Genomic DNA, 50,850 nt, shown 5'->3' with positions numbered 1-50,850 from the left:
TCTCTCCCTTTGGAAGACAGCTTATGCAGTATTTTATCCACCGCCGCCGTGTTGTTAGGCCATGTTCCGAACATGTCAACCTCTCCGCTTGCCCCTTCCGCCGTTGCTGCAACGATGCTTTCTTTGTGGACATCCATTCCGACATAAAGTACCTTGTTCATGACCCCTCCTTGATGTGGCTCTGAGTGATTGAAAACTAACAGCTTCCAATTACTTAACCCACGGTTTCAAGGAGCGGGTCAACCCCCTTGGCCTGAATCGCCGCCCGTATTACCCATAATATCTACATAAATAAATAATTCATAAATCGCAGGCTGGATAGCGCTTCGACAACGCCCGCCTTCTCAATATTTTTTCGGGAAGCTCATGTCCGCAGTCTGGTGCAGGTGCAAGTAGAATTTGGTGGGCAAGAAGGCCGACGTAACGGCAATCGCCCCTTCCGGACAGGCCGCCGCACAGCAGCCGCACCCAATGCAGCCGGTGATGTCCGGCACGATTTCCTCCAGGTAAGGCAGGGGCTTTTTCTTTCCCTTTGCGCCCCGGTCCATGACAATGGACCGCCCCGGACAAATGACGGTGCACAGCCGGCACCGCACGCATTTTTCATCGGAGAAGTCCAGATTTGCGGTCACAAGCTGTTTGGGGTCGAAATAATCCGGGATGTTAAACCGGTCAAGCGCGCTAAGTTTTTTCATGTCACCCTCCCTGCCTTTCGACTCTGGGAGGCTCGTCCATGCCCCCTTCGTACCAGGTCACCAACTGCATTTCCCGTTTGACCTCGCCGTCGTAATCCCCCTTGGGCCAGCCAAGAGCAATGCACTCATTGCATTCGTAAGGCCATTTGAGGTCGAAAAACTTCCGCCATTTGGGATAGTAAAACAGGAGTTTGACAAGCCCGATCCAGCACGCGCCCGCGCCCATGGAGTGGGCCGTCAGCACCATGTGCTCCCCGCAAACGCCCATGTCAAGGGGAGGGCATGACACTCCCCGTTTGTCCTGGAACAGTAAAATCAGGGTTGGCGCGCCGTGAAACACGCCCGTTTTGCCGTCAGCAATGAGCTTGAGCAGGGAGAACGGCACAGGGTGCAGTTCGTTGGGCTTAAGGCGGATCATGAGACGGGTGTACCACGAAGTGTATTTCCTGCGGAACTCGCTTCGGGAGTTATCCAGAAAGAACATCATGATTTTGGCCATCTTGACGGCGTCCGCCTCCATCTCGGCCAGGATTTCCGGGTTATTAACCACCGCGAACTTCCACGGCTGCTGGTTGCCTGCGGACGGCGCAAAACGCCCGGCTTCAAGAATCCGGCGAATCATGGAGTCGGGCAAAGGCTCTTTTTTAAAAGCCCGGATGCTGCGGCGTTCGAATATGACTTTTTCCAGCGGGTTCCATTCCATCCCCTCCTTGTACACACCCAAGGGAGATAGATCCTCCATTTCCATCTTCCTGCGCGGCATGGTCCCTCCTTTTAAATGAAGCCCGTCTTGTCCAGGGCGTCCTTGTATTCCTCCAGCATGGCTTCGGCGGCGCCGTTGCTGCTTCTGGTCTTTTTAATGGCCGCGCGATGCGCTTCCAAAACCTGGGCGTAATGATCGGCCAGCTGCTCAGCGGTCATGGCGCCCGAAGCCCAGTCCTTAACCAAAGCCCGTTTGATTTCCACATGAAGCCGCACGGTGTCATCGTCCACCCGGTCGTAAAAGGCCTTGACCATGTTGCGGCGGATGGTGCGTGAGGCGTTGGAGTAAAGCATGATCACCATATTGCCGGTGGCCCGGGCGATCCGCTCTTCTGCCAACAGGTCCAGTTCCACAATTTTATCCCTGTCGTGCACATGCTCCAGTTCCTCGTCCAGCAAGGCCATGAGGTCCCGCATATCCCGGGGAGACGCCTTTTTAGAGGACATCTTTAACAAGACCGGGAAATAGGCCCCCCAGAATTCCCACATCTCGTCCATCAGATAATCGTCCACCACCGAGTCCGGGGCGGTCAAGTCGTCCGACTCCACCACCAGTTGCAAAAAATCAGGCCCGGCGTGGTGGGTGTAATCCTTTACATAAATGCCGTCCCCCTGGCGGATGTCCAACACCCCCATGGATTCCAAATGCTTCAGGGCGATCCGCAGGGAGGTCCTGTCAATCTCCATATCCTGGGAAAGCTGCCGCTCGCTGGGCAGCTTGTCGCCCGCGTGCAGACGGCGGGTAAAAATGTCTTTTGCTAATTGATTCACAGCTTTTTCGTGCTTCTGCATCCTGGTTTAGACCCCTCTTTGCTTGATGCTGAAAATTTTTGCTTGACACACTTCGCCAAATTGGTTTAACCAATTAATCAGAATTGATCAGATGAGTCAAGCAAAATTCTAAAGCCAACCTCGGCGGTCTTTCTTTGCCTTGGAAAAGACCGCGTTCCGGAAAGCGCTCAAGCCTACATAATCTTTCCGGGAAAATCAAAGCCATACCGGGGGGATCCGCCATGCGAGACGTTTATGTGGTGGGAGTGCACACCATACAATTCGGCAAGTATCTGGAGCATAGCGTAAAAGACCTGGCCGCCATGACCTTCAAGGGCTGCCTGGAGGACGCGGGACTGGAAAAGGATGACATCCAGGCTTTGTGGTTCTCCAATTCAGGCTGGGGCGATAAAGGCCAGGCCTGCATCCGGGGCCAGGTGGCCTTGCGGCATATCGGACTGGACAAAATTCCCATAACCAATGTGGAAAACGCCTGCGCCAGCGCGTCCACGGCCCTGCATAACGCCTGGATGGGCGTGGGGTCGGGCCTGTACGACGTAACCATGGCCCTGGGCGCTGAAAAGCTGTACCACTCGAACCGGGCGGCTGTTTTCGCCGGATTTCTGGGCGGCATAGACATAGAAAACTGCGCGGACATCGTGGAGGGACTCACCGATTTTCAGTTGAACGCTGACGATCTGCGTCAGATGAAGGAGTTCCAGGAAAGATACGCCGGCGCCAACGGGTCCGGCAAAAAGTCCAAAAGCAAACCCAAATTGCCCGCCCGCTTAAAGGGCCGGGCAAAGGACCTTTGGGATAACCTGACCGTGGCCATCCGCCTTGGGGAGGCCATCGGGTACGACAAGGTCCGTAAACTGGCGGCGGTAAATTCCGGCGATCATTCCCCCTTTATGGACGTGTACGGATTTGCCGCCCGCCAACACATGAAGCAGTTCGGCAGCACGGTGGAGCAACTGGCCGTGATCGCCTCCAAGAATCATTTCAACTCCACCCTGAATCCCAACGCGCAATACCGGTTTGAGGTAAGCGTGGATCAGGTTTTGGCGGACCGTCTGGTAACGTGGCCCCTGACCCGGTCCATGTGCGCGCCCATCGGCGACGGGGCGGCTTCGGCCATTGTGTGTTCCGGCCCCATGGTCCGCAAGCTGGGCCTGCAAAAGCAGGCGGTCAAGATTCGCGCTTCCGTATTGGGGTCAGGCATGGATCGGCCGCACGGGTTTGACCAGCCGGAGATCGGGGAGCGGCTTTCCAAAATCGCCTACGAAAAAGCCGGGGTTGGGCCGGATGAAATCAACCTGGCTGAAGTTCACGACGCCACGGCATACGGGGAAATGCGCCAGGCGGAGAATCTGGGCTTCTGCCCGATCGGGGAGGGCGGAATTTTCGCCGAGTCCGGCGCCACCAAACTGGACGGACAGATTCCCATCAACACCAGCGGCGGGCTGACCTCCCGCGGCCATCCCATCGGCGCTTCCGGCCTTGCTCAGATTCACGAGCTGACGGTCCAGTTGCGCCGGCAGGCCGGAGGCCGGCAGATTGACGGCCCCCAGCTGGGCCTTGCGGAAAATGGAGGCGGCGCCCTGGGCGCGGAGGAAGCGGCCATGTGCATCCATATCTTGGAAGCGCCGGCCAAATAAGGAGCAGGAAGATGAACGAACAATTGCAGGAATTGAAATTTCTGGCCCAGAAACTCCGGCTCGCCCGCCGGGGCGTGGGCTCTTTCGTCAAGTTCCTGGGGGCGGAGGCCAAAAGGGGAACCCTTGCCGCCAACCTGGCCGGGCTGCGCCAGGGAGGCATGGCGCACGACATGTCCTGGGCGGAGCTATTGGAGGAAAAGGCGGCAAAGCATCCGGACCGGATCATGCTTCGCTATAAAGAAGAATGTTACACCTACCGGCAAATGGATGAAAACGCCAACCGCACGGCCAATTTCCTGCTGCATCTCGGCGCGGAGCAAAAAGCGGGGCTAGGGATTTTTATGCGCAACTCGCCCCGCTTCCTGGATTTGTATTTCGCCGCTCAAAAGCTGGGCATGTACGTGGTGCCCATCAATTGCGAGCTGCGGGGCGACGGCCTGCAATATGTGATCAATCATAGCGACATCAAATTCCTGGCCTGCGACGCGGAGCTGGCCGAACCGGTCATGACGGTTCGCGATCAGTTGAAAAGCCTCAAAAGTATTATCGTGGACGACGTGGAGGAGGAAGCCGGGGCTTTTGACATCCCCGAGGGTGTGGATCTTCTTTCCAAAGCCTGGCATCCGCTGGCGTCCACCCGCGATCCCCGCATCGGATACGCGGACCGGTCGGACAAATGCATGATCATGTACACCTCGGGCACCACCGGGCGTCCCAAAGGGGTGGTGTACAAGGTGAATACATCCCGGGTGAAACTGCTTTCCCTCATGGCGGGGGTGCTGCTGAACAAAAACGACGTGTATTACACGTCTTTCTCCCTGGCCCACGGCAACGCCATGCTTTTGACTGTCACCCTTTCCATGGCCATGGGCGGGACCATCGCCCTGGCGCGCCGGTTCTCGGCCAGCCGGTTCTGGCATGACATCCGAAGATTCGACGTCACCGTGTTCAACACCATCGGCTCCATCATCCCCATTTTAATGAAGCAGCCCGAAAGGCCGGACGACCGCGTCAACAAAGTGCGCTTCGTCCTGTCCGCAGCCTGCCCGACCGACATGTGGAAGCCCTTTGAAAAACGCTTTGGCGTGACCATTTACGAAGGTTACGGCGCCGTGGACAGCGGCGGCAAAGGCATCATGAATTTCGGCACGGCTCCCGTGGGCGCTTTGGGCAAGCTGTCCAAACGCATGGGCGTTACCCGCATTATCGACGATAAAGGCCAGGACTGCCAGCCCGGCGAGCCCGGCGAATTGATTTTTCAGGTCAAGGGGGACGGCCAGGGCGTGCCCTATTACAAAAACGAAAAAGCCACCAACGAGAAGGTGCGGGACGGCTGGATGTACACGGGCGACAAGGTCCGTACGGACAAGCGCGGCTACGTGTACTTTGTGGGCCGGAATACGGAGTCCATGCGTAAAGGCGGGGAAAACGTCTCCGCTTACGAGGTGGAGCACGTGATCATGAAGCATCCGGCCGTGGAAGACGTGGCGGTCTACGCCGTGCCTTCGGACCTGGCCGAGGACGAAATCATGGCCGCGGTCAAGCTGGTGAACGGCGCTCCCTTCGCCCCCGGAGATCTTCGGGACTTTCTTTCCGACAAAATCGCCAAGTTCGCCGTGCCCCGATACGTGCGGGTTGTGGAGGATTTTCCCATGACCAACTCGCACCGGGTCATCAAAAGAGTCCTGGAGCAGGAAGGCGTAACGCCCGACGCATTCGACGCACTCAATCCTTAATCAGCCGCTCGGCGGCCCGCGAGGTAAACCCATGACATACCAACCCTGTACACCGGATTACGCGCGATGCGCGCCGGACCTGAACGACGTGGCGGCCAATTTGGTCTGCGCCCACGCTACGCCCAGGGCTTTGATAAAAGAAACCCGGGAGGTGGTGGACATAGCCAGACGGTTCAACAAGGAGGTCGTGCGGCCGTACGCCCTGGAGCTCGACCGCAAGCTGCACGAAGACCCGGATTTTCTCCCTTGGGATTTTGTAAAGAAAGCCAATGACTGGGGCTTTTACACCATGTGGATTCCCCGCCTTTTCGGCGGCAAGGGGTATTTCATGCACTCCATGAGCGCCTTTGTGGAGGAAATCGGCTCCGCCTGCACGGCCATGGCAAACCTCATCGGCGTGCATTACCTTGGCATGGCCACTCTGGCGGCCAGTTGGAACGCGCCCTTGATGATGAAAATCTTCCGGGACGTGGCCGCCGGGGAAAAAGCGGGCGATCCCCGCATCATATCCCTGGCTATCACCGAACCCAGCGCGGGCACGGACGTGGAGGAGCCGGACCTTATCGACAAAGGCAATATTACTTGCCATGCCAAAAAGGTGGATGGCGGGTATGTGGTCAACGGAACCAAAATTTTTATTTCTAACGGCCATTTGTCCAAGTGGCACGTGGTCATCGCCTATTCCGACCTGGACCTTCCCTCGCAAAACACCGTGTGCATGTTGGTGCAGACCGGGCAGAAAGGCTTTTCTTTCGGCCGTCACGAGAAAAAAATGGGGCAGCGGGCGTGCCCGGCCAGCGAACTGGTTTTCAAGGACTGCTTTGTACCGGATAACATGGTCGCCCTGGATCCCGAACAAATCAAGGACTTGAAGCGGGACGCCAAACACACCTTTCAGCAGGTTTTGGACTATGTGCTGGGCGCCACCCGCGCGGGAGTGGCCGCGTTTGCAACAGGCGCGGCCCGGGGCGCATATGAAGAAGCCCTGGCTTTCGCCAACGAAACCGAGGTGGACGGCAGACTGCTTGCCAATCATGAATGGGCGCAATGCATGCTGGCCGAAATGTATAAAAACGTCAACCTGGCCCGGCTGGCTTATATGGAAACCAACCATCATAACGCCAGCTCCGGCATTTACAAGTCCATGCTTTCCAAGGGCATGTTCCAGTTTTCAAAATACGCGCCCCAGTTTTTTGTGGATAAAATCGCGCCGACGCTCCTGGGAAATAGCCTGACAACCAAATGGCTGCGCAAGCAGAGCTTCGACAGTCAGCCGGAAGACGAAATGCGTCGCACATCGGGATGGGGCTCTTTGGCCAAGTTCTCGGGCACGGACCTGGGCATGAAAAACTGCCACATGGCCCTGGAGCTTATGGGGCAGGCGGGGTTGCGCCACGATCAAAGGGTGGAGAAGCATTTTCGCGACGCCAAGCTCTTGCAGATCTACGAGGGAACCAATCAGTTGAACCGGTTAAACCTTTTCAAATGCCTTATCAGCCGGGCGTGTCCGCAGTCCTGCGTTTTTCACGACGCCTAAAACCCGGACGATGTTTCGTCCGCGCGCATACAGCAAGGAGGTCCTATGCTCTGCAGGGGGGATAAAGAACTAAAACTGGTGGACGGCGCTGCCACGGATTTCGCAGCCAAGGAGCTTGCGCCCAATCGCGAGGAATACGACCAATATCCATTCGGTCCCTTTTGGGACAAGGCGGTCAAGAAGGCTTTTGACCTGGGCTTTTTCCACGCCTCCTTGCCGGTGGAGCTGGACGGCATGGGGCTGGGGCTTTCGGGATTGAGCGTGATCCTGAAAAGCCTGTGCAGCCAGGACGCCAGCCTGGGCGGCATGATTTTCACCAACGCCATGGCCCAGGAAATCATGCTCATCGCCAAGGCGGAAAAATTGTTTGAAGAAAAAATCGCCCAACAAAAGGAAGCCTACGGCTTTTTACTGGCCTTTCCTTCCTTCAACAATCCGTCGGAAGTCAGGCATCTGGCCCAGGTGAAAAAAACCAAACAAAAAGCCGCGCTTTCCGGCGAGATTCCCTATGTGGTTCTTGGAGGGCTTGGCTCATACGCGCTGCTGCCCGCCTGCCAGGGGGATGAACAGAATTTTTCCTTTTACCTGGTGGATCTCAAAGGCAAGGGCGTTTCCGTGAGCGAGCCCATTTTCAGCCTGGGCCTCCACGCCTGCCCGGCCGTGGACATATGCCTGGATAAAGCCCCGGTCCTGCTTGTGGGCAAGGAGGGCAAAGGCAAGGAATATTTTGACAAGGCGGCCGACCGCATGCACGCGGCCCAGGCGGCCATGGCGGCGGGAATCATGGAAGGCTGTTTCGCCGAAGCCCTGGCTTACTGCAAAGAGCGGGAGCAGGGCGGCAGGGAGATCGTGGACTGGTCTGAGGTGAAAATGCTGCTGGCCAATATCGCCATTCAGGCCAAGTCGGCGGAAATGATGCTCTCCCGGGCGTGCGAGGCGGCGGATAACAATCAGCCCAAGTGGCAGGCGGCGGCCCGGGTTGCGGCCATCCAGGCGTGCGCCTTCGCCTGCGAGGCCACTACGGACGGCATACAGGTTTTGGGAGGGGTGGGGTACATGAAGGATCACGGCCAGGAAAAACGGCTTCGTGACGCCAAGCAGATCCAGGCCTTGATGGGCATTGCTCCCATGAAAAAGCTCAAATACATGGATTCCCTGCTTGGAAAAAGCTGAATTCAGCTCTTCCCAATTGGGGGAAGGCGGAGGGCCTTCCCCCTTTTTCCCAGCCATTAACCCATGCGGAGCAGTGTATATGATCGTCGCCGGTTGCGATGTGGGGTCCCTGACTGCGGAAGCCGTCATTCTCAAGGACTCGCAAGTATTGACGTCAAAAATCATGGGAGTCCGGGCGACTGCCGAAAAATCCGCTATGTGCGTCATGGATCTGGCTTTGGCCCAGGCGGGCCTGAAATACGAAGACATTGACGCCTGCTACAGCACCGGATACGGGCGCCAGGCCATTCCGTTCTCTCAAAAAAATATCAGCGAAATTTCGTGCCACGGCATGGGCGCCTATTGGGCGGACAATTCCATACGCACCATTGTGGATATCGGAGGGCAGGACTGCAAGGTCATCTCCATTGACGAAAACGGCCTGGTGCAGGAATTCATCATGAACGACAAGTGCGCGGCCGGCACAGGCCGATGCCTGGAGGTGCTGGCCAAAGCCCTGGACGTGGAGTTGCACGAGCTTGGCCCGCTTTCCCAAAAAGCCCGAAAGCCCATCAGCCTGACTAACAAGTGCAGCATATTCATGGAACTGGAGGTAATGCAGCACGTTTATAAAAAACGGAAGGCCAGGGACATCGCCGCCGGGATTAACAACGCCGTGGCGAAACGGGTGGCGTCCTTGTCCCGCTCGGTTCCGTTAAAACCTAATTTCGCGATAACCGGGGGAGTTTCCAAAAACGTGGGGGTGGTAAGCCGCATGGAAAAGCTGCTGGGCGTCAATTTTACGCCGTTGACTGTGGATCCTCAAATCATCGGCGCGTTGGGCGCCGCCATTTTCGCCCAAAAGGAAAACGGAAATCATGATTAGCGCGGGAATCGACGTGGGGACGAGGTTTGTAAAAGCCTGCATCGTCAGGGACGGTGAAGTGCTGGGATGGGCCAGCCAGGACGTCTCCCGGGACATAGACCGGGTGATCGCCGGAGCTTATAAAAAGGCCCTGGACCAGGCCGGAATCAAGAAAAGGCAGGTGAAAAGGCTGGCGTCCACGGGTTACGGCGCAAAACTGGTTAAAAAAACGTCTTTTACCATGTCGTCGGATCATTGCGCAGCCAAAGGCGCTTTCGCCCTGGATCCGACCATCCGCACCGTGCTGGACTGCGGCGGCCTGTTTATTTCGGTCACAGCCATTGACGAGAAGGGTGTTTTTGAGAGAGCATTATCCAATGACAAATGCGCGGCGGGCAGCGGTAAGTTTCTGGAGATGTCCGCCCAGGCCATTGAAATTCCGTTTTCATCCATTTCCCAATATGCCGAGCAATCCAAAGAACCTTATGTAATATCCAGCAACTGTGCGGTTTTTGCAGAAAGCGAGGTGATCACCCAAGTCAATCACGGCCGGAAAAACACGGACATCATCGCCGGAGTGCTCCATTCCATCGCAGGCCGGGCCGCGACCTTGTTTGAAAGGATTCAGGCCCAAGACAATGTGGCCTTGGGAGGAGGATTGGCGGCGGTTCCTGCTTTCGCCGACCGGTTTGAACAAATGACGGAAAGAAAAACGGTCTCTTTGCCCATGCCGCCCCAGAATCTTGGGGCCTTCGGAGCCGCCTTAATGGCTCAGCAGGGCAAGCCTTTCAAGGAGGGGTCTAGGCGGAAATGAAAGGGAGGACCTGTGAACAAACAATCCGCGGAAAATTTTGCGATCAGCCGGGCTGCGCTTCGGGCCTCCCGGTTTGGGGGCATGCTCTCGCGCTATCCCAGAGCTCTGGGTTGGGTGCGGCGTTTGATGCTGCCTCTTGCCATTCAAGACGAGAACTCGTTTAATAAACATTTCAGGTTTTTCATTCTGCTGGCCGGCTGCGCCATGTCCGATCCCAAGGATTTACGGGCGCTGGGCATACTCTCCAGGGACCTCAACGCCTATATGGAAAATGTCATGGACGAAGCCAGCGGCAAGCCCATGGTTTGGTCGGAATGGAATCTGTCCAATGAAATTTTACGGGCTTTTGACGTGCGCCAGTACGTGCCGGAAACTTTTGCCATCGTCTCCCAGATGGCGGGCTCGGACGCGGCCGTGGAAATGATTGAACGGGCCGAGGAGGAGGGCATGGCGCCGGAGCACTGCTCGGCCGCCAAGACGGCCGTGGGAGCGCTGCTGGCCAACGAAGCGCCCATGCCGGACGTCATCATCTCCAGCTCCCATCCCTGCGATTCCGTGGCGTCCAGCTATCAAACCCTGCAGTACATGACCAAGGCTCCCATGTTTGTGCTTGATACGCCGTACTGGGACGACGAAAAATCCTTCAAGCATTATGAAAACAATCTTTGGGACCTCATCGCCTTTCTGGAAAAGCATCTGGATCAAAAGCTGGATTGGGACAAACTCCGGGAAATCTGCAAAAACGTCAACCAAACCAATCATTACCTCCAGGAACTCTCCGAAATGTCACGGGCCGTGCCCTCCCCCACCAGCGTGGAGCCCTTGCTGCTTAGCTGGCTGGGGCGGATGGCGGCTTTTGGGTCGCCCAACGGCATGGAATTCGCCGAGCTGGTCCACGCCAACGCCAGGGAGCGCCTCCGGAAAAAGCGCAGTTTCATAGACAACGAAAAAATCAGGATGATCTGGTACGACGTGCCCCTGGTTTTCGCACCGTTGTTTCCCTGGCTGGAAAAAAAGTTCGGCGCCGTGGTGGTTTCCGACTTCATGGGCCGTATTCAGACCGTGCCCATTGATACCTCGTCCCCGGAAACCATGGTCCGGGACCTGGCCAAAACCCACCTGTACTGCACCATGGTCCGCCACACCCGCGGCCCTGCGGAGTTCTACTTGGAGGAGTTCAAGAAGATCATCGACGAGTACTCGGGCGACTGCTTCATATTCATGGGCCACCAGGGATGCAAAGGAGGTTGGGCGTTGCGCAAGATGTTCAGGGACGTATGCCGGGAGGCCGGGCTGCCCAGCTTGTTCGTCAGCTCGGACATCTTTGACAAACGGCATGTCACGGAAGAGGAAGTCAAAAGGCAATTCGAGGATTTTTTCAGGAGCAACGGACTGGCATGAGCGATACTCTGGACATCATCAAAAAACTGGCTGAAGAAGACGTCAACGAATACATTGTCCAAGCTGCGGACGATGGGAGGAAAATACTCGGCTATATGTGCTCCTTCGTCCCCGAAGAAATAATCCACGCGGCGGGCATGGTTCCTTATCGCTTAAGGGCGGTAGGCAGCAAGGAAACCCGGCTGGGGGACACCTACTACTCCGCCATCAACTGCAGTTTGGTGCGCCATATTTTCGACAAGGCGCTGAATCACGAGTTTGCGTTTTTAAACGGCGTGGTTTTCATGAACGGTTGCGATCATGCCAGGCGCATGTACGACAACTGGCGCAACGCATTCCAAACCCAGGGCCTGGGGCCGGAATTCCTGCACATGTTTGTGGCGCCGCACACGACCTCGGAGACTTCCTTCAAACGTTTTCTCGACGAATTAATGGATTTTTCGGAAGTCCTGGAAAAAAATTTCAACGCGGCCCTGACAACGGAAGCTCTCCAAAATTCTATAGTGATTTACAATAAACGCAGAAGGCTGCTTCGAGGCGTAAATGAAATGCGCAAGCTGCCCGAGCCTCCTATTTCCGGGGCGGAAATGCTGGCGGTGCAGTCGGCCATGACTTCGATTCCCGTGGAAAACGCAGTGGATCTGCTGGAACGGTTGACAATTGAGCTTCAAAACCGAAGAATAGACGGCGAGGGTAAGCTGCGCATTGTCCTGGCCGGAGGGGCCATGGAGGAAATCGAGCACATTCAAATGATAGAAAGCTGCGGCGCAATAGCCGTTGCGGACAACCTGTGCACGGGCGGACGGCATGCGGACGTCTCCATCGAGTTAAACGGCGACCCCATCGCCGCCATTGCCAGGCGCTATCTTTACGAAGTCTCGTGCCCGCGCATGATCGACGAATTTGACAACCGGTCCGCCTCGCTGGAAAAAATCATGAAGGACTATCGCACCGACGCGCTTATCACGGAAAAACTCATGTTCTGCGACCTTTGGGGAGGCGAGAATTTTCTGCTCAAACAGGAGTCCAAACGGCTGGGGTTTCCCATGCTTTCTTTGGAGCGGGAAATGTACGGCGGAGGGGAAGGCCAAATGCGCACCAGAGTGCAGGCCTTTTTTGAAATGGTCCGGAACAGGCAATCATAATCGGCCGAATCCAGGCCGGAGGGGGAAAACATGACTCAGGAATATGAATACATCATCGTGGGCACCGGGCCGGGGGGCGCGCCGGTCGCCAGGGACTTGGCCAGGGCCGGCAAAAAAGTTCTTATGGTGGAAAGAGGGCCGCGCCACGAAAAGGCTTTGGGCTTTCCGTTCGGCCCCAGAATTCTGGAAGGCGGCGGCCTGTTCTGCCGGTCCATGGAAGGCGTGTTTATCGCCCGGGGAATTACCGTGGGCGGCTCATCCATGGTGTATAACGGCAATGTGTACAACCCGCCCAACAGGGTTTTCGAGCAAATGGGGCTGGATTTTTCCCAGGAAGTGCAAGAAGTCCGGGAGGAAATCGGCGTAAAAACCTTGCCCCCGCATTTTTTCGATCACTGCATCGGCGGCAAGCGCATGCTCCGCGCAGCTGAAGACATGGGAATCCACTTTCGGGAGCAGGACAAGTTTATCGACCCTTCCAAATGCAAAGTAGGCTGCGACTCCTGCATGCTGGGCTGCCCCCGGGGCGCCAAGTGGACCACCCGAACCTGGGTGGATCAGGCCGTTTCCAGCGGGGCGGAATTGAAGGTTTCGGCGCCTGTGGAGAAAATCCTTGTGGAAGGCGGCAAGGCAAAGGGGGTTATGATCAAAGGCGGCGAGGTTTTTCGCGGGGATAAAGTGATCGTGGCCGCCGGAGGCGTGGGAACGCCGCGCATCCTGCTGAAATCCGGTCTGAAAAACGTGGGCGACAGCTTTTATATGGACCCCATGGATATTGTGGTCGCCCAGGCCAAGGACCCGGGCCAGGGCGCCTGGAAGGAAATGTCCTTTACCCACGCCATCGAGGAATTCAAGGAAAGCGACCATTTTATCATCGGCAATATTTCCGCACTGGCCGCCATCATGACCGGGTTCATGGCTCCCAACGTGATGGGAAAGAATATCACCCGGCTGCCCTACGCCAAACGAGGCATGGGGCTTTTCGTCAAACTGGGGGACGAGCACCAGGGCAGGGTGTTTGAGGACGGGAGAATCAGCAAGCCCCTGACCGACCTGGATAACAAGCGCATGAAGCGGGGCGTGGATCTGTCCAAGGACATCCTGATTAAAGCGGGCGCAGCGCCGTCGTCCATCGCCGTGGGCAGGGGCATCGGCGGCCATCCCGGCGGCACCGCAGCCATGGGCAAGGTTGTGGACGAAAATTTTATGACGGAAATTGAAAACCTATACGTCTGCGACGGCTCCGTGCTGCCCCAGTCGCCGGGCGTGCCGCCCTCCCTGACCATCATGAGCATGGGCAGGCTCTTCGCTAAAATGCTGTTGGGCGAGGTAAGGGGGGAGGATAGAATACCCCAACGGGATGCGGCGGCTTAAAAGCCCTTAATTGAGGGAGATTAGTCAGAAGTAAAGAAAACCAAAAATTCAATCCGGCTGGAGCCGGCCTGACCTGCAGGGTTTCCAAAGTTTTTTCGAAACGGACTACATGTTGCTTCGCAACCCTGGCAGGATACTGCTCTGCCAGGGCTACCCTATTTTGAACGGCCGCAAACTGTAATACTGACATCGTAGGACGGTTCGCATGTCGTAAAGCCTTGAGTTCCTGTCCCAAAGCATTCAAAGCATCTTTATTGATTAAGCAACAACAAGTTATTATATTAAGCAATTATATTTATTTTAAGAAAGAATCGCAAATTGCTTTGACAGGAAACCCGCGTTTTTTATAAACTGTCCGCAACTTTCAGAATCATGCTTAAACTTTTATGAACATAATTGAAGCGCAGTATAGTCTTATTGACTATTTGATAATAATAACCATTCAATAAGGAGAAGAACCAATGAAAGTGACTATCACCGGCCAGTGCATGGGAGACCGTAACTGCAACAATCTGTGCCCCGAAGTTTTTGAGTACGATGAAGACGAACTGAAATCCATCGTCAAATTCGACGAGATTCCCGAGCAATACAAGGCTGTTTGCCGTCAGGCGGCGGATGAATGCGGCGCCGACGCCATTATCATTGAAGAATAAAATTTACAGGGTGGGGCGCTATGGGAAAATTCAGGGAAAGCCAAACAGCCAAGAATCTGCTCATTTCTTATGCATTTGAGTCGCAGGCGACGACCCGGTACATCTTTTTCGCCAACAAGGCGAGGGAGGAAGGCTACATTCAGATTGCGGACATCTTTCAGGAGACCGCCAATCAGGAATGCGAGCACGCCTTGCGTTTCTTCAAGTTTTTTAACGGCGGGGAACTGGAGGTGACGGCGACCTTTTTAACCGGCGTGGTTAAAACCACGGTGGAAAACCTGCTGGCCTCGGCTGACCTGGAGCGCCACGTCCATACCGAGTTGTATCCGGGCTTTGCCAAGGTCGCCCGGGAGGAGGGCTTTATCAAAGCCGCCGACTTCTGGGACGCCATATCCGTGGCTGAAGCCCAGCACGAAAAAAACTTTTTGGCTCTGGCGGAAAACATTCAGAACGACCAAGTGATTCACAAGCCCAACAAATGCGTATGGCGCTGCTCGAATTGCGGTTACATTCACGAAGGCGAAAGCGCTCCGGACAAATGTCCGGCCTGCGTCAAGCCGGCGGGATATTTCGAACTGTTTGTGCAGAACTGGTGAACTTCAAATGGGGTCAAGTCTACGTTTGACGTTTGACACGAAAAAGGCGGCTCAAACGTCAAACGTAGACTTGACCCCTTCTGTTTTGGGGGAAGGCCAAGTGGCCCTCCCCCTTTTTTTCTTAGGCCGTGGCGTCTTTGTAGGTGTCTCTCAATTCGAACTTAAGCACCTTGCCAGAGACGTTTCTGGGCAGCATGTCCACAATTTCCAAGAGGCGGGGCCGTTTGTAGTCGGCCAGGCGGGTTTCCAGGAATTCCCGCAATTCCTCGATGGTCAGGCTGGCGCCCGGGGCCAGGACCACAATGGCCATGACCGTCTCTCCCCATTGCTCGTTGGGCACGCCGATGATTACGTTATCCGCGATGGAGGGATGTTCGGCGATGGCGTCTTCCACTTCCTTGGAGTAGACGTTTTCGCCGCCGGTAATGATCATGTCCTTGGCCCGGTCCACCAGGGTGATGTATCCCTCGTCGTCCATAATGGCCAGATCGCCGGAGTGGACCCAGCCGTCAATGATGGTTGCGGCCGTGGCTTCCGGATTTTTGTAATACTCCCGCATGCAGGTTTCGCCCTTGATGCACAGCTCGCCCACCACGCCGGGTTCGGTGACGTCATTGTCATTCTCGTCAGCCAGGCGGCATTCCATGTTCACAATGTATTTTCCGCCGGCGCCTGCTTTGCGGACCTGTTCGCTGGGCTTGAGAGCCACGCCGCCGGGGCCTGCCTCGGTCTGGCCGCACATGCAGAAAAAATTCTCGCATTGAAATTTTTTAATCATCTGCTTGACCGCTTCGGCCGTCATGGGCGCGGCGCCGTATCCGTAAAAGCGCATGGTGGAGAGGTCGAATTTTTCAAAGTCCGGAACGCCCATCATCATCATGTACATAATGGGAGCGCCAAAAAACTGGGTGACCTTTTCCTTTTCAATAAGCTGCAGGATTCGGGTGGGTTCAAAATCCCGATTGATGATGTGGGTGGCCCCCATGTAGGTGCCGGGGTTCAGGAACAGATTCAGCTGGGCTGCGTGGAAAAGCGGAGCGGCGTTCATGATGATGTCATCAGGGTTGATGCCTACCATGCTGGCCATGGAGCAAGTCAGCACCATCTGGTTATGATGGGTCAGCACGGCGCCCTTGGGCTTGCCCGTAGTGCCGGAGGTGTACAGAATCATGGAGTCTTCAAACTCATCCACCGCCACGCCAGGCTCGCTTACGTCGCCGTTTGCCATAAGGTCCTCCAGGGCTGGACAGGAGTCGTATCGCTCCTCGCCCATGGAGTAGATTCCCTTGATTTTGGGCAGCCGGGGCTTCATTTCCACCACGGCGGGCTCAAAAAAATCGTTGAACAAAATAAAGGTGGAGTCGGAGTTGTCCAGAATCCATTCCGCCTCCCGGGGGGCCAGCCGGTAATTCACCGGAACCGCCACGGCGCCCGCTTTGACCGCGCCGTAAAAAGCAAACACGAAATTGTCCGTGTTAAGTTCCCAAAGGGCGACCTTGTCGCCTTTTTTAACGCCTTGCTTAATCAACTCGTTAGCCACTGCATTGACGCGTTGGTTCACCTGCGCCCAAGTGTAGCGCCGGTCATTATAAACCACTGCTTCCTTGGCGCCTACCATGCGTGCGTTCCTTGCAACCAATCCGCCTAAATCCATGTTACTTCCTCCTTCAAGACCAGATTTGGGGTGTATAAACAGGCGCTACGCAGTAACGCCGTGGGGGAACGGAGTCATTTAAATTCTGCCAGGTTATTCCGTTGTTTAAATTGATGGATGCAAAACTGAATAATTGACCCTCAAATTCAGCATAGGACCTTTTAGAATAATTGCCAAGCAAATTCCACACTGCCGATGAATTTTTTGAAAACCCGCAAAAGCAAAGGGCTAAAGCTCGTCGAGCGGTAAAAAAATTCTCCAAAGGCTTGAAGAAAAACCCTGCGTTATGTTAGTTTGTCTAAGCCTTTTTGTTTTATGAAAAATCAGGTTAAAACGCAGCTTGAGGGAGGCTTGCCTGAACCTGGAGGACGCGTTGCGGCTTGAAGTGGAGGAAGTATAGAGGGGGAAGTCTGTTGTGTTTTATGCAGGTTGCGACGTCGGTTCTCTGACCGCCGAGGCCGTTATCATGGAGGACGGCCGTCTGCGTTCCTGGGCCATTCTGCCTGTTGGAGCGAGGACGGAAGAATCCGCGTATTCGGTAATGCAGCAGGCCTTGAAAGAGGCCGGCCTGACCATGGACGGCCTGGCCTTGATTTGCGCCACGGGCTACGGCCGAAAGAACATTCCTTTTGCCCAATTCAACTTAAGCGAAATTTCCTGTCACGGCATGGGCGCGCACTGGTGCGACCCAAGCATTCGAGCGGTCATTGACGTGGGCGGCCAGGATTGCAAGGCCATTTGCCTGGATAGGCAAGGCCGGGCCGTGGATTTTGTCATGAACGACAAATGCGCGGCCGGCACAGGGCGCAGCCTGGAGATCCTCGCCCGGGCCATCAACCTTGGGCTGGAAGATCTGGGGCCCGTGTCGTTGAAGTCGCGCCATCCGGTGAGGATCACCAATCGTTGCAGCATTTTCATGGAGTTGGAGGTTCTGCAGCATTATTACGGGGGGCGAAAAATCCGGGACATCGCCCGAGGCATCAATCATGCCGTAGCTAAGAGGGTGGCTTTTTTAGCGCAAAGCCTGGACATGGCGCCGGGGTTCGCCCTGACAGGCGGGGTTTCCAAAAACGCCGGGGTGGCCAAAAGCCTGGAAAAAATCCTGGGGGTTCGTTTTAGGCCCTTAAAGGTCGATCCTCAGTTGATGGGCGCCCTGGGCGCCGCGGTCCATGCAGGCGTCAAGGCAGGGGTAAAGGACTCATGATCACGGCGGGAATTGATATAGGAACCCGGTTTGCAAAAATTTGCATCGTGAACGAAGGAAAAATCGTTGGCTTTGCGGAAAGCGGCGTAGACCGGAAGATAAGCCTTTTGATACGCGACTTGTTTTCCCAGGCCTTGAAGGATGCCGGAATCTCCAAGCGGGATGTTGCCAAAACCGGCCTGACCGGCTATGGAGCAGGATTAGTGAAGATCCGCGGCAGGATTTTTTCCGAACCCCGTTGCATCGCCGCCTCCGTCAAGGAAGAAGCCGGGCAAACCCGAACCGTGACGGACGTGGGCGGGATATTCATCCATGCCGCGGTTGTGGAAAACGGGGGGCGCATTAAAAATTTCGCTTCCAACGAAAAATGCGCGGCCGGCGGAGGCAAGTTTTTGGAAATGGCGTGCCAGGCCCTGGGAAAGGACATCACGGACTTGTCCCCCTGCGCGGCAAAGGCGAAAGCGCCCTATTCCATTACCAGTAATTGCGCGGTGTTTGCGGAAAGCGAAATAGTCAGTCAGGTCAATGCGGGCGCCCATCCCAACGATATTCTGGCGGGGGCGGTGAATCTCATCGCCTCGCGGGCGGCGACGCTCATAGAAAGAGTCGGCCCCGGCGGCGACGTCGTCCTGACCGGAGGCGTGGCGCGCATTCCGGCTTTTCAAAAAGCCCTGGAAGCGCGTATGGAAAGGCGAACGCTTTTACCGGATTTCACCCCTCAACTGGCCGCTGCTTATGGGGCCGCATTGCTGGCTTCGGAGTGACGCCCTCCATGATCATCTATGGGGCAACAAAGAAAAATTGCAGCAGGCTGCCGGGCATTTTCCCACTGTAGAATAACAAATGGATATTTTTGACGAAATTCGATTCATAGCCAGGAAAACGCAAAACCCGTATCTTAAGGAGGCCCGCTCAGCCGGGCAGAAGATCATGGGATATTTGTGCTCCTACGTGCCTGAGGAAATCCTCCATGCCGCGGGCTTTATCCCTTATCGCCTGAGAACCGTGGAAAGCCTTGGCACGGAAAAGGGGGATCTTTACTATTCTGCCTTGAATTGCTCGTTCGTGCGCCATTGCTTTGACAAAGCCGTGCGCGGAGACTTCGACTTTCTGGACGGAGTGATTTTCTTCAATGGATGCGACCATTCCCGGCGCATGTACGACAATTGGCGCGATCTTTACAGGGAGCGCCAGGCGGGCCCGGGCTTTTTGCACATGCTCATCGCGCCCCATAAAATCTCCCAAACCGCCCTCAACCGGTACACGGACGAACTGTCCAAGCTGGTCCGCGCCCTGGAAGAGTCGTTCGGCCTGAAAATTACCGATCAAAAGCTGCATAACTCCATCTGCCTGTATAACGAAAAGCGCAGCCTCCTGGCCCAGCTTTTCGCCATGCGCAAAGGGGAAAAAGTCCCTCTCACCGGAGCCGAAAGCATCCGCCTGGTCTTGGCGCTGAGCGCCGTGCCCGTGGAAAAAGCCGTCAGCCTTTTGGAAAAAATGATAGACGCCTGCCAGGACAGGAACGTCGCCAAGCCAGGCGATCTGCGCCTGTTCATGGCCGGAGGATGCATGGAGGAGGCGGACCACATGCAGTTGATCGAGGATCAGGGCGCGGTCGTCGTGGCCGACAACCTGTGCCTGGGCGCCAGGTCCGTGCACACGCCCATCGAGGAGGACCTGCCTCCCGTTCCGGCCATCGCCCGGAGATACCTCACGCATCTTTCCTGCCCGCGCATGGTCAACGACTTTTATTCCCGCAGCCACTATTTTGAGGAAACCATCCGGGATTTTTCCGTGGATGCGGTCATCACGGACAAGCTCATGTTTTGCGATCTCTGGGGCGGGGAAGCCTTTTTGCTCAAGTCCGAAGCCAGACGCCTGGGCATTCCCATCCTGACCCTGGAGCGGGAAATGCACGGCGGCGGCGCCGGCCAGGTTCAAACCCGGGTCCAGGCCTTTTTTGAAAAGATCGCCAATCTCACCCAGGACGACGCCTGACTCAAGAAAGCAAATATGACGCCCAGCCGGTCAGGGAGTCGGTTTTGATTTCACAGCGGCCGGATTTCATAATGAATATGGGAAGGAATCGGTTGCTTGCTGAGGAATTGTCCAAAATCCAGGCTTCGTCCACCAAGGGCAGAGCTGTTTTTACGTTCTCCAAGGTTCTGGGGATGCGGGTGCGGATTTTGTCCGCAGGCACATCATGCCCGCCTTCCAGGACGCGCTGATGCACGCGGGCCTCGTTCAGGCTGGGGTCGAACAAATGGATGTATACCAGGATGACCATGTACCCCCTGGCTTTGGCCGTGGCGATGAAGTCTATTTTGGATGGGTGGGAGAAGACGGTTTCAAAGCAAAAGGAAACGCCTTGGGCGATCAGGTCCGCCCGGATATCGCCTGCAATCGTCGCCGCCTCGTAGCTCAACTTTTCCGGGGCGTCCGGGTCGATTGTTTTGGCTATCAGGTCTGCGTTGATAAAAGGCAGGCCGCGCTTGGCCAAGTAGTGATGATAAAAGGTGGATTTGCCCGCGCCGTTTCCGCCTGTCAAAATCCATAGCTGCTTTGCGGCAACCATCAGAGAGCCTCGAACTTGCCGTTTTCAAACTTGCCTGTCTGCCGTTCGCCTGTCTTGGCGTCCACCCTATCAAGATAGCCGGGACGGCTGACGCTGGCCTCAAAATAAAAGGGGGCGGAGGTGACGGGCTTGTCCGAAAAGCCGCCGGCCCTATCAGCCTCAAGCTCGGCAAACACTTCGCCGGAGTCAATGGGTCGGCTTGGCGTTGTTTCCAAACGGATTCCCTTCACCCCCTGGGCCACGGCGTAAGCGTCGGCGGCGTTTATCTTTGAGGCGATAGCCTTTCCCAGTTTCGCCCAATATTCCATCTGACCGCTTATGGATCGATGCTCCACCTTGGCGTGGCGCTGAGCTTGATTCACCAGGTTTTCGTCGAGTCGCAGGGATTTTGTGGTCATGGCCGCCTCCTTTTGCAAAAAAAGGTCTCGATGCAATATGTTCGATTTTGATGCACATTGCATCATAAGGATAGTTGCTTGGGGCCGAATTGTCAACCCCTCATCCATAAGGGGCATTACGTGGGCAGCGGAATCAAAGATGCGAGCGCCTTGGCGGCCCAACCCTGGCTTGCACCGCGTTTTCGCGAAAAAGGGATAGCCGGAGACTGAAGATTGTTCCGGCAAATATGACTATTCTCTCTCAAGAGCCTGATACTTGACGGAATAAATGCCCCAAGAAAGGGAAGAAAGCGCCTCACGCAACAATATTTCCTTTCACAAAATAAAGGGCTTTGGCATATTTAGGGGTTGAGTGGAAGGTTCCTGAGGGACGGAGACCACTTAATTTGCTTGAAATGCCAAGCGTCTTTGTGCGCCGCCGGGCAAGGCGCCCCGGCTAATTGGCGGTTTGGAATAAATGGTTTGAGGTTGGACTTCCATGGCTACTAGCAGACGCAACGGCGTTAAAACCGGCGTGACCTTATTAAAGGATGAAAACGAGGCTGCCGCGGATCTTTTTGATCAAATTGCGCAGCATGGAATGCATACGGTTCTGTTTTTTTGCTCCCCAAAGTACGACGCGGACAGCCTTGGGTCCGCGCTTAAAAAGAATTTTTCGTGCAAGCTGCTGGGGTGCACCACCGCCGGCGAAATTTCCTCTCAGGGTTATGTTGAAGGGGGAATAGTCGCCGTCAGTTTCGCTGGCGCTCATTTAAAAATACACTCTTACGGAATTCATCGTCTCAGCGGTTTTACCCTTCAGGACGCCCGCGAGATCGCTGATTCTATGAGAAATGAACTTGTTTTTTCAGATGAGTTTGACCCAAAGAACCTGTTCGGAATGCTTTTGATTGACGGGCTGTCTTTTTTGGAAGAGCAGGTGATTTCGTATATCCACTCTGCTTTTCAGCCCGTCTCCATTGTCGGGGGCTCCGCCGCCGACGGTTTTAATCTTCAGGAAACCAAGGTTTGCATTGACGGCGAATTTATGTCCGATGCGGCCGTCTTGATCCTTGTCGAGACCACGGCGCCCTTTGCGGTTTTCAAGACCCAGCATTTGGAGCCCACGGACCAAAAAATGGTTGTCACAAGGACTGATCCGGCCAGACGGGTTGTCTGCGAGATCAATGCAGAACCTGCGGCCGAGGAATACGCCAGGATATTGGGAATTCCCGCCTCCGAATTGGGCCCCGCCGTGTTTTCCCAAAATCCGGTTATGATACGCATAGCTGACAGCTGGCAGGTCCGGTCCATTAAATCGGTTAACCCGGATAAAAGCCTGTCCTTTCATTGCGCCATAGACGCAGGGCTGGTTTTGACCTTGGCCAAAGGTTTTGACATTATAACCAATCTAAAAAATGAAATCCGGCGGCTGCTTAAAATCATCCCCGATCCCCGATTGGTCATTGCCTTTGATTGCGCCTTCAGAAGGCTTGAAATCCTGGACAATGGGCTGGGCGGGCAATTTGCCAGGCTGATGAAAGACATCCGCCTTGTCGGCTTTAACACCTATGGCGAGCAATTCAATTCGGTTCATGTCAACCAGACCCTGGTAGGCGTAGTCATCGGAGGGGAAGATGAGTAGGATCGAAGAGTTGGAAGAACAAATCAAGGCCATGCAGCGCACGCTCGAAAAAAAGGAAATCATCCAAAAAGTGCTCATGGATCGGGTTGAAAAAAGCATCAACTCTTCAGGCAACGCCTACACCCTTTTTGAGAGCAACCTTGTCTTGCAGGAACAGGTCGATAAAAGGACGAAGGAGCTCCAAGAGGCGAACAGGGAATTGCGAATAGAGATTGAAAACCGGCGGAAGGTGGAGAAGGAAAAGGAAAGTTTGATTTCCGAATTGCAGCAGGCATTGGCGGAAGTCAAGGTGTTGAGCGGCCTGCTGCCCATCTGCTCGTATTGCAAGGATATCCGCAATGACAAAGGATATTGGCAGAAAATTGAAACCTATATTGGGGATCACTCTTCCGCCCAATTCAGCCATAGCATATGCAACAAATGCATGAAAAAGCACTTGCCTGAATTATATGAAAAAATGATGGAAGAGCAGAAAAAACCCTGATTCCAAACGGCGCCCCGCCTGAAAGGCCCCGTCAAAAAAAGCGGCTCCGGTAATTAAAACCGATAATCAAACCTTCTCCGCCAGGGCTGCGGAGCACTCCCGAGCCTGGGAAACGATGCGCTCCATCAATTGCGCAACGGCGGGAGTGTCTTCTATCAGGCCGGTCACCTGGCCGAGCATCAGCACGCCGTTTTCCGTATCGCCGTATTCCATGCCCTGCTGCATGGGGCCCCAGGCGTTGGCCAATCGGGCCAGGGCCACTGCTTTGCCGATTCCCTTGGCAACGGCCAAAAGCAGGATGCCGGCGGCCAGCTTGAGCCAGGGGAGGCCGTAGGATTTGGCCGCCGCACGGGAAGTCCACAAAGCCCGGATAAGGATAAACCGGCCTTTGATCAAGCGCGTCGCCCCTTTGGATTGCATGACCCGGCATGGGATGCCGTCCACCTTGTCGGAGTACAGGGTGTCGTGCACGGTTTTAACGCAGGAAACCTCTTTGACCGCGCTATGCACCGGGCTTTCCAGGGTGTTCATAAACCGGGTGCCCATGGCGATGGCGTCGGCGCCCAGGGCCAGGGCGGCTGCAAGGCCTCGTCCGTCGCCGAATCCCCCGGCCGCGATAACCGGAATGCTAACCGAGTCGGCGATGCTGGGAACCAGCACCAGGGAGGCGGCTTCGCCCCCGTGGGCTGCGGCCTCATGACCGGTGACGATCAGCGCGTCGGCGCCGTCCCGCTCCGCCGCCTGGGCGTGCCGGAGGTTCACCACCGTGGCAATGGCTTTGCCGCCGTATTCATGGACCTTTTGGCAAATCCAGTCCCCCTTTCCCAGGGAGTAGTTCACCACGGGGACCTTTTCCTCAAACAGCACATGAGCCTTTTCGTCCGTACCGGGAATAAGCAGGGGCACGTTTGCGCCAAAGGGTTTGTTCGTCAGTTCGCGGATTTTGCGGATCGACTCGCGAAGGCTGTCCGGGCTCAAGTCTCCCGTGGCCAGGATGCCCAGGCCGCCGGCGTTGCATACGGCGGCCACAAGCTCCGGGGTGCTGATTCCGGTCATGCCGGATAGGACGATGGGATATTGGATTCCCAGCATCCGGGTAATCTTGGTGTTCATAGCAAATTTTCTTGGAAATATGGTTCAGTAAAACTTAAGGCCTTAAAAAAGCAAAAGCGTCAGGATTGGAATTCCGTAATCCATTTACGCACTTTCAATAACTCTTCCCGCCACCCTTCGGAAATGCGTATTTTTATAAAATGACTGAAAATATTATGGATCACGTTTATGGGCTTTTCCAAAAGCGCGGCTTTTTCGATGATAGCCCCTTCCATTTCGTCCACCACGCGCACCGGCGCCGTGGGCGGGGTCTTGAGCGTGCTGAAGGCCATGGTCTCGCCGTTTAGATTAAAGGTCCATTTCTGGTCCCCGATTTCCATGACCAGATTGACGTCCTTAACCTGGGCGCCTTTTTTCAACGCCAGCACGCCTTCGTCCATCTGGGCTGCGTCGCCCTTGATGGTCACCCGCTCCACGTCTTCGCGCTGGCGTTTTTCCAGGACGATCCGGTTGCCTACGTACAGGACCGCGGGCTCGCCTGCGGCTTTGGCGATCTGCTCGGGATCTTCTTCCGTGGCCCACCAAAGCCAGGTCAAAAACTCCAGGCCCAAAAAGGAATATCTTTTAAAAGAAACTGTTACGTCTATCATAGATCACTCCACAAATAATGCAGGGGATACGGTGGAAAGCCGGTCCAGGTCCGATTCACCGAGGCCGCAGGTCAGCTCCGCTTCGGTGAACGGGAACAGGGGGATCAGGGAGACTCCGAAGCTCTCGAAGAAGAGGGCTTCCAACTCCTCCTTGACCGCGCCTTGGGTGGAAAAGAGCCAAAGCATGTTCTCCTCCACGTTCCACAAGATGTCATAGACGTTGGGCGTGGCCGGTATGCGGGAGTAAAGCACCAGCTCCACGTGTTCGCGGATCTGCTTTTTTTCCTCCTTGGACAAGAAATCCCGGCCGGTTTCGGCCTTGCGCCTTTCCATGTCAATAGTGCACTGCATTTTGACCACCTTGGAGGGCAGGGTCTTTTTGTCAATGCGCAGACTGAACACAATGTGCGGCCCCACCACAAAGGAAGATCCCGACAAATCCGGCAGATACGGCCGCTCCAGGCTGGTCCAGCCCACGGCTTTTTCCTGAGATTCGGAGCCGGCCTCCATGATTGTACGCTTTTCCAACCCGTTCCTGATGGCTTCCAAAACCGGGTCTTCTAACTTGCCGTTGACCAGATATCTGGTCACTGCTGCGGAAGATGATAACAGGCCCATTTTTTCTCTCCTGATGTATGGATTTTAACCCGAGCGAACTATACCGTTTCCCTGGTTCTTGCACAAGGCCCATTTTTTTCCGGCGGCTCTCTCAGGCTTCGGGCAAGTTGCAATTCGCCCCCTGGTATAGTATCTATTGAGTCTAACTAATATCAGTTTCTGACAATACCGTCTGCCTGGAGACGGGGAAAGCCGCCATGGGGGCGGCCGAAAGAGGTGGGACCATGAGCAACAAAAGATTGGAACGCATTCTCGACATATCACCGGAACTAAAAACCATTCTACTGTCAACAGATTCACTGGAAAATAAGAAGGACTATATCAGAGGATATTTGAGCCAAATGCTCATTTCCGCCTTTGAAGACGACCGGCAACTCCCTCCCTTGGAGTGGATTTTGGTCACAGACGCTGTAAAAACCTTTAAGTCGCTCATTTCGGCCCGCAGCGAACGCCTTTCCGGGTTCAGTTTCTTAGGATACTTGGACGACTTGATCCACAGGCCGGAACAAGTTAAGCCCAAGCCTCAAAAGGGCTTTTATGCGGAAGTAGAGGCGCTTTTCAGAGGCGTGGCAGGCAAAGCGGGAATCTATAAGGAGAAAGCCCCGAGCTTCATAAAATACTCCGGAGAGCGCGCGGCCAAGCTGCGCTCCGCTGACCTTTCCCGCATGGCCGCCAAGGCCGAAGAGTTTATGGAGCATTATCCATGCGGCCTGGATGAAGACGCCGTCCGCAGGCGATACCGCAACAAACAGCGCATCCTGGAATATTTCAACGCCACCGGTTTTGAATGGGACGATTGGAAGTGGCACGTCAAGCATATTATTCGGGACGAAAAAATCCTGGGCGACCTGGTCCAACTGACTGACGAGGAAAAACAGGCCATCGCCCTGGCCCGGGAGCGTCGGATTCCCTTCGGAATCACGCCCTATTACGCATCCCTCATGGACGAAAAGGAGGACCGGAAGCGGGATTACGCCGTGCGCGCCCAGGTCATCCCGCCGTTGAATTACATCGAAAAATTGTGGGAAGCCAGGCAGCGCTCCGAGGCATCCATGGATTTCATGCTGGAAAACGACACCTCGCCCATCGAGGGGATCACCCGGCGTTACCCCATGATCGTGATTTTAAAACCCATCCTCACATGCCCGCAGATTTGCGTGTATTGCCAACGCAACTGGGAGATCGAGGACGTGTATTCCCAGACCGCAGCCCTGTCCCAGAAAAAATTGGAACGGGCCATCCAGTGGATCGCGGACACCCCGGAAATCCGCGAGGTTCTGGTGACCGGCGGAGACCCTCTTCTGCTGTCCAATTCCCGGATCGAAAACCTGTTGTACCGGCTGTCCAGCATCAAGCATATTGAAAGAATCCGCATAGGAACCCGCACTCCCGTGACCCTGCCCCAGCGGATCACCGAATCCCTGGCCCGGGACATCGGGCACTTTCACGAGCCGGGCAAACGGGAAATCACGGTGATCACCCATTTTGAGCATCCTTACGAAATTACGCCCAACGCCATGGAGGCCGTGCAAAAAATCCGCCGCCTGGGCATGTCCGTGAAAAACCAGATGGTGTTCACCACCTTCAATTCCCGTAAATTCGAGGCGGCGGTCCTGCGCCACAAGTTGTCGCTTATCGGCGTGTCGCCCTATTACACCTTCAATACCAAGGGCAAGGAAGAAACCGAGGATTACCGTGTGCCCCTGGCCCGGCTCCTCCAGGAGCGCGCCGAAGAAGCCCGCCTCATGCCCGGAACCGTACGCACAGACGGCGTGGTCTTTAACGTGCCCGGCCTGGGTAAAAACGACATTACGGCCATGCAGCATCACAGCGTGTTGTCCATCCTCCCCAACGGCCGCAGAGTCTACGAGTTCCATCCCTGGGAGAAAAAGCTCTCCCTGGCGGATACCTACGTGTACACGGACGTCTCCATCTACGACTACCTGCAAAAATTAAAGGCCTGGGGGGAGAATTTGAACGATTACAAGACCATTTGGTATTATTATTGATTTTTAGTTTTAACGAATTTTAAACAGGTTGCGGAATCAAAATCAACGTACAACAACATAACTAATTTCAAATAGTTCCGTATGCATTCCCACGCAAAGCATGGGAACGAGATGCCGGGCGGGCGGCGTCATGCATTTATGGATTCGCCAATTCTTTCAGGTGTTGGATTCCATGCTCCGCACTAGCTTTCGCCCCTTTATCTTCCATTTTGAAAACTTCATTGATTATCGAAACCAGGGTTTCGAACACATCTGACCTATCAATAGTAACGTTGCTATAAATGGTATAGATTATCAAAGACTCCCACCACATGTATCCCGCCGAGCCGTTCTCATATTGGGAAAAAACATCGGTAAATAGATTCTTCATCAATACAATGCACAGTTCTCTTTTCTCCCTTTTGACCTGCGGGTCTAACAGCGCTCCCATGAAACCGTAAGGACTTGGAAGAAACCAAAAGCCGCTCTCTATTTCCATCCAGTTATAGTAGTCGAAAAGAATTTTGGGCTTGGAAAATAATTGGATCATATGGTTGACTAATGTCTTTGAGTCACACCGCCACATCCACTTTTCCTCAAAATACCAATCCATTAACTGGTCATAGTGGGAAAAGATAAAATCCAGCCAATCCTCGAATGAACAGTTTCGTAGATCAATCATAATTTTAAATAAAATCTTTTACTGCCACACGCCCAGGACTTCGTACCCGGCGTTTTCCAGGGCTTGGCGGATGGCGTCCTCGCCGTTGGCTGACAGGCGGAAATAATAAATGTTTTCCTGCGTGCGGTGCGGCGCCAGGCCCACGCTGATAACGTGCCCGCCGCTTTGCTGGATAATATTGGAAACCTTGGCGAAGGCGTCGGGCTCGTCCCCCACCCTGACGTCCAGGCGCACGCTGTGGGTGAGGATGCCCATTATCTCGACGAATGCCCGGAGGATGTCCGTGACCGTAATGATGCCCAGGAGGCGATTGTTATCGTCCACCACGGGAAGGCCGCCGATCTTCTTGCGATAGATTATTTGCGCTGCATCTTCCACGTCTTCGTCCGGCTTGACCGTGATGGGGTTTTTAATCATGAGATCGGTCAGGGAGAGGTCCCCGACCATGGAAGGGATCAAGCCTTGCTTAAGGTCGGAAAGGGTGACGAAGCCGCGCAGCACGCCCCCCTTTTCCACGACGGGCAGATGCCGGATGGAATTCCCCTGCATCAGTTTGATGGCCTCTGAAATGGAGGCGTTGACGTCCACGCACAAAGGGTTCTTGACCATCAGGGATTCAATCCGCATCTGTTTTTTCTCCTTGGCTGATTATCCGGCGCCGGTCGGATCGTAGCTGCACAAAGGTTCGGGCGCCATATAGTCGCCGGTGGCCTCATAGGCCCTGGCCCGGCATCCGCCGCAAACCTTGCGGTATTGGCACTCACCGCACTTGCCCTTTAATTTGTCAAAGTCGCGCAAATCTTTAAAAACCTGGGAATTTTTCCAAACCTCGGCGAAGCTCGCCTTGGTGATGTCCCCGCACTCCACGGCCAGAAAGCCGCAGGGCTGCACAATGCCCGTGTGGGAAATAAAGCAAAAACCCGTTCCGGCCAGGCATCCCCGGGTGACGGCGTCCAGGCCGTGGGTCTGAAAGGTGACGGTCTCCCCGTCCTCTTTGGCGCGCTGGCGCAAAATCCGGTAATAATGGGGCGCGCAGGTGGCCTTAAGCTGAAGCGGGGTTTTATTGCGTTGATCGTAAAACCAGTTCAACGTGGTTTCGTATTCTTCGGCGTTGATTTCCTGATCCAGGATGTATTTGCCCCGGCCCGTGGGCACGAGCAAAAAGATGTGGTGCGCCACGGCGCCCAGATCCACGGCCAGTTGCTGGATTTCCTGTATCTGATCCAGGTTCTGCTGGGTGATGGTGGTGTTGACCTGAAAATCGATTCCCGCGCGTTTGGCGCACTCAATGCCCCGGAGGGCGGCGTCAAAGGCGCCGTCCACGCCCCGGAATTTGTCATGGATTTCCTTGGTGGCGCCGTCCAGGCTGATGCTGATGCGGCTGATGCCGGCCTCGGCCATTTTTTTGGCGTTTTCGTCGTTGACCAGGGTTCCGTTGGGGGCCATGACCATTTTCAGGCCTTTTTCCGTGCCGTATTTGGCCACTTCAAAGATGTCCGGCCGAAGCAAAGGCTCGCCGCCCGTAAGGATTACAATGGGCTGGCCCACTTCGGCGATGCCGTCCAGCAGGTTAAAGCAAGCCTGGGTGTCCAATTCTCCGGGGTAAGGGCCTTTTTCGGCCGCCGCCCTGCAGTGGACGCAGGAAAGGTTGCAATTCCGGGTGATTTCCCAGGCCACCAAACGCGGGGGGGCGGGCATGCCGTCCTTGGCGGGTTGTCCATGTCCGTGGCCGTGGGGATGCCCCTGGCCTTTTCCGTGGGGATGGTTCATCCTTTATTCAAAACCTCCGCTGCTTCCATGGCGAAATAAGTCAAAATCATGTCGGCCCCGGCCCTTCTGATGGACGTAAGAGCCTCCATCATGGCCTTGGTTCCGTCCAGCCAGCCCATTTTTGCAGCCGCCTTGATCATGGAATACTCGCCGCTTACGTTGTAGGCCGCGATGGGCAGGTCTATCTCGTTGGCCACCTGGGAGATGACGTCCAGGTAAGGCAGGGCGGGCTTGACCATGATGATGTCCGCGCCTTCCTCCACATCCATGGTGACTTCCCGGATGGCTTCCCGGATGTTGGCCGGGTCCATCTGATAGGTGCGGCGGTCTCCGAACTTGGGCGCGGAATGGGCGGCTTCGCGGAAAGGCCCGTAAAACGAGGAGCAATACTTGGCCGCATAGCTCATGATGGGCGTTTCGTAAAAGCCTTCCTCGTCCAAAAGGCCGCGGATTTCCGCCACCCTGCCGTCCATCATGTCGGACGGAGCGACCATGTCGGCGCCGGCCTTCACATGGGAAAGGGCGGTCCGCGCCAGCAGGTCCAGGGAGGAATCGTTGTCGATCACGCCTTTCTCCACCACGCCGCAATGGCCGTGGTCCGTGTATTGGCACAGGCAGACGTCCGTAATGACAACCAGCTCCGGAACCTTGTTCTTGATTTCCGACACGGCCTTTTGCACGATGCCGTTTTTGGCGTAGGCCTGAGTGCCCAGGGGGTCCTTTTTATCGGGAATGCCGAACACAATCACCGCCGGAATGCCCGCGTCAAAAGCCTCTTTGGAGGCTTTGACCATGTTGTCCACGGAGTAATGATACACCCCGGGCAGGGCGTCGATGGGCTCGGCCACGTTCTTGCCGGATACGGCGAACAATGGATATATAAGGTTGTCGGTTGTCAGGCGCGTTTCGCGCACCATGCGTCTGAGGCCTTCACTGGCCCGCACCCTGCGTCCCCTGTAGTCAGGAAAAAGCATGATTTCTCCTTTATATTATTCATTTTCCGGCTTTTCCATCTTTACCGGCGCCTATTCCAAAACGACGCTGGGTCCCCGTTTCCGGGATTGCGTCATGATGATTGCATACTGCCGCAACCATCCCGCCGCCCCCTCCACGGGGATGACGGAGAGCAACGGCTCATTTCGCGCTTGCCTTGAAAGACCGTCATTCCCGCAAGGGCGATCCGCTTTTTCAGGAACGCCCGCAAGCGGGAACCCAGCGTCTTTGTTTTTTGAACGCCTCAAGGCTCGTCCGCTTGCTTGAATGCAACTTGTTTTTTATGTCAGTCCGCCGGGGCAAATCAGGCGATGCCGATTTCCTCGTCCGTCAGGTAGCAGGCCGGGTCCGGCGCCCACACGTCGTCATAAACTGCTTCGGCGCGAACGCGGAAATTGCCTGCGCAGATGTCCAGCCACTTGCATTTTGCGCAACGTCCCGTAACGTATTCTTTTTTCTTTTTCAGCTTTTGCAGGAACTCGTCCTCGGGATCGGTCCATATTTGGGAGAACGGTTTTTCCAGCACATTGCCGAAAGTATGGTGCCGCCAGAATTGATCTGCATGCACCTGGCCGTCCCAGCTTACGCAGCCGATTCCCCGGCCCGAGTTGTTGCCTTCGTTCATCTCAAGCAGTTCCAGAACCTCGGCGGCCCGCTTTTCGTCTTCCTTGAGCATACGCAGGTACACGTAAGGCCCGTCCGCGTGGTTGTCCACGGTCAGAACTTCGGTGGGCTTGCCCCTGTCGTGCAGGCTTTTGGTGCGGTCCATGATGAGGTCCACCACCTGGCGGGTTTGATCCAGGCTCAGGTCTTCCTCGACCATTTTGGAGCCGCGGCCCGAGTAGACCAGATGATAAAAGCAGATCCTGGGGATTTGCCGCTCTTCCAGCAGGTCGAATATAGCAGGAATTTCCGAGGTGTTGGCCTTGTTGATGGTAAACCTAAGACCTACCTTGATGCCTGCGTTCCGGGCGTTTTCAATGCCTTCCAGGGCTTGTTTAAAAGCGCCTTTCACGCCCCGGAACTTATCGTGCACCGCTTCCATGCCGTCCAGGCTGACGCCCACATAGGAGAGGCCCACCGCTTTCAGGGTCTGGGCCATTTCCCTGGTAATCAGGGTGCCGTTGGTGGAGATGACCGCGCGCATGCCGTTTTGCACCGCGAAATCGGCCAGCTCGGGCAGGTCCTCCCGCATCAGGGGCTCGCCGCCGGAAAACAGCATAACCGGGCTGCCGAATTCGGCCAGATCCTTAATAAGCTCTTTGCCCTGTTCGGTGGTCATTTCCACGGGCGCCTTGCCGGCGGTTGCATGGGCGTAACAATGCACGCACTTCAAATTGCAACGGCGGGTGGCGTTCCAGACGACCACGGGTTTTTTATCAATGGAAAATTGAAGCAGATGGGAAGGCAGTTTGCCGCTGTGCCTTGCGTAGCGCAGGGTGTCCGAAGGCTCTACAGTCCCGCAATATAATTTGGAAATTCCTATCATGACGTATTGATTCTCCACAAATTTATTGGCCGGCCGGAGCGGCTGCGCCGTCCCGGCCGGTAAAATTATACAATAACTCACGAATGGGTGACTTGCCAAGGGCAAAGATTGCCTTGCGCGGGGCTGTCAAACCGTTTCCGCTTTAAGAGGCGGGATCGGCTTCCCCAGGCTCCCCTGGCAGGGAGGGAGTTAAAGACCGCCTGATCAGATCAGCCAGGAAAGGCTCGGGATTGGCGATAGCGTCCCGTCCCAGCAGAAAATGGTCTCTGCCCGTCTTTTCCCTGGCCAGCTTAAGGCCGTGTTCAAAATCCGAAACCAGCCGCGGGAAGAAACCGTCCACCCCGGTTTTAACCTGGCTGTAGTTGTAAATCACATAATCCACGGCGTCGTCGTCCAGGGTTATGTTAATTCCCTGCTCCTGGAAAAAACGCAGTTCCAGCTTTTTGGTGCGGTTATAATCCCTGGAAATCTGCTCCAAAACGTTCTTGATGTCCGTGGGGGCGTGGCAATAAAAAGCCGCTATCAGATCGATCCGGGACGGCGTCAGCTTCAGGCTGTACCGCTCCGACAGGCTGGATTTGTTATTGCTGATGTACTCGAAAACGGCGTTCTTTTCTTCATTGGCCACCCGCCTGAAAAGCTCGGCCCATTTGGGGTCGCCCCGCAGGGCAAGTCTTTCCTCCAGGGCTTTTTCCGGGTTCCGGACCACTTCTTCGGTCACGGAGAACTCCTTGATATCCGTGGAGGGCAGGCGCTTTTCAAACACAAGCAGGGCGTTTTCAATGGCGCTGACCAAGCCGCGGGCGCCCGTCCGTTGCTCGTATGCTTTTTGCGCCAGGGCTTTCAAGGCGTTGTCCGTAAACCGGATGTCTATACCGTAAGCGCCGAAATCCAGCTTTTTGCCGATGATCAAGGGATTGTTGGGATTTCGTAAAATCGTATAAAGATCCTCGGCCGCCAGGGTTTCCAGGACCGTAATGACAGGAAGGCGGCCTACGAATTCCGATTCAAACCCGTACTTGATAAGGTCTTCGGACTTCACGTGGCGGAGGTACTTGAAATCCTCCTTCTGGCTGGAGATCTTGGCCGAGAATCCCATGCCTTTTTCGTTCATCCTTTTTTTGATGATCTCGCCCAGGTCCCCAAACGCGCCGCTCATGATGAACAGAATGTTCTTGGTGTTAATGCGGGATGCATCGCGCTGCCCGGTCCTGCGGAACCGCTCCAATTCCTGAATCATGGAAACCGGATCGTGCGGAACTTTCAGTTCCACCTCGGTTTCCTCCATGGGCTTGAGCAAAGCCCTTTGCACGCCCGTGCGCGAGACGTCCGCGCCCATCATGTTGTGTGCAGCGGCGATCTTGTCGATCTCGTCTATATAAATGATGCCGTACTGGGCCAGTTCCACGTCGTCGTCAGCTTCCCGAACCAGGTCGCGGACCAGATCCTCCACGTCGCCGCCCACGTATCCGGTCTCGGAAAACTTGGTGGCGTCGCCCTTGACGAAAGGCACTCCGATTTTTTTGGCGATGAGCTTGATCAAGTAAGTCTTGCCCACGCCGGTGGGGCCAAGCAACAGCACGTTATTCTTAATGCTGCCAATAAGATCCGGGCCTTTTTTGTCTGATTCCATGGCCCGCCGCACCCTGTTGTAATGGGTGCAGATTTTGGTGGAGAGGACGGCCTTGGCCCTATCCTGCTTGACAATATACTGATCCAGGTAAGAGATTAATTCTTCAGGTTTGAGGTTGAAATTGAGCTTGGAGCCTTCCTTGGGGGGATTGTCCACGTCCTCGCCTTCGGTTTCCGGCAAGGCCAGGGGGGAAATTATTTTTACCTTATCCCCGAAACGCTGAGACAAAAAATCCGACAATTCGCGCTCCACATCTTCGGGTTGGGGTTGCTTTTCATTTTTGGTGCTCATGGGGTCTCCGTTACTGCGGTGGTTGTAGACTGTTTTGCGGCGTCGCCGCTGCATTGAGTAAAACATAAGGCCTCTTGCGCCGGGCGCAAGGGGGAGGGGGCAAATCAAACATATTAACAATGGATTAGAACCCTTTGCGGCCTGATGCACGTCGCGTATTTTCTTGCCGGATGACAACAGGCCCCCTGCCTGATCAAGCGGCAATGACAGGCAAGTCCCCATATTTCCTCATGCGAAGCGCCCTTTGGTCAACAGGATCATTGCATGCCATGCTTTTTTCGGGTAATCTGCCCCGCACGGAATAAGGCTTTATTTATGACAATCTTCAACAAATGGTATACAGGGCTGGCTTTGGCGCTGATAGGCGTCGCCGGCGTGCTTGCGGGAACCGCCGATTACGGCCCGGGCATGAGCCCGGACTCCACTTCGTATGTGGAGTGCGCCAGGCATTTGCTGGACGGCGAAGGATTTCATACAGGCTGGGGTTTGTATGTCAGGTGGCCTCCCCTCTTCCCAATTCTTCTCGCCGGATTGGGGTTGTTGGGTTTGGATGTGATGGACGTCTTCCGCTTTTTTAACGCCGCCTGCTTTGGCCTGATTATTTACTTCGTCCATCGCCTGTTCGCCAAAGATTTAAAATTTCCGTACCTGGTTTTTACAGGGGCGGTGACGGTCCTCCTTTTTGAGCCTCTCTTAAAAACCTCCATGATGGTCCTTTCCGAGCCCTTATACACCTTGTTAACCGTCTTTTTTGTCATGAGCATTCATGCTTATACAAAAACGCAGACATACAGCCAGGCCGCCTGGACGGGATTTATTACAGGCATGGCCGCTCTGACCCGGTATTACGGGGTGTCGCTCATCCTGTGCGGCGGACTGATTATCTTGTTAAGCTCCCGCGAACTGCACTGGAAATCCGTGGTGAAACGCGCCGGAGCATTCGGGCTGATCGCCTCGCTTCCTTTGGGGGCCTGGCTCCTTCGTAATTTTTTGCAGACCGGCAGCCTTGCAGGGCCGCGCGGAACCAACCCATACGGTTTTGTGGAAATTATTGAAATTTTGTCCAGATCCCTTACCGGATTCATTATGCCCCAGGCTGTTCCGCCGGCGTTTCGTTTGCTAATTTGCGCAGCAGCATTGTTTGCGTTCCTGTTCTTGTTCAAACGATTTTCCGATTCGGCCGAAAAAGAATGGACCCTGGCTAAAACCATGGCCGTTACGGTCCTGGTCTGCACAGGATTTTTGCTGTACAGCTACCTGACCACCTGGCTGGACCCCACCGCAGACCGATATCTGGCCCCTGTGCAGTTTGCAGCGGTCTTTCTGGCCCTTTATTTCGTGGACAGCCTGATTGGCGCGGCGCCGGAAATCCATCAGGCGGGGAAGCTGGCCGCCCCGGTTGTATTGGTTTTGTGCACCTTATGGATGGGGGGGCTGTCTTTGCATGTCATTTCCCGCTCCGGCGAGGTGATAGACAACCCGGAAAAAAACCTGGCATGGATGGAGGTTACGTCCAACATGCACCCCTCGGCCTCTCTTTTAACGACCAAAGGCAACGCCTTGCTGGACCTGGGCGAGTTTTCAAAGGCCGCAGAATCCTTTGAGCAAGCCGCAAAGCTGAGCCGGGCTCCCGGCCCGGCCTGGATTGCGGCGGGCAAAGCCGCCATAAGAGCTGAAGACTACCTTATGGCGGTCCGCATGCTGGAAAACGCCAAGGAATTCGACCCAGTCGCCGGGGAAGCCGAAGAATTGCTTTCCCAGTTGCCTCCCGGGGTCTGCGGGAGTATACAAGACCCTGTCTCCGGCCATGATAGCCCTTGATTTTGCTCCGTATCTTTGAATACTATGGTAAGTTCTTAATCCTATTGGCTGCACACAGAAAACAAAGAGGAACTATGTCCGGCTTAACTGCTTCAAGCGACGCCCCCGACTCCGCCCCGCAACTTTCGGCCTTAGGCCGTTTTTGCGCAGGGGCCATGGAAGCCCTTGTCCTTGTGATGGCGATGGCGGTCCCCCTTCATTTTAACGTGCTGTCCCAGCATATTTTTGAAAACCACAAATACGCCATGTTCAGGGCGGGAGCCTTCGTCCTGGCCGGCCTGTGGATGGTCTATATGGCGGACAGGGGCAAAGCCCGAAAGAGGTCCCTGGGGGCTCCGAAAGGGCTGATGCGGCCGGTCTTCTTGTATACCCTGGCTCTGATTCTTTCCTGTGTGTTTTCCATTGGCCACACCCTAAGCTTCTGGGGGGAGATTTTCAGGCATGAAGGCCTGATTTCCCAATTATCCCTCATCGGCGTCTTTTTGGTCATCATCGCCTTTTTCAGGTCGCACCTTCAGGTGGAAAGGGTGGTCACGGTGCTGATCTTCACCAGCCTGCCCATTTCATTATACGCCCTGGCCCAGCACTACGGCCCGGACCCCATGCCCTGGAAAGGAAACGTGGGCGTCCGATGCGTATCGACCCTTGGCAACGCCGTCTTCTTGGGGGCCTTTGAGGTAATGGTCTTTTTTCCGACCCTGGCGCGGATTTTCGCCAGCCTTCGGGAAGAGGAGGAATCCAACGCTGGTTTGTGGAAGGCTTCCATATACTCCATGATCGCTTCCCTTCAACTGCTTTCCACGTTTCATTCAAAAAGCCGCGGTCCGATCCTGGGCCTCATGGCCGGATTGATTTTTTTCGCGGTTATCTGGGCGCGGACGTTAAGAGGACCGGGAATCAAAGTCTGGGCGAAAGACGTCTTAAAGCTGGCGTCCTGCCTCTTGGTTGGCGTAGGCGTGGGCATGTTTATGGCCCTTATGATGAAATTTTTGGCCGACAAAAGCGCCGTGTTCGCGGCAACCTATCTGATCTGGCCGATTGCGGCGGTCATAGGCTGCGCAGGATTGTTTTTCAGCGCCAAAGAAAGTAAGTCGTCCTTAATCAATCTGGCGATTCTCTGTATTTTATTGGCCTTGGGCGTCGGCTTTTGCTCCCATGGCATTCACTTTGTCACTCTGGAGCATCCCCAGATTGTGCAGGACAACGAAGAGCCGGAGGCGGAGGAAAGCAACGTCTGGCAAACGGTGCGCCGGCAAGGCTCCATGGAAACCCGTGTGGCCGTCTGGGAAGGCTACATCGACATTTTCTTCTCGTCCCAGCCCCTGTTAGAGGTTTCCTCCATAGAAAACCGGGAAGCGAAAAAGATTCCTTTCGGCTATTTGCGGCCTGTTTTCGGGTTTGGACAGGAAACCGTGGGAACCGCCTTTCGCCAGCGCTATCCGTTGCGCCTGCTTAAAAAGCTGCCGCCCTCCGAAACCGCGGACAGGGCGCATAACGACATGATGAGCCGCCTGGCCGCCACGGGCGTGTTCGGCCTGGCCGCGTATTTATGGCTGCTGGGCGCTATTATGGTTCATGGGTTGTCCGCCGCCGGATATTCCATGGTCAAAAAACAGCGGCGGAAGTTCGCCTTGTTTTTTGTTTCAGGCGGCGTGCTTGGAACCACGATTTTTCTGTTTTTCGGGTACGATCTGCTTGTTTTGCTCGCCAAAATGTTAGGAATGGGAGGCGGCCACATCGCCAGGTTGGAATCGGAGACCGCTTACGCCTGCGTAGGCGCCCATGTAGGGGTCCTGACCGGAGTGTTGGCGTATTGCGCTTTTACCAAGGGCCGCACAAGTAAAAAGCCGGACATGGCCAACCCCTTGGCCTGGACCGCCGTCGGCCTGTTTTGCGCCTTGGTTTCCCACATTACGGAAATCGCCGTGTCCTTCCCCTTTTCCTCCACGGCCATGTTGTTCTGGACCTTTTCCGGATTGATGGTCGCTATCGCCGTGCGCCGGCTAAGCATGCGCAAGCCGTTGGCGCCAGCGGAGGAGCCGGCGCCTCAGCCGAAAAACAGCAAAGGGCGGCAAAGCAGCCAGGAGCCCAAGCCTGCCGCCGCCGCGCCCAGAAATATGCTGGTGCTTGCCGTTTTATGCGGGGTGGTTATCTCGCTCATAGCCTATTCGTTTTTGGGGCACCAATGGTCCATCGTCCAGCAAACCCGTTCAGGCCCTGTGCTTAAAATGCCCGAATTCGACGCAGTGCCCGGCATGGGCCTGCTGCGTTCGGTCAAGACCAACCCCGTCGAATACAACGAGCAAAAAAGCATGGTATTCGGCGGGCTGATGATTTTGCCGTTGATTGTTTTTTTCGTTCTGATTTTTTGCGGGAGCCGGGAGAATCCCGACAAGCTCAAGTGGGGCGAGTGGCCGCCTCTGCTCATTGGAGCGGGCGGGCTGACGGCGCTTTCCGCCATCCTGGTCATCATTCTTCATTCTTCCAGCCTGATGAAGGGCGTCATTCCCCTGACCGGAGATCCGGGCCGGGTTCTTCAGGAAGTTGTCAACCAAACCCATTGGGTGGCCTCGCGCATCTGGATTCAGTATTTATGGATGCTCGGCATCGCCTTTATTCTGGGCTGGCTGTTGATGCAGAAAAAGGATGAGGACGCTCCCAAGGTCCTGGTTCCGCCTCGCGCCATTGTCACCGCCTTAGCCGTCACTGTCATTACGGCGGCGGCTGTCATGTACGTTTGCGTGCGGCCCGTCATCGCCGACGTATATGCCGCCCGGGCCCAGCAATGGGGATCCGGCGGCGCTTCCCCGCCCCTGAACACGAAAATGGGGTCGGAGCGATTTCTGCGTTTAATCGGCGTGGCGCATTCCCTTGGCGCTGTCAAGGAGGCCTCATTCCTGACATCCAACCACACGGATCTGGCCTCCGACGCTGCGATTCTGGCTCAGCACACTCCAACCACGGGGTCTTTTTTCAAGGACGGCGAGCCCGATTTCGATTCCTTGAAGATCAGGGAGTTGCCCGAACTCAACCGGGAAGAGGTCAGGGAAATGGGCAAATGGGCGCTGGTTAATTGCTTCTCCATCAATCCCAGCGATCCGCAAAACGCCATGAACCTGGCGAGGCTGTACGCCCAATGGGCGCATCCGGATAAAACCAGAAAGCTGGACCCGGATAAAGCGGCATTGGCGGCGGATTGGTACAATATGGCCAGAAGCATGGCCTCCACCAATTCCTATTATGAAACAGAAATCGCCCGGTTTTATTATCAGACCCTGCGCGACCTGGACAGCGCCAGGGAATACCTGGAACGCTCGCTGGAACTGGATGACAGAAAACTGCCCACGTACCTGCTTATGGCCGACGTCCGCATGAACCAATTGGCTAAAACGTGCGGCCCCGCCCTAAGAAGCGCCATGACGCTCCATCAGGGCAGAGACATCCAGCCCTCGCCCGAGTGCCAAAAGGGATTGGACGAAGTTGCAGCCCTCATGGAAAAGGCGTTGACGGTCCGCCCGGACAGCGCCGAGGGACTAATCAAGCTGGCGGGGGTTTTCATCAACGCCCGCAAGCCCCAAAAAGCCGTGGAAGCCCTGGAAAAAGGCTTCGTGGTTGAGCCCATGAACGCTGACTTTATGAAACAGCTCGTTTTTATTTGCAAAAAGGAAAATGACATTTCCCTGGGACAAAACCTTTTTGATAAGATTGAAAAGGAACATCCCGATAAAAAGGCTGTGATCCTGGCCTCCGCGGCATTTTATCTGCAAACAAATCAGCGCGAAAAGGTTGTTCCGACCATTGAAAGAGCCTTGGACTCGGAAGATCCTCGTCCGGATATGTGGCGTGAAGCAGCCAAGCTGTACGGCATCATGGGGGATTTTGAAAAAGCCGCCGAATGCATTGAAGAGGCCTTGAAAAAGCAAGGGCGCAAGGCCATGAATTGGATGGTGGCAGCCGGCGTTTACGAGCAGTTGAAAGATTATAAAAAAGCAGCCTATTCACTGGAAAGAAGCGCCCATTTGACGCGCAACAAGCAATACGCCATTTCCTTGTTCATGCGTTCCGCGGAAATGTGGAAGCAGGCCGGTGTTCCGGCCCGGGCAAGGGACATTGAAAGACTTGTGGAAAACATCAAAAAGCGGCCTGACGATTCCTGATCTTCAAGTGCGCGCCCTGGAGAACCGACATGCGGATATTATATTTAAGCCAGTATTTCCCGCCTGAGAACGGGGCCACCCAGGTCAGGTCATTTGAAATGGCCAGCCGCCTGGTCAAGCAGGGCCACGAAGTTACGGTCATCGCCAATGTACCCAACCATCCTGAGGGAGTCATCCATCCGGAGTTCAAAAACGTTTGGTATAAAAAGGACGAATTGGAAGGCATTGACGTCCGGTACGTAAAGGTGGCTGCTTTCAGGGAAAAGAGCTTTAAAAAGCGCATCATCTTTTACCTGACCTATATGTTCACGGCCGCCCTGGCCGGGCTTCTGGCGTGCCGCAAAAAGTATGATTGCATATACGCCACTTCGCCGCCTTTGTTCGTGGGCGGAGCGGCCGTAATTCTCAAATGGGCAAAAAAAATACCCATGTATTTCGAGGTGCGCGATCCATGGCCCCAGGCCGCGGTGGAGTTGGGTCTTGTCCAGTCGGGCATGGCAATCAAAATGGCCACCCTGCTCGAGGAGACATGCTACCGCAACGCGGAGAAAGTCGTGGTGGTCACGGAGACGGTCCGCGACATGCTTTTAAAGCGCAACGTGCCCCCGGAAAAGATGATTGTCATTCCCAACGGCGCCACGGTGGAGAGTTTTTACTGGACCCAGGAGGGAAGGGATCAGGTCCGGAAAAATCTGGGCATGGAGGACAGCTTTATTGTTCTGCACGCCGGCAATATGGGCGTGGCCCAGGACCTGCACACCATATTGAACGCCGCCAAATTGATGGAAGACGAGCCCAGGTATCAATTCCTCATGGTAGGGACCGGGCCTGTGGAAAAGGAACTGCGGGACCGGGCCAAGGAGCTCAAACTGAAAAACCTGCATTTTCTGGGATATAAGCCCAGGCCGGAAATGCCCCCCATCTTCTCAGCTTGCGATGCCGCTGCAGTGACATCAAAGGCCCTGGATGTGTTCAAAAGTATGAAACCGGTAAAAATGTATGACTCATGGGCTTGCCAAGTCCCCGTCTTACTGGGTATGGAAGGGGAGTCCAAAGACCTTGTGCAGGCCGTGAACGGCGGAGTGTGCTATACTCCGGAAAACCCGGAGGACATGGTCCGGGCAATCAGGGAAATGGACGCCCTGGGTTTTGAAACCCGCAAAGCCATGGGTGAAAAACTCAGGCAGTATGTGATAGACAATTATTCCCGGGCGTCTCAGGCTCGGGTGTTGGAGCAGGTGCTTTTAGGCCGCCTGCCATAGGAAAAAGCCCTTCCGGCCGAACCTTATCCGGTTGGAATTTAACTTAATCATTGGGAGACTACTCATGAAAAAAGCAGTCATCGTAAGTGCAGCGCGAACCCCGTTGGGCGCGTTCAACGGAAGCCTTGCCAATATCGGCGCTACGGACCTGGGCGCAATCGTTATAGAAGAAGCCATTAAAAGAGCCAAGATCGACAAGGAAGTGGTCAACGAAGTCATTATGGGGCAGGTGCTTCCTTTGGGATACGGCCAGAACCCGGCCAAGCAAGCGGCCGTCAAGGCCGGCATGCCCTGGGCGGCGGAATGCTTCACCATCAACAAGGTGTGCGGCTCCGCTCTTAAAGCGGTTATGCTGGCCGCTCAGGCCATCGCCCTGGGCGACGCCGACGTGGTGGTTGCAGGCGGCATGGAAAATATGAGCGCCGCCCCCTATTACCTGCCCAAAGCCCGCTTTGGATATCGCATGGGCCCGGGCAAGCTGGAAGACAGCATGATCCACGACGGCCTGTGGGACATCGTAAACGACTTCCATATGGGCATTTCCAACGAACTTTGCTGTGAAAAATACGACGTCACCCGCGAAGACCAGGACAAATACGCCGCGGAAACCTACCGCAGGGCCATGGAAAGCATCAAGTCCGGCCGTTTCAAGGACGAAATTGTGCCCGTGCCCATCCCCCAGCGCAAGGGCGATCCCAAAATTTTCGATACGGACGAATGCCCCCAGGAAACTTCCTTTGAAATCCTGTCCAAAATGAAGCCTGCCTTTCAAAAGGACGGACTGGGCACTGCGGGCAACGCTTCCATCATTAGCGACGGCGCGGCAGCCGTGGTTGTCATGTCCGAAGAAAAAGCCAAGGAGCTTGGCTGCGAAATCATGGCGGAAATCGGCGCCCAGGCTTCTTACGGCATTGACATGAAATACGTGCTGGTGGCCCCCATCTGGGCCGTGCCCAAGGCTTTGGACAAAGAAGGCATCAAGATTGAGGACGTGGATCTGTTCGAGATCAACGAGGCGTTCTCCGGCTCCACGGTCTGCGTCATGAAGGAATTGGGCCTGGACCCGGAAAAAACCAACGTAAACGGCGGCAGCGTGGCCATGGGCCATCCCATCGGCGCCAGCGGTTGCCGGGTTTTGATCACCCTGATTCACGAAATGATCAAACGCGACAGCAAAACCGGCTGCGCCTCCCTGTGCCTGGGCGGCGGCGAGGCCGTGGCCCTGGTGGTCAAAAGATAGTTTTTGTTTTTTGAGTTATTATAGGGGCGGGAGATTTTCTCCCGCCCCTTTTTTTTCGGCAATTGATGCTGCAGCTAACCTTGGAATCCGTCCAGCACCAATGCGCAACTTCAGTTAGTCAAATAAGCAAAGACGTCCCCAGAAGTCCACCGTCCAGAAGTCCACACGCAGGGAGTAGTATTTTTTCTATCCCTGTTTGGGAGACATCCCAAGAATTATCCACCTATTTGCCGCGGGACAAATATGCTTTTATCCGGTGTTCCAGGTTGACCTTCAGGTTTTGATAAAACAGCGCATAATCATAGTTGTGATAGACGCCCGGACCAAAAGGCATGCTGGTGAGATTGCTTGCGTCCTTGGGGCTTACCACCAGCCCGCCCTCAACTGCCTGGGCGCCTGTGAAACCGGGCTCCATGTTCATTTTGCCATTGTCGGCGAAGATAGCCGCGCCCAGGTTTTGATCAGCCGCTATGGCCGCGCCGTCCGGATTCCAACTGAGCGGGTTGACCACCACCGCGCCTGGAAGAATTGTGGGGGCTGCTTTCTGTTTTCCGGCGGCCACGCAGTTATAGGTGATAATGCAGCCCGTGTCTCGGTCTGAAGCGCATATCTGCATATAAGGATGATTTTCAAGGTCTTGCCTGGTGATGGACCAGCCTATGATATAGGCCGCCACCAGCTTGCTTCTTAGAACGGGGTCGTTGAGCCGTTTTTTTATGAGCTTTGACAATTGATCCGACCCTTGGCTGTGCCCGGCCAGAATAAGCGGCCTGCCTTGGTTCAGGTTTTTCAGATAATAGTCAAAAGCCTTTTCAATGTCTTTATAACCTATGTCCAGATATTTCTCCTGATCCTGCACGGACATTTTCAATACTGCCATTTGAACCTGGCGGTACATGGGGGCGAAAATATTGGCCGCATCCGCGAAAACCGAGGCTTGGGTTGTGAGGGTGCGCATGGCCGCTTCACGCATTTGGGGGTCATCAATGGCCGCCACCAAGGGCCTGCCCTGATAAACCGTAGGGTAGACCCAAAAGACGTCCACCTCTTTATTGGGGGCGCCGGCTAACGCCAGCCAGTTCTGCTTTTGGGAATAATCAGGAGAGGGATCTTCCGCCAGGGCGGGCAGTGAACAGAGCGGTCCCAACAAAAGGAAGACGGTAAGAATAAGGAAGAACTTGTTTTTTATGAAACTTTTCATAGTGATGGGAAATACCTCGCTTTCAGTATATTGAAAATGTATTGTTCAAAAACCAATTAGGGCGCCTGGAAAAGGCGGGTTGGGAGACCCAGCCCCTACGCGGGCGCAGCAAGCGGCGCCCAATACAGGCAGGAAAAAGGGCAGGCCAAAGGGCAGGCCAAAGGCGCCATTCAGGCCGATTAAGTCCGTCATCCCCGCGCAGGCGGGGACCCAGTGTCATTGTTGTTTTTAAAAGCCAGGGACGCTGGATTCCCGACAGGGACATTCGGGAATGGCGATCCCCCCCATCCTGACCTTCCCCCGCCAGTGGGGAAGGGACTTTATAGGATGCCGCTTCGCGGCTGCAATTTGTTGGGTTTCGCAAGCTCAACCCAACCTACGATAGCGGAGTATCCCTTAACAATTCAGGGCTTTGGGGGCTCCGGATATATAAACACTCTGGTTTTTACGCGAAGCGCCATTTTAAAAGTTTTGATCCAACTTTTTCAAAAGTTGGCCGCCGGAGGCAGCATTTAATCAGTTCGCCTCCGGAGGCATTTTTTTTGTAAAATACTCTCCCGCCCCCTTTTTATTCAATCAGGGGCTTGAGCATATACACCACATCGCTCTCCCGGGAGGGGTAAGGGGTCATGAGGCTTTCGGCATGCAAATCCTCGGCGGAAACGCCGTGCATCATGGCCGTTCTCAGCAGGTTCAACAGTCCGGACGCGTTATCCGATAAAATGTGAGCGCCCAGGATCATATTGTTTTCGTCCACCAAAATCTTATAGGCGGCGTGCTTCATGCCCACGCGCCTGTAGGTTGGCCAACCGACATGCTTGCCGAAGCTCTTGTAATATTTTAGGCCCTCCTTTTTCAGGGCGTCTTCCGTCTTGCCCACCATGCCGTATTGGGGATAGGTGAACAACAAAAACGGCACGGTGTCGTAAACCATGGCCTGGGCTTTGCCGGCGCCTTTTCTATCCGCAATGATATTGTTTGCGCACACGGCGGCTTCCTTGTCCGCCACCCGGGCCAATTGGATGGTTGCAGCGCAATCGCCCACGGCGAAGATCCTGGGGTTTGAAGTCCGCATGGACGCATCCACCTTGATTCCCCTGCGCTCGAATTCCACCCCGGCTTTTTCCAGGTCCAGGCCCGATATATCCGGGCTGCGGCCTGCTCCGTGAACCACCAGGTCCGCTTGAAAATCCCCCTGGTTTTCCGTAAGCACCTTGAATCCGTCGCCCTGCTTGACGATGGAAGTGATTTTCACGCCGGTCCGAATGTCTATGCCGGCGTCCCGAGAGGCTTCCGTCAGAAGCTCCACCATTTCCGAATCAAAGGGCCCCAGAGGCCTTGGTCCGGCTTCCAAAATTGTGACCGTTCCGTCTTTCGGCCCCAGCCCGGCGCAAAAATGGGCGCATTCAAAGGATATGAAGCCGCCGCCCACAAAGAGTATTTTCTCAGGCAGTTCTTTCAGACCCAGAAAATCCGTGCTGGTGATCATGTTTTCGGCCCCGTCAATGGGCAGAGGCATGGGCTCCGCGCCCGAGGCTATTATGAACCATTTGGCGTGGACGGTTCCCCCGTTCACCACCAGGGTTTCCTTGTCCTGAAATCTGGCTTCTCCTGGGATGAAGTCGATGTCCACCCCTTGCAGGCCGTTGACGGCGTTGTCCGGAATTTTGGATGTAAAGGCGTTTTTTTGGGCAAGGACGTCCTCCCACGACCATTCAGGAGGCTGCGTGATTCCCAGGCCTTGCAGATGTTTTGCTTTGGAAACCGCCTCGGCGGTCTCGTAGAACCATTTTTTCGCCTGGCAGCCATACAGGGCGCAGGTTCCCCCGGGCGTAGGGCTTTTTTCAATGACTGCGACTTTGAAGCCTTGCTCCTCCAAAGCATAGGCAGCCGTTTGCCCTGCCGTTCCCGATCCTATGACCACCACATCGTATGATTTCATAACTTCCTCCCGCCTTATGAATCCTCAGCCCGCTGACAGTTTGGGAATTGTTGGAATTTCGCCCGTCTCAAAGACTTGCGCAAGACCTAAAAAAGTAGTAGGTTCCCAAATGTTTTTCACGAGCCAATTTACCTAATTAGTTTAACAGGAGGAGAATATGGACGTCAAAACTTTCGGTGTTATAGGATCGGGCCAGATGGGCAACGGCATCGCCCAGGTAGCCGCAACCAGCGGCCTGAATGTAATCATGAGCGACATCTCCCTGGATTTCGCTAAAAAAGGCCTTGCAAATATTGAAAAAATCCTTTCCAAAAACGTGGAAAAGGGCAAAATTTCCGCTGAGGATAAGGACGCCATCCTGGGCAGGATCACCATTACGGAAGACCTCAAGGACATGGCCAAGGCCGACTTTGTGGTGGAAGCCGCCACGGAGCGCGAAGACCTTAAGTTCAAGATCTTCCGGGATCTGGACGAAATCTGCGGACCGGACGCCATCCTGTCCACCAACACGTCTTCCATTCCCATCGGCCGGATAGCCGCCCAGACCAAAAGGCCGGAAAAAGTCATCGGCATGCATTTCATGAATCCCGTGCCGGTCATGAAGCTGGTGGAAGTCATCCGCGGCATCGCCACGTCGGACGAAACCTTTAAGCTGACCTGGGATTTGAGCGAAAAATTCGGCAAGACCCCCGCCGAAGCCGCCGACTACCCCGGATTCATCGCCAACCGCATTCTTCTGCCCATGATCAACGAAGCGGTGTACTGCCTGTATCACGGCGTTGGAACCCGCGAAGACATCGATACGGTCATGAAGCTGGGCATGAACCATCCCATGGGCCCCCTGGCGCTGGCGGACCTTATTGGCCTGGACACCTGCCTGGCCATCATGGAAACCCTGTACGAAGGGTTTAAAGACTCCAAGTACCGCCCCTGCCCGCTTCTGAGAAAATACGTGGAAGCCGGCTGGCTTGGCAGAAAAACCAAAAAAGGTTTCTACGACTATTAAAAATGCACAAGGGGAAAGCCTCCCCCCACGGCGGCTTTCCCCCTGTCTTTCCCCCTACTAACACCCTCCATTTTCCGGGTTTCCCCGGAAAACCTTTTCAGCCTTTTTTCTTTCCCTGGCCCCAATCCACGTAGGATTCCACGCGACCTTCCATGGCGTCCTTGTAATTGGCGTTTTCAATGCTCAGGGTGACGGCCCCGTTGGGGCAGTAGCGCGTACACCTGCCGCAGGCCCTGCAGGCGTCGCTGTGAACCGCAATGCCGTCTTTAATGCTGATGGCGTCGAAGATGCATGTTTCCACGCATGTTCCGCATCCCTGGCACACTTCGGGGTTGACCGTAATCTTTACTCCTTCCAAGGGAACCATCATTTCGTTGATCTGCTCTCCTGCATGGCGGTAATAGCCCATCATGCAGCAGCAATGGCAGCAGAAGCACACGGAAAGGAGTTCATCCCGGTCGGGAATTAAAAAGGCGAAATTGTCCACGCGCACCTTGCCGGCCATGGGCACCAGGCCGTCGGCCACAGCCTTTTCAACGTGTTCGTGAGCTTCTTCCTTGCTGATTTCCTTGCTGATCTGGGGCGGCATGCCAAGCGCGCTCTTCCCCATGAACATGCAGCCAATGTCGTGGGTGTGGTTTTCGCAATCCTGGGCGTTCCGGCACAGGCACTTGTTCATGCGAACGATGTGGCTGGCTTTGTCGATGAAATCATGCACCACCTGGGGCGGATATATTTCATTCACCGCCTGGCCCATTTCCTGGTTGATGTCCACCTTGATGGGCAGGTAGGTGCAGCTGTTCTTTTTGCCGCTGGTCCAGGGATGGAGCTTTTTAAGCAGGGGAACCCGCCCCACGTAATAAGCAAATTCAAGGCCTTTCATCCCCGGCCTCATAAGCCAGCGGCGCGTTACTATGCTGGAAACCACGCCGGTTCTTATATTATTCAGGATGCCCATATTTCCTCCGGTATTTTGCCTCGCTTGCAAATCCATGCGTTGGAGGCGCTTTCATGCGCCCTTTAGTCCAAAGGTTATTATTGCAGCCAGCTATGAAGCCCGCGCTCCCTTGCCGGATTTGTTTCGATTATTCAGATAATCAAGGAACGCAGCCTCGGAGCTGTACTTTGGCTCCCATCCCGTAGCCTTGCGGAATTTGTCCGTGTTCATATGGATGGAATACTCCGAAAGGCTGACCCAGCCCTGGCTCACCGTTTCCAAGTGCAAAGTAAAAGCCACGTTGGCCAAAACTTTCATCACCGGAGTAGGCAGGTCGAACAAACGGACGCCCGCCTGTTTGAAGGCCCAACGGGCCGGTATGCCGTCGCTGGCCGCTACGTTGTATACGCCCTGGAGATTCTTTTTGTAGGCGAGGTACAAGGCGTCTCCCAGATCCTGTTCGTGGATCAGCTGCAAATGGGGATGCCTTCCCAGCATGAACCCGTAAACCTTCCGGGACCAGAAATCCGAAAACATATTGTTGATATTCGGCCCCACGCCCAGGCCAACCCTTAAAACGACCAGCTTGACCTCGGGATGATCCTGGAAGTACTCGGTCACAAAGTTCTCCACCTGGACCTTGCCGTAGGAGTAGTAGCTGTCCTTGTTGCCCCGGAGCGGCTTATCTTCGGTCAGGCTTAAGTGATTGTCCGGATGCGCTCCATAAGCGGTGGCGCTGGACGTGTAAATGACCTTTTTAACGCCGTTTTTCACGCAGGCCGAAAACACGTTTTTAGAGCCGTTGATGTTGATGTCCCACGCTTCCTCTTTGTTCCGCAGCTCACCCACAATAAAGGCCATGTGGTAAACCGTGTGCACCCCTTTCAAGACCTTGTCCAGATTGGGGCTGCGAATGTCCGCCTGGACGTGCTCCAGCTTGGGGTGGCCTTTTCGTTGCGGGGTCACGTCAATGCCTATAATCCTGTCCACGGTTTCATCGGCGGCCAGTTTCGGGATTACGGTTTGTGCAAAATAGCTGTTGACTCCCGTAATTGCGACTGTTTTGCCCATGTTCCCTCCTTGGCGCCCTTTTATTTCTAACGCTTGTTATATTTAAGGGCGCAAGGCATGGCCCCTTTAGGAGGCCATGCTTATTTAACTCACCGGTATTCTAATAATTCTTTTCCAACAGTTGCGTTTTCTTGGATGCGCGTTCCAGGGTGTTGGGTTCCAGCCATTCAATGGCGGGACGGATTTTAAGCAGACTGTGCATTTTCTCGTTCACGCGTTTTTCCAGTTCCGGCAAATCGTCCTTCCGGACGTCCGCGGAGTGCTCCACCCGCAGCTTGAGGGGCGGCACCACCCTGGGAGGCGGTTCGTCCAGCACAATGCGGAAGGAGCCGGTCAGTTCTTTGGGGAAGGAGTGAATCACCCCTTCGATGGCGGCCGGATAGACGGGCACGCCTTTGACTTTCAGCATGTCGTCGGAACGGCCCACAACCTTGTAACGGAAACCGGACTTGCCGCAGGGGCAGGGCTCGGTGAACACCTGGTGGATGTCTCCCAGGGTGAAGCGCATGTCAAACCACACCGCTCCCTGGGGGTTGAGCGAGGTGCCGACCATAATGCCCTGGGCGCCGTGCTCCATGGGAATGGCGTCTCCGGTTTCCGGATCCACCAATTCGTAATAAGCCATGTCGTCGGCCAGCCAGTGCATGCCCTGATAAACCGGATGCTCGCAGGAGCAGCCGTATCCGGCGCCCGCGTCAAAGACCTGGGCGCCGTATTCCTCTTCCAGGCGATGGCGCACTTCGGGAATGCCCGCTCCTGGCTCGGCGCCCAGAATCAGTGTTTTGATGCCCAGATTCTTAATGGGAATATTCAGCACTTCCGGGCATCTTTCAATCAGATGCAAAGCCAAAGACGGAGTGCCGGTGAACACATTAACGCCGAAGAGCTGAATGAACTGCAGGATCTTTTCCGTTCCGGCCTCAGCTCCGATGGGAACCATGGTCACGCCCGGAAAATCGTAATACCATAGAATCTGGGGCGTTCCGGCCGCATGCATGGACAGGCCGAAGCACAGGCCGATGCGGTCTCCGGGCCTGACGCCCATGCGCCAGGCGGCGCGGCACATGATTTCCCTGCCGTCCACGATGCCCGGCTTGAAATTGGGATAGGGCGTGGGAATGCCTGTGGTGCCGGAGGTGGTGGTCAGCAGATACAGGTCATCCATCCTTTTCTGCCCGAACAAGTGGGTCATGAGCTTGTTCATGTCCAGGCCCACTTCCTCGATGATCCCGCGGACTTCCGGCTGGCCGGCGGGCGGGATGGCTTTGGCGAAATCTTCAAAGCTGTTGATGTCTTCGGGCTTTACACCGGCCTTGTCAAAGCGGGCGCGGTTAAAGGGCGTGTTTTCGTATTGCCATTTCAGGGCGTCCTTGAGCTTGGCAAGCTGCAATTCCTTGATTTCAGGAGTATTGAGCTTGTTCTCAATATCCATGTTCCAATACTGCCGGTCCTGATTCTCCATGTTACCCCCCTGCTAAACCGAACATTTTTAATGAAAAATATCTACAATCTTCAATTCCTGAAAATGTGCAGAGCCATGGCCGCCGCGTCCACGCCAAGAATGCCGCCGCCATTGTGCGTCATGCCGATCTTGGGGTTCTTGACCTGCCTCTTGCCGGCCTCGCCCCTGAGTTGTTTGACTACTTCGTGAATCTGCCCCAGACCGGTGGCGCCGATGGGATGTCCTTTGGAGGCCAGGCCGCCGGACGTATTCACGGGCATATCGCCGTCCACTTCCATGACGCCGCTGTCTATCCATGCGCCTGCCTCCTCGCCGGGGCAGATGCCCAATTCGATCATGGTGATGATCTCGGACGGAGAAGTGGCGTCGTGCACCTCGATGAAATCCAGGTCTTTGGGTGTGACTCCAGCCATGTCAAAGGCCCTGGGGCCCAGACGTTTGGTGAGGGTGTCCTCTTGGGCGGCCGTCAGTTTGCCGCTGCCGATG

Annotated in this window: 43 protein-coding genes (1 of these 43 running past the window's edge); 22 read left to right on the top strand and 21 right to left on the bottom strand. The window is 55.2% G+C overall.

The annotated features are described in order from the left end of the window. Nucleotides 1–344: 344 nt before the first annotated feature. The 3 genes from G491_RS34120 to G491_RS0117030 are packed head-to-tail and all read right to left on the bottom strand — an operon-like array spanning nucleotide 345 to nucleotide 2,228. Complete coding sequence (locus tag G491_RS34120; protein WP_051327333.1) at nucleotides 345–695, bottom strand: 4Fe-4S dicluster domain-containing protein; 351 nt, start codon at nucleotides 693–695, stop codon at nucleotides 345–347. 1 nt (nucleotide 696) lies between these two features. Continuing rightward, on the bottom strand, nucleotides 697–1,458 hold the full coding sequence (locus G491_RS0117035) for a nitroreductase family protein (protein WP_028315450.1): 762 nt from the start codon (nucleotides 1,456–1,458) through the stop codon (nucleotides 697–699). An 11-nt stretch (nucleotides 1,459–1,469) separates the two neighbouring features. Beyond that, nucleotides 1,470–2,228, bottom strand: coding sequence for a FadR/GntR family transcriptional regulator (locus G491_RS0117030; protein WP_169829459.1), 759 nt, complete (start codon nucleotides 2,226–2,228; stop codon nucleotides 1,470–1,472). Nucleotides 2,229–2,470: 242 nt separating this feature from the next. Here G491_RS0117030 and G491_RS0117025 point away from each other — a divergent pair, with 242 nt between their 5' ends. From G491_RS0117025 to rbr, 11 genes are all read left to right on the top strand, one after another. Further along, complete coding sequence (locus G491_RS0117025; RefSeq protein ID WP_028315449.1) at nucleotides 2,471–3,886, top strand: thiolase family protein; 1,416 nt, start codon at nucleotides 2,471–2,473, stop codon at nucleotides 3,884–3,886. 11 nt (nucleotides 3,887–3,897) lie between these two features. Further along, nucleotides 3,898–5,622 carry an AMP-binding protein gene (locus G491_RS0117020; protein ID WP_248635423.1) on the top strand — a complete coding sequence of 575 codons (1,725 nt, stop codon included), beginning with the start codon at nucleotides 3,898–3,900 and terminating at the stop codon, nucleotides 5,620–5,622. Between the two features lie 31 nt (nucleotides 5,623–5,653). Next, nucleotides 5,654–7,159, top strand: a complete 1,506-nt coding sequence (locus G491_RS0117015) for an acyl-CoA dehydrogenase family protein (RefSeq protein ID WP_028315447.1) — start codon at nucleotides 5,654–5,656, stop codon at nucleotides 7,157–7,159. A gap of 45 nt (nucleotides 7,160–7,204) precedes the next feature. After that, the gene (locus G491_RS0117010) at nucleotides 7,205–8,332 is read left to right on the top strand and encodes an acyl-CoA dehydrogenase family protein (protein ID WP_028315446.1); all 1,128 of its coding nucleotides are present in this window, start codon (nucleotides 7,205–7,207) and stop codon (nucleotides 8,330–8,332) included. Between the two features lie 79 nt (nucleotides 8,333–8,411). Beyond that, a complete protein-coding gene (locus G491_RS0117005) occupies nucleotides 8,412–9,197 on the top strand; it encodes an acyl-CoA dehydratase activase (protein ID WP_028315445.1) in 786 nt (261 codons plus the stop codon). Next, a complete protein-coding gene (locus G491_RS0117000) occupies nucleotides 9,190–9,990 on the top strand; it encodes an acyl-CoA dehydratase activase (RefSeq protein WP_028315444.1) in 801 nt (266 codons plus the stop codon). The genes G491_RS0117005 and G491_RS0117000 overlap by 8 nt, the downstream gene beginning before the upstream one ends. 12 nt (nucleotides 9,991–10,002) lie before the next feature. Further along, the gene (locus tag G491_RS0116995) at nucleotides 10,003–11,391 is read left to right on the top strand and encodes a 2-hydroxyacyl-CoA dehydratase subunit D (protein ID WP_028315443.1); all 1,389 of its coding nucleotides are present in this window, start codon (nucleotides 10,003–10,005) and stop codon (nucleotides 11,389–11,391) included. Next, entirely contained in the window at nucleotides 11,388–12,536 is a 1,149-nt protein-coding gene (locus tag G491_RS0116990; protein WP_028315442.1) for a 2-hydroxyacyl-CoA dehydratase subunit D, read from the top strand. The genes G491_RS0116995 and G491_RS0116990 overlap by 4 nt, the downstream gene beginning before the upstream one ends. Nucleotides 12,537–12,566: 30 nt before the next feature. Then, entirely contained in the window at nucleotides 12,567–13,910 is a 1,344-nt protein-coding gene (locus G491_RS0116985; RefSeq protein WP_028315441.1) for a GMC family oxidoreductase N-terminal domain-containing protein, read from the top strand. A gap of 461 nt (nucleotides 13,911–14,371) precedes the next feature. Then, nucleotides 14,372–14,563 (top strand): ferredoxin, encoded by a 192-nt coding sequence (locus G491_RS0116980; RefSeq protein ID WP_015948578.1) that lies wholly within the window; start codon nucleotides 14,372–14,374, stop codon nucleotides 14,561–14,563. A gap of 20 nt (nucleotides 14,564–14,583) precedes the next feature. Next, nucleotides 14,584–15,159 carry a rubrerythrin gene (gene rbr, locus G491_RS0116975; RefSeq protein ID WP_028315440.1) on the top strand — a complete coding sequence of 192 codons (576 nt, stop codon included), beginning with the start codon at nucleotides 14,584–14,586 and terminating at the stop codon, nucleotides 15,157–15,159. Between the two features lie 121 nt (nucleotides 15,160–15,280). Here rbr and G491_RS0116970 read toward each other — a convergent pair whose 3' ends face one another. Further along, nucleotides 15,281–16,813 carry a class I adenylate-forming enzyme family protein gene (locus tag G491_RS0116970; protein WP_028315439.1) on the bottom strand — a complete coding sequence of 511 codons (1,533 nt, stop codon included), beginning with the start codon at nucleotides 16,811–16,813 and terminating at the stop codon, nucleotides 15,281–15,283. A gap of 415 nt (nucleotides 16,814–17,228) precedes the next feature. On the opposite strand from G491_RS0116970, the gene G491_RS0116965 reads away from it, so the two are divergent. From G491_RS0116965 to G491_RS0116955, 3 genes are all read left to right on the top strand, one after another. Continuing rightward, on the top strand, nucleotides 17,229–18,017 hold the full coding sequence (locus G491_RS0116965; RefSeq protein WP_028315438.1) for an acyl-CoA dehydratase activase: 789 nt from the start codon (nucleotides 17,229–17,231) through the stop codon (nucleotides 18,015–18,017). Beyond that, nucleotides 18,014–18,781, top strand: a complete 768-nt coding sequence (locus tag G491_RS0116960; protein ID WP_028315437.1) for an acyl-CoA dehydratase activase — start codon at nucleotides 18,014–18,016, stop codon at nucleotides 18,779–18,781. The genes G491_RS0116965 and G491_RS0116960 overlap by 4 nt, the downstream gene beginning before the upstream one ends. Nucleotides 18,782–18,860: 79 nt before the next feature. Then, nucleotides 18,861–20,015: a 2-hydroxyacyl-CoA dehydratase subunit D gene (locus tag G491_RS0116955; protein ID WP_028315436.1), complete on the top strand. Its 1,155-nt coding sequence runs from the start codon at nucleotides 18,861–18,863 to the stop codon at nucleotides 20,013–20,015. Between the two features lies 1 nt (nucleotide 20,016). Here G491_RS0116955 and G491_RS0116950 read toward each other — a convergent pair whose 3' ends face one another. After that, on the bottom strand, nucleotides 20,017–20,592 hold the full coding sequence (locus tag G491_RS0116950; protein WP_028315435.1) for an ATPase: 576 nt from the start codon (nucleotides 20,590–20,592) through the stop codon (nucleotides 20,017–20,019). Next, nucleotides 20,592–20,990 carry a TA system antitoxin ParD family protein gene (locus G491_RS0116945; RefSeq protein WP_028315434.1) on the bottom strand — a complete coding sequence of 133 codons (399 nt, stop codon included), beginning with the start codon at nucleotides 20,988–20,990 and terminating at the stop codon, nucleotides 20,592–20,594. Before G491_RS0116945 ends, G491_RS0116950 begins: the two co-directional genes overlap by 1 nt. 478 nt (nucleotides 20,991–21,468) lie before the next feature. Here G491_RS0116945 and G491_RS0116940 point away from each other — a divergent pair, with 478 nt between their 5' ends. After that, the gene (locus G491_RS0116940; protein ID WP_051327332.1) at nucleotides 21,469–22,614 is read left to right on the top strand and encodes an FIST N-terminal domain-containing protein; all 1,146 of its coding nucleotides are present in this window, start codon (nucleotides 21,469–21,471) and stop codon (nucleotides 22,612–22,614) included. After that, on the top strand, nucleotides 22,607–23,098 hold the full coding sequence (locus G491_RS34115) for a coiled-coil domain-containing protein (RefSeq protein WP_015948587.1): 492 nt from the start codon (nucleotides 22,607–22,609) through the stop codon (nucleotides 23,096–23,098). The genes G491_RS0116940 and G491_RS34115 overlap by 8 nt, the downstream gene beginning before the upstream one ends. A gap of 66 nt (nucleotides 23,099–23,164) precedes the next feature. On the opposite strand, the gene G491_RS0116930 is transcribed toward G491_RS34115, so the two are convergent. The 3 genes from G491_RS0116930 to rdgC are packed head-to-tail and all read right to left on the bottom strand — an operon-like array spanning nucleotide 23,165 to nucleotide 25,419. Next, nucleotides 23,165–24,232 carry an NAD(P)H-dependent flavin oxidoreductase gene (locus tag G491_RS0116930; protein WP_282705994.1) on the bottom strand — a complete coding sequence of 356 codons (1,068 nt, stop codon included), beginning with the start codon at nucleotides 24,230–24,232 and terminating at the stop codon, nucleotides 23,165–23,167. Between the two features lie 38 nt (nucleotides 24,233–24,270). After that, nucleotides 24,271–24,801 carry a hypothetical protein gene (locus G491_RS0116925; RefSeq protein WP_028315431.1) on the bottom strand — a complete coding sequence of 177 codons (531 nt, stop codon included), beginning with the start codon at nucleotides 24,799–24,801 and terminating at the stop codon, nucleotides 24,271–24,273. 3 nt (nucleotides 24,802–24,804) lie between these two features. Continuing rightward, nucleotides 24,805–25,419, bottom strand: a complete 615-nt coding sequence (gene rdgC, locus G491_RS0116920; RefSeq protein ID WP_028315430.1) for a recombination-associated protein RdgC — start codon at nucleotides 25,417–25,419, stop codon at nucleotides 24,805–24,807. A 224-nt stretch (nucleotides 25,420–25,643) separates the two neighbouring features. On the opposite strand from rdgC, the gene G491_RS0116915 reads away from it, so the two are divergent. Then, a complete protein-coding gene (locus G491_RS0116915; protein WP_028315429.1) occupies nucleotides 25,644–27,428 on the top strand; it encodes a KamA family radical SAM protein in 1,785 nt (594 codons plus the stop codon). Nucleotides 27,429–27,564: 136 nt separating this feature from the next. On the opposite strand, the gene G491_RS0116910 is transcribed toward G491_RS0116915, so the two are convergent. The 6 genes from G491_RS0116910 to G491_RS31240 form a co-directional block, all read right to left on the bottom strand. After that, the gene (locus tag G491_RS0116910; protein WP_028315428.1) at nucleotides 27,565–28,089 is read right to left on the bottom strand and encodes a hypothetical protein; all 525 of its coding nucleotides are present in this window, start codon (nucleotides 28,087–28,089) and stop codon (nucleotides 27,565–27,567) included. 18 nt (nucleotides 28,090–28,107) lie between these two features. After that, a complete protein-coding gene (locus tag G491_RS0116905) occupies nucleotides 28,108–28,716 on the bottom strand; it encodes a CBS domain-containing protein (RefSeq protein WP_028315427.1) in 609 nt (202 codons plus the stop codon). A 21-nt stretch (nucleotides 28,717–28,737) separates the two neighbouring features. Continuing rightward, complete coding sequence (gene ahbD / locus G491_RS0116900) at nucleotides 28,738–29,859, bottom strand: heme b synthase (protein ID WP_015948593.1); 1,122 nt, start codon at nucleotides 29,857–29,859, stop codon at nucleotides 28,738–28,740. Next, entirely contained in the window at nucleotides 29,856–30,833 is a 978-nt protein-coding gene (hemB, locus tag G491_RS0116895) for a porphobilinogen synthase (RefSeq protein ID WP_015948594.1), read from the bottom strand. Before hemB ends, ahbD begins: the two co-directional genes overlap by 4 nt. 323 nt (nucleotides 30,834–31,156) lie before the next feature. Further along, a complete protein-coding gene (gene ahbC / locus G491_RS0116885) occupies nucleotides 31,157–32,341 on the bottom strand; it encodes a 12,18-didecarboxysiroheme deacetylase (RefSeq protein WP_015948595.1) in 1,185 nt (394 codons plus the stop codon). Between the two features lie 142 nt (nucleotides 32,342–32,483). Next, nucleotides 32,484–34,265 carry an AAA family ATPase gene (locus G491_RS31240; RefSeq protein ID WP_015948596.1) on the bottom strand — a complete coding sequence of 594 codons (1,782 nt, stop codon included), beginning with the start codon at nucleotides 34,263–34,265 and terminating at the stop codon, nucleotides 32,484–32,486. 315 nt (nucleotides 34,266–34,580) lie between these two features. On the opposite strand from G491_RS31240, the gene G491_RS0116875 reads away from it, so the two are divergent. The 4 genes from G491_RS0116875 (at nucleotide 34,581) to G491_RS0116860 (ending at nucleotide 42,745) form a co-directional block, all read left to right on the top strand. Next, the gene (locus tag G491_RS0116875) at nucleotides 34,581–36,086 is read left to right on the top strand and encodes a tetratricopeptide repeat protein (RefSeq protein WP_028315425.1); all 1,506 of its coding nucleotides are present in this window, start codon (nucleotides 34,581–34,583) and stop codon (nucleotides 36,084–36,086) included. 74 nt (nucleotides 36,087–36,160) lie between these two features. Then, the gene (locus tag G491_RS0116870) at nucleotides 36,161–40,243 is read left to right on the top strand and encodes an O-antigen ligase family protein (RefSeq protein ID WP_028315424.1); all 4,083 of its coding nucleotides are present in this window, start codon (nucleotides 36,161–36,163) and stop codon (nucleotides 40,241–40,243) included. A gap of 29 nt (nucleotides 40,244–40,272) precedes the next feature. After that, the gene (locus tag G491_RS0116865) at nucleotides 40,273–41,505 is read left to right on the top strand and encodes a glycosyltransferase family 4 protein (RefSeq protein ID WP_028315423.1); all 1,233 of its coding nucleotides are present in this window, start codon (nucleotides 40,273–40,275) and stop codon (nucleotides 41,503–41,505) included. A 64-nt stretch (nucleotides 41,506–41,569) separates the two neighbouring features. Beyond that, nucleotides 41,570–42,745, top strand: coding sequence for an acetyl-CoA C-acetyltransferase (locus G491_RS0116860; RefSeq protein ID WP_028315422.1), 1,176 nt, complete (start codon nucleotides 41,570–41,572; stop codon nucleotides 42,743–42,745). A gap of 223 nt (nucleotides 42,746–42,968) precedes the next feature. Here the strand turns inward: G491_RS0116860 and G491_RS31235 are convergent, their stop codons facing one another. Together G491_RS31235 and G491_RS0116845 are read right to left on the bottom strand one after the other, a co-directional pair. Next, nucleotides 42,969–43,946: a DUF3089 domain-containing protein gene (locus G491_RS31235; protein ID WP_051327331.1), complete on the bottom strand. Its 978-nt coding sequence runs from the start codon at nucleotides 43,944–43,946 to the stop codon at nucleotides 42,969–42,971. 568 nt (nucleotides 43,947–44,514) lie between these two features. Beyond that, nucleotides 44,515–45,888, bottom strand: coding sequence for a dihydrolipoyl dehydrogenase family protein (locus G491_RS0116845; protein ID WP_028315420.1), 1,374 nt, complete (start codon nucleotides 45,886–45,888; stop codon nucleotides 44,515–44,517). Nucleotides 45,889–46,045: 157 nt separating this feature from the next. Here G491_RS0116845 and G491_RS0116840 point away from each other — a divergent pair, with 157 nt between their 5' ends. Further along, nucleotides 46,046–46,894, top strand: coding sequence for a 3-hydroxybutyryl-CoA dehydrogenase (locus tag G491_RS0116840; protein ID WP_015948605.1), 849 nt, complete (start codon nucleotides 46,046–46,048; stop codon nucleotides 46,892–46,894). Between the two features lie 97 nt (nucleotides 46,895–46,991). Here the strand turns inward: G491_RS0116840 and G491_RS31230 are convergent, their stop codons facing one another. From G491_RS31230 to G491_RS0116825, 4 genes are all read right to left on the bottom strand, one after another. Further along, entirely contained in the window at nucleotides 46,992–47,777 is a 786-nt protein-coding gene (locus G491_RS31230) for a DUF362 domain-containing protein (protein ID WP_169829458.1), read from the bottom strand. A 165-nt stretch (nucleotides 47,778–47,942) separates the two neighbouring features. Next, on the bottom strand, nucleotides 47,943–48,902 hold the full coding sequence (locus tag G491_RS31225) for an NAD-dependent epimerase/dehydratase family protein (RefSeq protein ID WP_035219190.1): 960 nt from the start codon (nucleotides 48,900–48,902) through the stop codon (nucleotides 47,943–47,945). A 100-nt stretch (nucleotides 48,903–49,002) separates the two neighbouring features. Continuing rightward, on the bottom strand, nucleotides 49,003–50,364 hold the full coding sequence (locus G491_RS0116830) for a phenylacetate--CoA ligase family protein (protein WP_028315419.1): 1,362 nt from the start codon (nucleotides 50,362–50,364) through the stop codon (nucleotides 49,003–49,005). A gap of 50 nt (nucleotides 50,365–50,414) precedes the next feature. Then, nucleotides 50,415–50,850, bottom strand: the 3' end of a protein-coding gene (locus tag G491_RS0116825) for a thiolase family protein (RefSeq protein WP_028315418.1). The gene runs 788 nt beyond the window's last position; the window shows 436 of its 1,224 coding nt (coding positions 789–1,224); the start codon falls outside the window, past its right edge; its stop codon occupies nucleotides 50,415–50,417.

It is taken from the genome of Desulfatibacillum aliphaticivorans DSM 15576 (assembly GCF_000429905.1).
Classification (GTDB): domain Bacteria; phylum Desulfobacterota; class Desulfobacteria; order Desulfobacterales; family Desulfatibacillaceae; genus Desulfatibacillum; species Desulfatibacillum aliphaticivorans.
The sequence above is the reverse complement of the archived record's forward strand: the minus strand, read 5'-3'. Positions and strand labels throughout refer to the sequence as shown.

Excerpts from the sequence above, each read along its gene's own strand:
- G491_RS34120 (WP_051327333.1), bottom strand. The coding sequence starts at position 695 with ATGAAAAAACTTAGCGCGCTTGACCGGTTTAACATCCCGGATTATTTC.
- G491_RS0117035 (WP_028315450.1), bottom strand. The coding sequence starts at position 1,458 with ATGCCGCGCAGGAAGATGGAAATGGAGGATCTATCTCCCTTGGGTGTG.
- G491_RS0117025 (WP_028315449.1), top strand. The coding sequence starts at position 2,471 with ATGCGAGACGTTTATGTGGTGGGAGTGCACACCATACAATTCGGCAAG.
- G491_RS0117020 (WP_248635423.1), top strand. The coding sequence starts at position 3,898 with ATGAACGAACAATTGCAGGAATTGAAATTTCTGGCCCAGAAACTCCGG.
- G491_RS0117015 (WP_028315447.1), top strand. The coding sequence starts at position 5,654 with ATGACATACCAACCCTGTACACCGGATTACGCGCGATGCGCGCCGGAC.
- G491_RS0117010 (WP_028315446.1), top strand. The coding sequence starts at position 7,205 with ATGCTCTGCAGGGGGGATAAAGAACTAAAACTGGTGGACGGCGCTGCC.
- G491_RS0117005 (WP_028315445.1), top strand. The coding sequence starts at position 8,412 with ATGATCGTCGCCGGTTGCGATGTGGGGTCCCTGACTGCGGAAGCCGTC.
- G491_RS0117000 (WP_028315444.1), top strand. The coding sequence starts at position 9,190 with ATGATTAGCGCGGGAATCGACGTGGGGACGAGGTTTGTAAAAGCCTGC.
- G491_RS0116990 (WP_028315442.1), top strand. The coding sequence starts at position 11,388 with ATGAGCGATACTCTGGACATCATCAAAAAACTGGCTGAAGAAGACGTC.
- G491_RS0116985 (WP_028315441.1), top strand. The coding sequence starts at position 12,567 with ATGACTCAGGAATATGAATACATCATCGTGGGCACCGGGCCGGGGGGC.
- G491_RS0116980 (WP_015948578.1), top strand. The coding sequence starts at position 14,372 with ATGAAAGTGACTATCACCGGCCAGTGCATGGGAGACCGTAACTGCAAC.
- rbr (WP_028315440.1), top strand. The coding sequence starts at position 14,584 with ATGGGAAAATTCAGGGAAAGCCAAACAGCCAAGAATCTGCTCATTTCT.
- G491_RS0116970 (WP_028315439.1), bottom strand. The coding sequence starts at position 16,813 with ATGGATTTAGGCGGATTGGTTGCAAGGAACGCACGCATGGTAGGCGCC.
- G491_RS0116960 (WP_028315437.1), top strand. The coding sequence starts at position 18,014 with ATGATCACGGCGGGAATTGATATAGGAACCCGGTTTGCAAAAATTTGC.
- G491_RS0116955 (WP_028315436.1), top strand. The coding sequence starts at position 18,861 with ATGGATATTTTTGACGAAATTCGATTCATAGCCAGGAAAACGCAAAAC.
- G491_RS0116950 (WP_028315435.1), bottom strand. The coding sequence starts at position 20,592 with ATGGTTGCCGCAAAGCAGCTATGGATTTTGACAGGCGGAAACGGCGCG.
- G491_RS0116945 (WP_028315434.1), bottom strand. The coding sequence starts at position 20,990 with ATGACCACAAAATCCCTGCGACTCGACGAAAACCTGGTGAATCAAGCT.
- G491_RS0116940 (WP_051327332.1), top strand. The coding sequence starts at position 21,469 with ATGGCTACTAGCAGACGCAACGGCGTTAAAACCGGCGTGACCTTATTA.
- G491_RS34115 (WP_015948587.1), top strand. The coding sequence starts at position 22,607 with ATGAGTAGGATCGAAGAGTTGGAAGAACAAATCAAGGCCATGCAGCGC.
- G491_RS0116925 (WP_028315431.1), bottom strand. The coding sequence starts at position 24,801 with ATGATAGACGTAACAGTTTCTTTTAAAAGATATTCCTTTTTGGGCCTG.
- rdgC (WP_028315430.1), bottom strand. The coding sequence starts at position 25,419 with ATGGGCCTGTTATCATCTTCCGCAGCAGTGACCAGATATCTGGTCAAC.
- G491_RS0116915 (WP_028315429.1), top strand. The coding sequence starts at position 25,644 with ATGAGCAACAAAAGATTGGAACGCATTCTCGACATATCACCGGAACTA.
- G491_RS0116910 (WP_028315428.1), bottom strand. The coding sequence starts at position 28,089 with ATGATTGATCTACGAAACTGTTCATTCGAGGATTGGCTGGATTTTATC.
- G491_RS0116905 (WP_028315427.1), bottom strand. The coding sequence starts at position 28,716 with ATGCGGATTGAATCCCTGATGGTCAAGAACCCTTTGTGCGTGGACGTC.
- ahbD (WP_015948593.1), bottom strand. The coding sequence starts at position 29,859 with ATGAACCATCCCCACGGAAAAGGCCAGGGGCATCCCCACGGCCACGGA.
- hemB (WP_015948594.1), bottom strand. The coding sequence starts at position 30,833 with ATGCTTTTTCCTGACTACAGGGGACGCAGGGTGCGGGCCAGTGAAGGC.
- ahbC (WP_015948595.1), bottom strand. The coding sequence starts at position 32,341 with ATGATAGGAATTTCCAAATTATATTGCGGGACTGTAGAGCCTTCGGAC.
- G491_RS31240 (WP_015948596.1), bottom strand. The coding sequence starts at position 34,265 with ATGAGCACCAAAAATGAAAAGCAACCCCAACCCGAAGATGTGGAGCGC.
- G491_RS0116875 (WP_028315425.1), top strand. The coding sequence starts at position 34,581 with ATGACAATCTTCAACAAATGGTATACAGGGCTGGCTTTGGCGCTGATA.
- G491_RS0116870 (WP_028315424.1), top strand. The coding sequence starts at position 36,161 with ATGTCCGGCTTAACTGCTTCAAGCGACGCCCCCGACTCCGCCCCGCAA.
- G491_RS0116865 (WP_028315423.1), top strand. The coding sequence starts at position 40,273 with ATGCGGATATTATATTTAAGCCAGTATTTCCCGCCTGAGAACGGGGCC.
- G491_RS0116860 (WP_028315422.1), top strand. The coding sequence starts at position 41,570 with ATGAAAAAAGCAGTCATCGTAAGTGCAGCGCGAACCCCGTTGGGCGCG.
- G491_RS31235 (WP_051327331.1), bottom strand. The coding sequence starts at position 43,946 with ATGAAAAGTTTCATAAAAAACAAGTTCTTCCTTATTCTTACCGTCTTC.
- G491_RS0116845 (WP_028315420.1), bottom strand. The coding sequence starts at position 45,888 with ATGAAATCATACGATGTGGTGGTCATAGGATCGGGAACGGCAGGGCAA.
- G491_RS0116840 (WP_015948605.1), top strand. The coding sequence starts at position 46,046 with ATGGACGTCAAAACTTTCGGTGTTATAGGATCGGGCCAGATGGGCAAC.
- G491_RS31230 (WP_169829458.1), bottom strand. The coding sequence starts at position 47,777 with ATGAAAGGCCTTGAATTTGCTTATTACGTGGGGCGGGTTCCCCTGCTT.
- G491_RS31225 (WP_035219190.1), bottom strand. The coding sequence starts at position 48,902 with ATGGGCAAAACAGTCGCAATTACGGGAGTCAACAGCTATTTTGCACAA.
- G491_RS0116830 (WP_028315419.1), bottom strand. The coding sequence starts at position 50,364 with ATGGAGAATCAGGACCGGCAGTATTGGAACATGGATATTGAGAACAAG.